General features: G+C 30.6%; 46 protein-coding genes (1 of these 46 running past the window's edge). 30 read left to right on the top strand and 16 right to left on the bottom strand.

The annotated features are described in order from the left end of the window. From EC396_RS07795 to EC396_RS07775, 5 genes are all read left to right on the top strand, one after another. Positions 1-640, top strand: partial view of a hypothetical protein gene (locus EC396_RS07795; RefSeq protein WP_129366146.1) — the end only. The gene continues 845 nt to the left of window position 1, outside the view; 640 of the gene's 1,485 nt are visible here — the last part of the coding sequence; the start codon falls outside the window, past its left edge; its stop codon occupies positions 638-640. A 193-nt stretch (positions 641-833) separates the two neighbouring features. Beyond that, positions 834-1,439, top strand: a complete 606-nt coding sequence (gene udk, locus EC396_RS07790; RefSeq protein WP_129366145.1) for a uridine kinase — start codon at positions 834-836, stop codon at positions 1,437-1,439. A 4-nt stretch (positions 1,440-1,443) separates the two neighbouring features. Beyond that, positions 1,444-1,770, top strand: a complete 327-nt coding sequence (locus EC396_RS07785; RefSeq protein WP_129366144.1) for a septum formation initiator family protein — start codon at positions 1,444-1,446, stop codon at positions 1,768-1,770. A 42-nt stretch (positions 1,771-1,812) separates the two neighbouring features. Next, complete coding sequence (locus EC396_RS07780) at positions 1,813-3,105, top strand: methylmalonyl-CoA mutase family protein (RefSeq protein WP_129366143.1); 1,293 nt, start codon at positions 1,813-1,815, stop codon at positions 3,103-3,105. Beyond that, complete coding sequence (locus EC396_RS07775) at positions 3,095-3,721, top strand: methylmalonyl-CoA mutase family protein (protein WP_129366142.1); 627 nt, start codon at positions 3,095-3,097, stop codon at positions 3,719-3,721. The genes EC396_RS07780 and EC396_RS07775 overlap by 11 nt, the downstream gene beginning before the upstream one ends. A gap of 74 nt (positions 3,722-3,795) precedes the next feature. Here the strand turns inward: EC396_RS07775 and recQ are convergent, their stop codons facing one another. Beyond that, positions 3,796-5,910 (bottom strand): DNA helicase RecQ, encoded by a 2,115-nt coding sequence (recQ, locus tag EC396_RS07770; protein ID WP_129366141.1) that lies wholly within the window; start codon positions 5,908-5,910, stop codon positions 3,796-3,798. A gap of 311 nt (positions 5,911-6,221) precedes the next feature. Here recQ and EC396_RS07765 point away from each other — a divergent pair, with 311 nt between their 5' ends. From EC396_RS07765 to gatB/aspS, 3 genes are all read left to right on the top strand, one after another. Then, positions 6,222-6,491, top strand: a complete 270-nt coding sequence (locus tag EC396_RS07765; RefSeq protein ID WP_205757929.1) for a hypothetical protein — start codon at positions 6,222-6,224, stop codon at positions 6,489-6,491. A 67-nt stretch (positions 6,492-6,558) separates the two neighbouring features. Then, positions 6,559-7,956, top strand: coding sequence for an amidase family protein (locus EC396_RS07760; RefSeq protein ID WP_129366140.1), 1,398 nt, complete (start codon positions 6,559-6,561; stop codon positions 7,954-7,956). Further along, positions 7,956-11,294, top strand: a complete 3,339-nt coding sequence (gene gatB/aspS, locus EC396_RS07755) for a bifunctional amidotransferase subunit GatB/aspartate--tRNA ligase AspS (RefSeq protein ID WP_129366139.1) — start codon at positions 7,956-7,958, stop codon at positions 11,292-11,294. Before EC396_RS07760 ends, gatB/aspS begins: the two co-directional genes overlap by 1 nt. Before the next feature lie 91 nt (positions 11,295-11,385). On the opposite strand, the gene EC396_RS07750 is transcribed toward gatB/aspS, so the two are convergent. The 3 genes from EC396_RS07750 to EC396_RS07740 form a co-directional block, all read right to left on the bottom strand. Then, positions 11,386-14,043 (bottom strand): carboxypeptidase-like regulatory domain-containing protein, encoded by a 2,658-nt coding sequence (locus EC396_RS07750; RefSeq protein ID WP_240665658.1) that lies wholly within the window; start codon positions 14,041-14,043, stop codon positions 11,386-11,388. Positions 14,044-14,046: 3 nt separating this feature from the next. Continuing rightward, a complete protein-coding gene (locus EC396_RS07745) occupies positions 14,047-14,802 on the bottom strand; it encodes a GLPGLI family protein (protein WP_129366138.1) in 756 nt (251 codons plus the stop codon). Between the two features lie 104 nt (positions 14,803-14,906). Continuing rightward, on the bottom strand, positions 14,907-15,113 hold the full coding sequence (locus tag EC396_RS07740; RefSeq protein WP_129366137.1) for a hypothetical protein: 207 nt from the start codon (positions 15,111-15,113) through the stop codon (positions 14,907-14,909). 440 nt (positions 15,114-15,553) lie between these two features. On the opposite strand from EC396_RS07740, the gene EC396_RS07735 reads away from it, so the two are divergent. The 4 genes from EC396_RS07735 to EC396_RS07720 all read left to right on the top strand — a co-directional run bounded on the left by EC396_RS07735 (position 15,554) and on the right by EC396_RS07720 (position 20,584). Then, positions 15,554-15,937 carry a DUF423 domain-containing protein gene (locus EC396_RS07735; protein ID WP_129366136.1) on the top strand — a complete coding sequence of 128 codons (384 nt, stop codon included), beginning with the start codon at positions 15,554-15,556 and terminating at the stop codon, positions 15,935-15,937. Positions 15,938-16,298: 361 nt separating this feature from the next. Beyond that, the gene (gene lysS, locus EC396_RS07730) at positions 16,299-17,999 is read left to right on the top strand and encodes a lysine--tRNA ligase (protein WP_129366135.1); all 1,701 of its coding nucleotides are present in this window, start codon (positions 16,299-16,301) and stop codon (positions 17,997-17,999) included. A 515-nt stretch (positions 18,000-18,514) separates the two neighbouring features. Beyond that, the gene (locus EC396_RS07725; protein ID WP_129366134.1) at positions 18,515-19,183 is read left to right on the top strand and encodes a DUF4377 domain-containing protein; all 669 of its coding nucleotides are present in this window, start codon (positions 18,515-18,517) and stop codon (positions 19,181-19,183) included. A 105-nt stretch (positions 19,184-19,288) separates the two neighbouring features. Beyond that, the gene (locus tag EC396_RS07720) at positions 19,289-20,584 is read left to right on the top strand and encodes a carboxypeptidase-like regulatory domain-containing protein (RefSeq protein WP_129366133.1); all 1,296 of its coding nucleotides are present in this window, start codon (positions 19,289-19,291) and stop codon (positions 20,582-20,584) included. A gap of 186 nt (positions 20,585-20,770) precedes the next feature. Here the strand turns inward: EC396_RS07720 and EC396_RS07715 are convergent, their stop codons facing one another. After that, positions 20,771-21,286, bottom strand: a complete 516-nt coding sequence (locus tag EC396_RS07715; protein WP_129366132.1) for a DUF2892 domain-containing protein — start codon at positions 21,284-21,286, stop codon at positions 20,771-20,773. Between the two features lie 50 nt (positions 21,287-21,336). Further along, the gene (ccsA, locus tag EC396_RS07710; RefSeq protein ID WP_129366131.1) at positions 21,337-24,456 is read right to left on the bottom strand and encodes a cytochrome c biogenesis protein; all 3,120 of its coding nucleotides are present in this window, start codon (positions 24,454-24,456) and stop codon (positions 21,337-21,339) included. A 260-nt stretch (positions 24,457-24,716) separates the two neighbouring features. Between ccsA and EC396_RS07705 the strand changes: the two genes are divergently transcribed. The 7 genes from EC396_RS07705 to EC396_RS07675 all read left to right on the top strand — a co-directional run bounded on the left by EC396_RS07705 (position 24,717) and on the right by EC396_RS07675 (position 30,686). Next, a complete protein-coding gene (locus tag EC396_RS07705; protein ID WP_240665657.1) occupies positions 24,717-25,184 on the top strand; it encodes an Rrf2 family transcriptional regulator in 468 nt (155 codons plus the stop codon). A 118-nt stretch (positions 25,185-25,302) separates the two neighbouring features. Then, positions 25,303-25,764: a cytochrome c gene (locus EC396_RS07700; RefSeq protein WP_129366130.1), complete on the top strand. Its 462-nt coding sequence runs from the start codon at positions 25,303-25,305 to the stop codon at positions 25,762-25,764. Positions 25,765-25,775: 11 nt separating this feature from the next. Next, entirely contained in the window at positions 25,776-27,113 is a 1,338-nt protein-coding gene (locus tag EC396_RS07695; protein ID WP_129366129.1) for a cbb3-type cytochrome c oxidase subunit I, read from the top strand. A gap of 121 nt (positions 27,114-27,234) precedes the next feature. After that, positions 27,235-28,014, top strand: a complete 780-nt coding sequence (locus tag EC396_RS07690) for a CbbQ/NirQ/NorQ/GpvN family protein (RefSeq protein WP_129366128.1) — start codon at positions 27,235-27,237, stop codon at positions 28,012-28,014. Between the two features lie 71 nt (positions 28,015-28,085). Continuing rightward, positions 28,086-29,855, top strand: coding sequence for a nitric oxide reductase activation protein NorD (locus EC396_RS07685; RefSeq protein WP_129366127.1), 1,770 nt, complete (start codon positions 28,086-28,088; stop codon positions 29,853-29,855). Continuing rightward, entirely contained in the window at positions 29,855-30,439 is a 585-nt protein-coding gene (locus tag EC396_RS07680; protein WP_129366126.1) for a cytochrome c oxidase subunit 3, read from the top strand. The genes EC396_RS07685 and EC396_RS07680 overlap by 1 nt, the downstream gene beginning before the upstream one ends. Position 30,440: 1 nt before the next feature. Further along, positions 30,441-30,686, top strand: coding sequence for a cytochrome C oxidase subunit IV family protein (locus EC396_RS07675; protein WP_129366125.1), 246 nt, complete (start codon positions 30,441-30,443; stop codon positions 30,684-30,686). A 243-nt stretch (positions 30,687-30,929) separates the two neighbouring features. On the opposite strand, the gene EC396_RS07670 is transcribed toward EC396_RS07675, so the two are convergent. Continuing rightward, complete coding sequence (locus tag EC396_RS07670) at positions 30,930-31,439, bottom strand: DUF456 domain-containing protein (protein ID WP_129366124.1); 510 nt, start codon at positions 31,437-31,439, stop codon at positions 30,930-30,932. A 311-nt stretch (positions 31,440-31,750) separates the two neighbouring features. On the opposite strand from EC396_RS07670, the gene EC396_RS18240 reads away from it, so the two are divergent. Next, entirely contained in the window at positions 31,751-33,499 is a 1,749-nt protein-coding gene (locus EC396_RS18240) for a polysaccharide lyase family 7 protein (protein WP_129366123.1), read from the top strand. A 25-nt stretch (positions 33,500-33,524) separates the two neighbouring features. Continuing rightward, complete coding sequence (locus EC396_RS18275) at positions 33,525-33,644, top strand: IS3 family transposase (RefSeq protein ID WP_164975226.1); 120 nt, start codon at positions 33,525-33,527, stop codon at positions 33,642-33,644. Between the two features lie 69 nt (positions 33,645-33,713). Here the strand turns inward: EC396_RS18275 and EC396_RS07655 are convergent, their stop codons facing one another. After that, positions 33,714-35,459, bottom strand: a complete 1,746-nt coding sequence (locus EC396_RS07655) for a LysM peptidoglycan-binding domain-containing protein (RefSeq protein ID WP_129366122.1) — start codon at positions 35,457-35,459, stop codon at positions 33,714-33,716. A gap of 25 nt (positions 35,460-35,484) precedes the next feature. After that, positions 35,485-37,017 carry a glutamine-hydrolyzing GMP synthase gene (guaA, locus tag EC396_RS07650; RefSeq protein ID WP_129366121.1) on the bottom strand — a complete coding sequence of 511 codons (1,533 nt, stop codon included), beginning with the start codon at positions 37,015-37,017 and terminating at the stop codon, positions 35,485-35,487. Positions 37,018-37,423: 406 nt separating this feature from the next. Between guaA and gyrB the strand changes: the two genes are divergently transcribed. After that, a complete protein-coding gene (gyrB, locus tag EC396_RS07645) occupies positions 37,424-39,364 on the top strand; it encodes a DNA topoisomerase (ATP-hydrolyzing) subunit B (RefSeq protein ID WP_129366120.1) in 1,941 nt (646 codons plus the stop codon). Positions 39,365-39,548: 184 nt separating this feature from the next. Beyond that, positions 39,549-40,469 carry a malate dehydrogenase gene (gene mdh, locus EC396_RS07640; protein ID WP_129366119.1) on the top strand — a complete coding sequence of 307 codons (921 nt, stop codon included), beginning with the start codon at positions 39,549-39,551 and terminating at the stop codon, positions 40,467-40,469. Positions 40,470-40,756: 287 nt separating this feature from the next. On the opposite strand, the gene EC396_RS07635 is transcribed toward mdh, so the two are convergent. Both EC396_RS07635 and EC396_RS07630 read right to left on the bottom strand, forming a co-directional pair. Next, the gene (locus tag EC396_RS07635) at positions 40,757-41,164 is read right to left on the bottom strand and encodes a GNAT family N-acetyltransferase (protein WP_129366118.1); all 408 of its coding nucleotides are present in this window, start codon (positions 41,162-41,164) and stop codon (positions 40,757-40,759) included. Positions 41,165-41,200: 36 nt separating this feature from the next. Next, a complete protein-coding gene (locus EC396_RS07630) occupies positions 41,201-42,877 on the bottom strand; it encodes a formate--tetrahydrofolate ligase (RefSeq protein WP_129366117.1) in 1,677 nt (558 codons plus the stop codon). A 170-nt stretch (positions 42,878-43,047) separates the two neighbouring features. Here EC396_RS07630 and secDF point away from each other — a divergent pair, with 170 nt between their 5' ends. The 3 genes from secDF (at position 43,048) to obgE (ending at position 48,379) form a co-directional block, all read left to right on the top strand. Beyond that, positions 43,048-46,050 (top strand): protein translocase subunit SecDF, encoded by a 3,003-nt coding sequence (gene secDF, locus EC396_RS07625; protein WP_129366116.1) that lies wholly within the window; start codon positions 43,048-43,050, stop codon positions 46,048-46,050. A gap of 130 nt (positions 46,051-46,180) precedes the next feature. Then, positions 46,181-47,299, top strand: a complete 1,119-nt coding sequence (locus tag EC396_RS07620; RefSeq protein WP_129366115.1) for an adenylate kinase — start codon at positions 46,181-46,183, stop codon at positions 47,297-47,299. A gap of 81 nt (positions 47,300-47,380) precedes the next feature. Continuing rightward, positions 47,381-48,379 carry a GTPase ObgE gene (gene obgE / locus EC396_RS07615; RefSeq protein ID WP_129366114.1) on the top strand — a complete coding sequence of 333 codons (999 nt, stop codon included), beginning with the start codon at positions 47,381-47,383 and terminating at the stop codon, positions 48,377-48,379. Here obgE and EC396_RS07610 read toward each other — a convergent pair. The 4 genes from EC396_RS07610 to EC396_RS07595 all read right to left on the bottom strand — a co-directional run bounded on the left by EC396_RS07610 (position 48,376) and on the right by EC396_RS07595 (position 54,304). Continuing rightward, positions 48,376-48,843: a hypothetical protein gene (locus tag EC396_RS07610; protein ID WP_129366113.1), complete on the bottom strand. Its 468-nt coding sequence runs from the start codon at positions 48,841-48,843 to the stop codon at positions 48,376-48,378. The two genes, obgE and EC396_RS07610, sit on opposite strands and share 4 nt — an antisense overlap. Before the next feature lie 190 nt (positions 48,844-49,033). Further along, complete coding sequence (locus tag EC396_RS07605; protein ID WP_129366112.1) at positions 49,034-50,689, bottom strand: Zn-dependent hydrolase; 1,656 nt, start codon at positions 50,687-50,689, stop codon at positions 49,034-49,036. A gap of 2 nt (positions 50,690-50,691) precedes the next feature. Continuing rightward, positions 50,692-52,293: a mechanosensitive ion channel family protein gene (locus tag EC396_RS07600; protein WP_129366111.1), complete on the bottom strand. Its 1,602-nt coding sequence runs from the start codon at positions 52,291-52,293 to the stop codon at positions 50,692-50,694. A 73-nt stretch (positions 52,294-52,366) separates the two neighbouring features. Further along, positions 52,367-54,304 (bottom strand): YgiQ family radical SAM protein, encoded by a 1,938-nt coding sequence (locus EC396_RS07595; protein ID WP_370276440.1) that lies wholly within the window; start codon positions 54,302-54,304, stop codon positions 52,367-52,369. A gap of 151 nt (positions 54,305-54,455) precedes the next feature. On the opposite strand from EC396_RS07595, the gene EC396_RS07590 reads away from it, so the two are divergent. The 4 genes from EC396_RS07590 (at position 54,456) to EC396_RS07575 (ending at position 57,088) form a co-directional block, all read left to right on the top strand. Then, positions 54,456-54,926: a hypothetical protein gene (locus EC396_RS07590; protein WP_129366110.1), complete on the top strand. Its 471-nt coding sequence runs from the start codon at positions 54,456-54,458 to the stop codon at positions 54,924-54,926. 111 nt (positions 54,927-55,037) lie between these two features. Further along, a complete protein-coding gene (locus EC396_RS07585) occupies positions 55,038-55,886 on the top strand; it encodes a helix-turn-helix domain-containing protein (protein ID WP_129366109.1) in 849 nt (282 codons plus the stop codon). A 112-nt stretch (positions 55,887-55,998) separates the two neighbouring features. Further along, the gene (gene trxA, locus EC396_RS07580; protein WP_129366108.1) at positions 55,999-56,328 is read left to right on the top strand and encodes a thioredoxin; all 330 of its coding nucleotides are present in this window, start codon (positions 55,999-56,001) and stop codon (positions 56,326-56,328) included. A gap of 199 nt (positions 56,329-56,527) precedes the next feature. Next, complete coding sequence (locus EC396_RS07575) at positions 56,528-57,088, top strand: carboxymuconolactone decarboxylase family protein (RefSeq protein WP_129366107.1); 561 nt, start codon at positions 56,528-56,530, stop codon at positions 57,086-57,088. Positions 57,089-57,204: 116 nt separating this feature from the next. On the opposite strand, the gene EC396_RS07570 is transcribed toward EC396_RS07575, so the two are convergent. Further along, on the bottom strand, positions 57,205-57,671 hold a 467-nt coding region (locus tag EC396_RS07570), incomplete at its 5' end, for a transposase (RefSeq protein ID WP_205757928.1).

The raw sequence follows: 57,671 nt of genomic DNA, 5'->3' as shown, positions 1-57,671 counted from the left end.
CAAAGCTATGCAAACTAATATGCTTTTGGAAAAGAAAAAGTACTATACAATGTTCCACCCACAATATGCGTTGTTAGAAAATTTATTATTAATTTACACCGGAGACAATAAAGCTGCAATTAAAAATTTACAAACATTTAATTTTGAAAAGCATAAAAACACACTTGAATATTCACTTAATTTAAAACTAACATTGGTAGTTTCATTATTTTTAAATGAAAACTACAAAGAAGCTTTTAATATTTACAAAGGCTTTTACCATAGCGACCAATGGTATATCTCAAAAGTGGGATATGTTTGGGTAATTCAAAAAAACTTGATTGAAATTTTACTACTTATAGAGTTAGATTATATAGACCTTGCAACATCTAGATTGAATAGTTTTAGAAAAAAACACAGAACACATCTAATAAATCACAAAGAATCAATAGTTTTAAATTTTATCAAACTAATTTCAATTTTCTTTTACAAAACTGAAGATGTCTATGCTGATAAGTTCAAGGATAAAGTTGATGCTTTGTTAAAAATTAAAACAATAGAAGAAGATATTTTTACCATTAGCTTTTATGCTTGGATAAAAGCTAAAATAAATAAAACAGCAGTTTATAAAACAAGCTTAGCATATATTAATAATTTGTAAAATACCACATTAATCCAGTTTAAGAGGTTACTAAATTAAAAAAGCTTAAAAAAATGGACTCGGAAAATACTTCATAAAGAAATTTTATAAACCGCTACAGATAAGAATATTTAAAAAAAATCTAAATTTCACCACAATAATCTTTAACCTATTATATTTGATTAAATTTGCAGCAAATTAAACAAGAAATTACATGCTTATAATAGGAATAGCAGGCGGAACAGGAAGTGGAAAAACTACTGTAGTAAATCAAATTTTAAATGAGTTACCGCTAGATGAAGTTTGTGTATTGTCACAAGACTCTTATTACAATGAAACCAAAAACTTAAGCTACGAAGAGCGTACAAAAATTAATTTCGACCATCCTAAGGCCATCGATTTTAACTTATTGGTTTCTCATTTAATGGATTTAAAAAAGGGAAAAACCATCAACCAGCCAGTATATTCATTTGTTACACACAATCGCACAGTTGATACTTTAATTACACATCCAAGAAAAGTTGTAATTGTTGAAGGAATTCTTATTTTTAACAATCCAGAATTGCGCGATTTATTTGATATTAAAATATTTGTACACGCTGATACAGATGAGCGATTGATTAGACGATTAAAACGCGATGTTGAAGAGCGTGGCCGTGATGTAAATGAAGTAATTACACGTTATCAAAATACATTAAAACCTATGCATCAACAATTTATTGAGCCAACCAAAAATTATGCAGATATTATAATTCCAAACGACAGACACAATACCGTTGCTATAGATATTGTAAGAACTGTTATTAGTCAGAAATTATAAATTTATGAACCTAAAACAATTAAAAAATAAGCCATTTGTAAAAATTATCACCAATAAATACGTGATTATTATCGCTGTTTTTATTGTTTGGATGGTATTTTTTGATGAAAACTCTTTGATCAATCATTTAGAATTCGACAAAGAAATCAATAAATTAGAAAGTGAAAAAGAATATTATAAATCTGAAATCTATAAAGATAGTTTGTTAATACAACAACTTCAAAACAAAAAGGAATTAGAGAAATTTGCACGAGAAGAATATCATATGAAAAAAGAAAATGAAGAAATTTACTTGATTGAATATGATACGCTCCAAAAAAACAAAGATTAACGCATATCCTAAAAATCTTCGACATTTCAACACAAAATACTTATGAGTAATTTAATTTTCAGCAATTTTGAACCAAGCTCATCAGCAGCTTGGAAACAAAAAATTCAGTTTGAACTGAATGGCGCTGATTTTAACGAAACATTACTCACAAAAACCAATGAAGGTATTACTATAAAACCGTTTTATCATTCAGATACTTTTGAAAAAGTAAACGTACCTATTTCAAAAAATAAGTTTTGTATTTGCAGTACAATTGCAATTACTAATGAAGAATACGCAAACTTTAAAGCAGTAAATGCAATTAAAAAAGGCTTTACCTCATTAAAATTTGAAGTGTCAAAACCTTTTAATTTTGAAAACCTTTTTCGCAATTTATTAAACAACGAAATTGAATTTCAATTTCAACTGCGTTTTTTATCTGAAGAATTCACCAATAAACTAATCGCATTTCTTAAAAACGAAACGGTTTATATAAATATTGATATTGTTGGTAATCTTGCAAAAACTGGCAATTGGTACACATCGCTCAATGCCGATTTTAAAAGTATTGAAAACCTGATTGAACAAAATGCTACAACAAAAATTTTAAGTGTAAATGCAGCATTGTATCAAAATGCAGGTGCAAATACAGTTCAACAAATAGCATACGCTTTGGCACATGCCAATGAATATTTTAACAAATTTGGCGGCAAAATAGTTAAAAACATGCAATTTAATTTTGCAATTGGTAGCAACTACTTTTTTGAAATTGCAAAAATAAGAGCATTTAGATATTTGTTAAATTTAATTTTAAAGGAATACAATACAGAATTTGACATTCAGATTTTTGCTGAACAAAGTCTTCGTAACAAAACAGCAAATCACAACATTAATAATTTACGAAGCATTAACGAAAGTTTGAGCGCAATTTATAGCGGTGCTAACACGGTAACAGCAAATAAATTTGACAAAGAATTGTTTTCTGAAACCAATATCAATGATCTTAAAATCGCTGCAACAGATTGTTATTATATTGAATCTATTACCAAACAAATTGCTGAAAAAGCTTTAAATATTTTCAAAGAAATTGAAAAAGGTGGCGGCTTTTTAAATCAGTTAAAAGAAGGCACCATTCAACGAAAAATTGTTGAAAACGCAAAAAAAGAACAAACGCAATTTAACAATGGCGAATTAATTTTAGTGGGAGCCAATAAATATAAAAACACGCTTGAAACTGTAAAATTAGACACCTTTCCAATTATTGAAAGAAAAAACCATAAAACGTTGATCATTCCTATAATTCCAAAAAGATTGGCAGAAAAATTGGAACAAAAAAAATCAAGAAATGATGCGTAAAGATTTTTCAAAACTACATATTGAAGTTCTAAAAGAAAAAGAATCTTACTTTAACCACGAAGATTTTATTGCTGGTGTTGCACCAAATTTAAGAGGAATTCATACAACCATGTATTTTCAAAATCCATTAAAAACAACTGTTTTAAATGAAGGTTCAACTACTTCAAACACTCTTCCTGCAATTGAATTGTCCAATTTTTTAACAACATCATTTCATTCAATTCAAAAAAGCATCAAAAATAATATTAGAATCGACAATGCTGTTTCGCAATTATCTTTTAAAACTACACTTTGTAAAAATCATTTAAATGAAATTGCAAAATTAAGAGCAGCAAGAATGTTGTGGGCAAAACTAATACAATCATTTACGCCGCAAAAACAAGACTCTTTAGCTTTAAATATTGAGGTCACAATTAACAATCCACTAAATGCATCTGCTGCAATTTTAGGCGGCTGCCAAAGTTTAACTTCAACAGAAAGTCATTTATTTTTTGAAGAAGAAACTGATATTTTAAAAACAATTGATCCTTGGGCAGGTTCAGCAATTATTGAAAAAAAGACACAAGAAATTGCCAATGAAGCTTGGCTATTATTCCTAAAAGAAACAAATTTTTAGATATTATTCGCAATGTAAGTATGTAAACTTATTTTTAAACTTCATAACTTTCATATTCAGTTTTACAAGTTCCACTAACCTTCTTTTTCAATCATTGCAAGTGCCAATCTAATTTTAAAATATTCAATTTGCCCTTCAAAAAGATCAAAATAAGGCTTTAAAGCAGGTGGATTTTCTAATTCTTCTTGCGCTTTTCGTATCTTTTCAACTTCTTCATTACTTACAAAACTATGAATATCAACATTCTTTCCATCGGTATATAATTTTGCCAAATGAGAAAAAATGGTCGTAGATTTTAAATTTCTTTTTTTAGCAATTTCATCTATAGACAAGCCTTCTTTGTACAATTCATAAGTTACCAAATTGGTATCATTTTTTCTTTCTTTCTTCACCTTACTACCTACAAACGAAACTATTTCAGCAATAAAATCATCTCCATAAACTTCTAATTTACGCTGCCCTACTCCACTTATCTCCAATAAATCTGCTTCACACATAGGGCGAGCTCTTTCCATTTCTTTTAAAGTAGCGTCACTAAAAACCAAATACGCAGGAATATTTTCATCTAAAGCAATTTGATGACGCAATTTACGTAAACGCTCAAATAAAGTATCTTTTTTAACTTTAGGTTCTTTAATTGCTTTTTCAACAACCTCTTTTTCTTTTACTTCAACAGGTTTTGTTAAATACACAATCTCATTTTCAAACAACACTTTTTTCGAAAAATTAGTCAAACGCAGCGCATTGTTTTTATGAAAAGCAATTTCACAAAAACCCTGATTGATTAACTGAATAATATATTGCTGCCAATCTCTCCAAGAAATTTCTTTTCCAACACCGTGAGACTTCAATTTATCGTAACCTTTGTCTAAAATAGTTGCATTGTGCGCGCCTCTTAACACATCAATAACGGTTCCTGTAGCTTCTTCTTCTTTTAAACGCGCAATTACCGAAAGTGCTTTTTGCGCAATCACCGTTCCGTTAAAAAATTGTGGTGGATTTTTACACACATCACAATTTCCACAATTTTTAGCCATTAATTCTCCAAAATAACTCAACAAAATTTTTCTTCGACAAGTAGTAGCTTCAGAAAATTGTTTCATTCGTTCCAATTTCGCAGCCTGAACTTCTTCATTAGCAGCACCACTCATAAATTTACGAAGCTGAATTACATCAGAATAACTGTGAAACAAAATCGCAGTTGCTTTCATTCCATCTCGACCAGAACGTCCTATTTCCTGATAATAGCCTTCAATATTTTTAGGCATATTGTAATGTATTACCCAACGCACATTGGACTTGTCTATGCCCATACCAAAAGCAATGGTTGCGCAAACAACTTGGGTTTTGTCGTAAATAAAATCTTCTTGTGTTTTTGTACGTTCCAAAAAATTTAACCCAGCGTGGTAAGCAGTTGCGTTGATGCCATTTTGTTTTAATTTTGAAGCCAAATCTTCAGTAGATTTTCTACTCAAACAATAAATAATACCAGCTTCATTGGGCTTTTTTCGCACAAATTTTAAAATTTGCAACACCCTATCATTTGCAGGTCTAACTTCCAATTCAATATTTTTTCTATCAAAAGAAGCTAAAAATCGTTTTGCATTTGGAATATTTAATTGATCTAAAATATCTCTGCGAGTTGCCTTATCTGCCGTTGCAGTTAAAGCTATAATTGGTGTATTTGGCAATGTTTTTTTTAAAAATCCCAATTGCTGATACGACGGACGAAAATCGTGACCCCAAGACGAAATACAATGCGCCTCGTCAATGGCAATGCAACTCACATGCTCTTCGGTTAAAATATTTTGTAACAATTGCAAACTTTCAGGCGCAACATACAACAACTTAATTTCTTTGTTTACAACCTTATCAAAGATACTGTTTTGCTCGTGCGTTTCCTGACTACTATTGTAAAAATCTGCAGCAATACCATTGGCATTTAAACCATCAACCTGATCTTTCATTAAAGCAATTAATGGCGAAATAACCAAAGTTAAACCATCAAACAACAGGGCTGGCAATTGAAAACAAATAGATTTTCCGCCACCAGTTGGCATAATTACCAAATTGTCGTTTTTCAACAAAACCGATTCAATAATTTCTTGTTGTTGAGTTCTAAATTGGTCGTAACCAAAATATTTTTTTAAAGTAGGAAGTAATTTTTCTTGATTTTCTGTTGAAAGCATTGCAACTATTTTGTGCAAAAATACATTTAATTCACAAAAGAGATCACCTTTCTGTGGTCAAAGAAAAAGCTAGATCTATTTCAATTAACAAATTAACGATAATTGATAATCTATAGTTAAATTTTATTCAAAATTCAATTCAACACTACCATAATCAACTATTTTTAACATATTGTTAATTAATACTGTTTATTTAGCAGATATACGCATAAACCCTAGGAAATGATTAAAAAAAACGTGCATTCCACGTAAAACTTTTGTAATTTCGCCTGCTTAAAAGTTTGATTTCTAAACTAAATAATTATAAAAAGATGAGTAAAATAATGACAGTCGACATATTGTCGAGTATTAAAGGAGCACAGCCCTCAGAAACTGTGAATAAATTATTTGATGTGATTAAAAATGCACCATTAACAAATAATAACTCTTTAAATAATGTCAATTATAATTGCTTGTCTATAAATGATTTAAGAGATGATATTGTTATTGAAAGCTCTGATTTGGAAAAACAAATTATTATTGAAAACTTTCCAAAACAGAAAAAAGGTTATTTAGTAGTTTCACAAGTTATAGAAGACTAAATGAATTTTGAATTACGAATATGTAATTGCTAAAATTCAACTAATTAACAATTCAACTAAAAATTAAATGGAATCTCAAATAAAACACATACACCAGCAATTGGTGACTAAACAAATAACTTGTACAGCACTTGTGCAAGAAAAATTAGCTTTATTAAAAGAAAACACACACCACAGCGTAAATTCATTGTTAGATGAAATGGCATTGACTTTGGCAAAAAAAGTAGATGCAAAAATTGCAAATGGTGAAGAAATAGGCTTATTAGAAGGTATTCCTTTCGGAATTAAAGATGTATATATGGTTCAAGGAACGTATACAACTGCCAGTTCTAATATTTTAAAAAATTACAAATCTGCTTACACGGCTACTGCCATTCAAAAATTATTAGATGCAGGTGCAATTCCGTTGGTTAAAGAAAATTGTGACAGTTTTGGTCACGGTTCTTCAAGTGAAAATACCATTTTTGGCGCAGTAAAAAATGCCATTGACACCAATTTAGTTGCAGGTGGTTCAAGTGGTGGATCTGCTGTGAATGTTGCCAAAGATTACACCGTTTTTTCAATTGGTGGAGATACCGGAGGTTCTATTCGTCAGCCAGCAGGTTACAACAATATTTATGGTTTAAAACCAACTTACGGACGCATTTCTCGTTTTGGCTTGATGGCTTATGCATCTTCAACAGACTGTGTTGGTCCGTTGGCAAAATCTATTGAAGACATTAGGATTGTGCTGAACGTAATGAGTGGTAAAGATACAAAAGACCAAACTACCATTGCTTCAACAGAAATTGACGAAGAAGCAATTTCAAATAACACCGTAAAAACAGTTGGTTATTTTAAAAACTTTATCGACAATAAAGCAATTGACCCAAAAATTAAAGCTGATTTTTTAGCAACTATTGAAAAAATTAAAGCAAAAGGCATTGCAATAAAAGCGTTGGATTTCTTTGATTCTGAAACGTTGGTTTCTACTTATTATACCTTGGCAATGGCTGAAACTGCCTCTAACCTATCGCGCTTAGATGGTACCAATTACGGAAGTAGAATTGAAGGCGAAAATTTAAAAGACACCTATTCTATTACACGCTCTGAAAATTTTTCAGAAGAATCTAAACGAAGAATTGTTGGTGGAAACCAAGTTTTATCACAAGGTTTTTCTGATGAAATTTATTTAAAAGGCTTGAATTTGAGAGATCAGATTTCAGCAAATTTTGAAAAAGATTTTGAAGAAGTTGATATCATACTTTCACCAGTAACGCCTAATACTCCTCCAAAAATTGGAGACAGTTTAAAAGATCCTTTAGCAATGTATTTATCTGATGCTTACACCGTTGGTTTTAGCCTTGGACAATTACCAACACTAACTGTACCTCAAGGAACAGCTACTGGGCTTCAAATTACAGCAGCAAAAAACAACGAACAAACCATATTGCAATTTGCAAACTTTTTAAAAGACACGATATAATGGAACTGGAGCAATTAATGAGCGCAATAAAAGCGCACGATTTAGAATTGGTAATTGGACTTGAAACACACGTTCGATTAAATACCAAAACCAAGTTGTTTTGTTCTTGTCCAAATCAAGAAATAGAAACACCAAACCACAATATTTGTTCGGTTTGTACAGGACAAATGGGAATTTTACCTGCCATTAATAAAGAAGCTATTACAAAAGCTATTTATTTTGGAAAAGCGGTAGAATCAACGTTTTCTAATGAAGTAATATCTTGGGATAGAAAACATTACGAATACCCAGACAACCCTAAAAATATTCAAATAACACAATTTCACAATCCTATAATTCCAGACGGACAAGTATCGTGTTATAGAAATGATGGTTCGCAATTTACAGTGAATTTAACACAGGTTCATATTGAAGAAGATGCCGCAAAATTAATGCACGAAAAAAAGATTTCGTTGGTTGATTTTAACAAAGCAGGTGTGCCTTTGATTGAAATTGTAACAGAACCTTGTATTCGTCATATTGAAGATGCTTCAATTTACGCACAATACATTCAACGTATTGTTCAGAATTTAGGAATTTCAGAAGCAAACCTTGAAAAAGGAGAATTTAAATCAGACGTTTCGGTTTCACTTCGCAAAAAAAGAAGTTACGATTTAAATCCACGTACCGAAATTAAAAACTTAAACTCGTTTAAGTTTATGGTTGATGCTTTAAAAGAAGAAGTTGAAAAACAATTTAACTACTACACTGAACATAAAGAATTTAGACCAGACCAAACCACTGTTTTATGGGATGCCGATTTGAAGCAAACCAAAACAATGCGTAAAAAAGAATTTGAAGCCGATTATCGCTTTATTTCTGAACCTGATTTGCCTTTTGTAAATATCAAAGAAGCTATTGAAAGCATAACCGTTGACACCAGTGTGTTACCTTATGCGGTTGAGTCTATTTTGATTAAAGGTGGTGTGTTGCCTCAAGATGCTAAATTTTTTACAGCAGACGCCAAGCGTTCAGAAACATTTGTCGCCATAAATAATGTAATTAAAGACCCTTCATTTGTTGCTAAAACACTGACAAACAATTTAAAAGCTGAAGAATACGCGAATATTAAAAATATCAATCATTTAATTGAAATTTTTAGTCTTTTTAAATCTGAAAAAATCACAGCGGTTTTGGTGCAAAATGCCATTACAGCTTATTTAAAAGATCGCACTTTTGATTACAATAAATACTTTGAAGAAAATACCATTTCTGAAGATCAAATAAAAGCAGCTATTGACAAAGTAATTTCTGAAAATGAAGCAATTGCAAACGACATTAAAGCTGGAAATCAAGGAAAAGCAGGTATTTTAGTAGGAAAAATAATTGCAATTATTGGTAAAGGCGCTTCAGGAAAAGTAATTAGAGAAGGTATTTTTGAAGCTTTATTGGGCACTGAAGTTGACAATAAAAATCTAGAAGTAAAAGCTCAGACTACCACTTCAAAAATTGAAAAAACAACTTCAAAAGAAACAGAAGAAGTTTACGCTGAAATTCCTTTAATTATAAAAGAAGAATACAGGACACATTTGGTTAAAGATTTAACTGAAAAATCTATTTCAGAAACAGTTACTTTAGCAGGTTGGATATCAAGTGTTCGTGACCACGGTGAATTGATTTTTATCGATTTACGCGACGCGAGTACCGAGGTTTTACAAGTTTGTTTACGACGAGAAACTTTCCCTAATTTAGATGAATTGGTAAGGTTAAAACCCGAATCTGTAATTACAGTAACTGGTGTTATTGTTCAACGTAATGAAGACGATTACAACCCTGCAATTAAAACAGGTAAAATTGAACTTGAAACTTCGGTATTGGAAGTTTTAAACTTATCAAGAACATTGCCTTTTGAAATAAAAAGAGCTACAAAATCTAATGAAAATGTGCGTTTTCAGTACAAATTCTTAGACCATAGAAATGATGATGTTAGAAAAACAATTGTAAACCGTCACCGTGTTATAAAATTAATGCGTGATGTTTTAGATGAAGAAGGATTTTTAGAAATAGAAACTCCTATTTTAACTGCAGGAACAGATGAAGGTGCAAGAGAATTTATTGTACCATCTCGAAAACAATCTGGTTCATTTTACACATTACCACAAGCACCTCAACAGTTTAAACAAATGTTAATGGTAGGTGGTTTTGACAAATATTTTCAATTAGCACGTTGTTTTAGAGACGAAGATTCTCGTGGTGATCGCCAGCCTGAATTTACACAGTTAGATATGGAAATGGCCTATTTAAGTATGCAACAAATTATAGATTTAAACACAAAGTTGTTTAATGAAATTGTTGAAAAAATATATGGCAAAAAATGGATTTTACATCCGTTTCAAGTAATTACTTACAAAGAAGCTATGGATAAATACGGTTGCGACAGACCAGATTTACGCTATGGTTTAGAAATGCAAGATATTACCAATATTGTAAAAGACACCACTTTCCAAGTATTTAGCAAACCTATTGAAGATGGCGGTATTGTAAAATGTATCAAAGTTTCGGCTAAAGAGCAAGGCAACAAACGTATGTCTAAAGGTCAAATTGAAAACCTAACTGCAAAAGCACAAGAACACGGCTTGGGTGGTTTGGCTTATATTATTGTAAATGAAAACGATTTGCAATCGCCTATTATCAAGTTTTTAGGCGAAGATATTGCAGCCCGAATTATTGAAGCTACCAATGCACAAATTGGTGATATTGTATTTTTCTCTGCTGCAGATTATGCAACTGCCAACAAAGCTTTAGATGCTGTTCGCCAAGAAATGGGTAGAATTTTTCATTTAATCAATCCAAAAGAATTACGCCCAGCTTGGGTAGTAGATTTCCCTATGTTTGAAAAAACAGACGAAGGTCGTTGGACATTTACACACAACCCATTTTCTATGCCAGCAATTTATGACATTGAAAAACATATGAATGGCAAAGAAGAAGAAATTGGAAGTATTATTGCACAACAATACGATTTAATTTTAAACGGTTACGAAATTGGTGGTGGATCAGTTCGTGCACATAAATCTGAAATCTTAGAAGCGACTTATAAAAATATGGGGTACAACAAAGAAGAAATGATAAAAAGTGTAGGAACTATGTACAAAGCATTTCAATACGGCGCACCTCCACATGGTGGTATTGCCTGGGGTGTTGACCGTTTGATGATGATTTTAGAGAAAAAAGCTTCTATTCGTGAAGTAATGGCATTTCCAAAAACAGGATCTAGTGAAGATTTATTGTTTGGCTGCCCTTCTCAATTATCAGATAAAAAAGTAGAAGAAATGAATGTACAAGTTATTAAAAAATAATTCAATTTGAATTACATAAAAAGAGGTTATTGGAATATTAGTTTTCAGTAACCTTTTTTTGTGCCTTTTATAATAAGTTCACAAGTAACTTTTACAAATTATAGCCAATAGTAAACAGTAAAATTCTTGGTAAAATATACGTTTTCGAATCAGAAATTATATATGTTGAGAAACTATTAAATTGTTTAAAATTGGCATTAAATAAATTTTTAGCTTCGAATTTAAAACTCCAAACGCTATTTTCATTTCTGTATGAAAGCGTCGAATTCAAAATTTGATACTTATTTTTTTGATTAAGCATGGTATTTTCATATCTATAATTTTCGAATTCAAATGAAAAAATAAATCCTTCTAAAAAATCATAATCAATATTTAGATATGGCCTATTTGTAACAAATCTTGAGTTTAAATCACTTGAAATATAACTCCCAAAATTTTGCTCAAAACCAAATTCAACCGTTGGAAATTTATCAAATAATGTTTTTGCCAAAACTTTATAACCTATACTATTACTTTGATTTGTAACCGTTACAGTATTTATATTTTGAAGGAATTTTGAAGTCGCGGCATTGGTACTAATACCATACTTTATATCTTTAATTTTTTTTGTTACATTTAAATTAAAACTATAACGCTCCTCAGGATTATTAATAATTATTGGAGTTATAAATTGATTGACACCTTCAAACTGAACTGTATTTTGTATTCCTTTTACTTTTTTTGTGTAATTCAAAATACTAAAAAGCATCAAACCCTTATACAGGCTAAATCGACTGTAGTACAATCTGGCTGAATGCATTAATTCATTTTCTAAATGCTCATTCCCTTTAAAAACAGTATTGTATGAACTTAAATAATAGCGATTTGCAAATTTTGAAGCATCAGAAAAAAAACTTTTTAATTGATAGTTAAATTGTAATTTATTAGAATTACTGAATTCTATTTTACTAAAAAACTCAGGCAGCACAATTAATTTATGCTTACTTACTACAGGTAATTGAACTAAATTCCAATTATAATTATGTAAAAACAGCCCTGGTTTAATTTCAAAAATACCAAGTTTTCGCTTGTATTGTATTCCCAAATACAAATCATTTAATTGATAATTTAAATTATTTCCAAAACCTGCTTCCGAAAAATCAACAGTTGTGCCGTCATCCAAAACTTGATTTTCTTCAGTTTTGTATATTACTTTGTTAAATTTATTTCCAACCGTTGTATAAATATGATTGGTATTATTGATTACCCAATAATGTTTAAAAACAGTTGAAAAATTTGCATTTGTAATTTCATTAAACTGATTAAACAAATAATTAGCTGTTTCAGTAAAAGGAATTAGCCCTTTTAATAATTGTTTATTTGTTTCCCAGATAAACGTTGGTTTTTTATTATTAAATTCTGTTGATAAGGCAAGTGAAAAGGAATGCTGCCTTGATAGTTTTTTATGTAATTCAAACGTCTGATTTACAAAAAAAAACGGATTTTTAAAATTCGTTTCTATTGACAAATCATTATCAACGATAAATGATTTAAATATTTCATTGTAAAAATTGTCCCCCCTTTTTACAGAAGTTTTAAAATACCATTGTTCATGGGTAGATGGCGCATACTCAACCCTAAAATTACCAAGAGCAATTTGGTTTCTATTATTCCTAATGTTTTCAGTAGCTTCTGTAAAAGTTGGATATTGGTTTAATGATTCTTCTATCGATTTGTTTTTTACATGAGAAAATATTCCAAAACCGCTAATGGTTAATTTATTATTTATGGTTCTATAAATATTTAATGCGCCAAATTTATTGCTACTTTCTACTACATCCTGTGTCTCTAAAAACTGAGATAATTCAATATCCGATTCATTATAAATTGAACCATTATCATTTAAAATAGCGCTTACGCCCCCTTTAAAATTCATATAATCTTTAACCGAAAATGTTTTTTCTCCAGTATTATTCAAATTCCCTATAAAATTGGCCGTTGTTTTAGGACTGTAATAGAACAAATTACTATGCATTCTATAAAAATCGTTTGCCCCTTTCCCAACTTCTACATCACCAAAAACAAATTCTTTTTTGTCTTTTTTCAGCATAATATTCATAGCCATTTCGTTTGAGGAAGATACATTTTTTAAAAAGGCTATTTCACTATAATTATCAATTACTTGAACTTTATCTATAGCATCCGCAGGAATATTATCAACTGCCATTTTTGTTCCACCATCAAAAAAAGTTCTTCCCTCAACCAAAAGTTTTGTGATTTTTTTTCCTTGAACGGTAACATCTCCATTTTTTTGAACCTCAACACCTGGTAATTTGTTCAATACATTTTTTAGTTTTCGTTCGTCTCCAGTTATAAAGTGATCTGTATTAAAAGTTATTGTATCTTCCTTATAAATTACGGGAAGCTCTATTACTACTTCTTGCAATTGATTTGGCGCAACGCTTAAAACAATATTTTTTTGTGAATTTTCATGAGCCACAAACTGAAAACTTTCTGTTTTAAATCCTAAATAACTAACAGAAATAGTGTATAAATTATTTTTCAACAACTCTAATTTGTAATAGCCAATATCATCTGTTATAGAAAATTTTAATGCTTTTGATGAATCTTTAGGCTTTGCTATCACATTTGCATAAGCTAAATAATTTTGTAAACTATCTTTAACAACTCCTTTTAAGTTAACAGTTTGTGCTTTTAAACAAATACTCAAAAAACAAATAAACAGAAAATAAAGATGCTTTTTTATCATTTTTTAATTAAAACTCTTTTTAAAATTATCCATTGCCTTTACTCCAATTTCTTCAAACTCTTCTTTTGAAAGCACTTTCCCTTGAGTAGGTTTTTTAATGTTAATTTCTACTTTTGAATTTAAATCTATTTTACTAACATAATATTTATAATTGAGCATTGACAATTCAACAATTAACCCAGGTAATCCATTATAACCCAACGGACCAAGTGGAATATTTATATCAGGTGTATACCAAACTTCAACAGGTGTATCAATAATACCTTTTCTGCCTTTGGTTTTTTTAATTGTAGTTGCTTTATAACACGTATATTCTCCTATTTTTTTTGTTTCATTATAAAGCACCCATTCATTTTGTGGGTAACTTATCAAAAACAATTCACCATAAGCGTCAATTTGTTCTATGTTTTGCTCGCTTATTTGATTTGTATAATAAATTTTACTCCCTTCAGGACCAAGTGCTACTTTATAAAATCTATTTGTTTCTAATTCCAAAAAAACATCTGCTCTAAAAATACTTTCAACATTATTAAATTTCAATGAAAATTCAATATCCTTTATTGTCCTTTTTGTATTTTGATCAATAAATAAAACTGTTTTATAATACTTAGGACGTTTTTCTTTATTGATTTCAAAACCTTCTTTTTCAGAAAGAAATTCTATAATTTCTTTTTTATATATTATTGTTCCTCTTTTATTTTGGGCAAAACAAAAATTAATTGTAACTATTAATAATAAAACTATTTGCTTTTTTTTCATTTTAGTTGAATTAAAGATTAAAAATGCCTTATTTCAAATTTTAATTATTTTCTAATAATTCAAAATAATGAAAAAGGCATTCTATCAGATTACTTGATTTTTATTTAACAAAAAAGGTCGTAATAAACCGATGTCCAAAAATATTCATCACCTCCAGAACCCATTTCATCTCCATATCTAAATGCATCAGCCATACAATCTGCAGGCGCATATTGTGTATTCGTAAGTTTATTATTTATTATTTCACTTTTTGCATTAGTAAAACTAACAGTCCCTAAAACAAATACTATTCCTAAAATTACTTTTTTCATTTTATTAAATTTTAATTAGTAAATCGCGCTACCCAGCGCATAAATATTTTGTAAATCCTGTGAGGAGTATTAACTTTGCAACACTTTCCTCTGTTTATGCATTGTTTATTACATAGGCAATAGTTTTAAGTTGAACATTTTATTAGCGTATTGTGTTTTTTAAAATTTTATAAACGGAGGAATTTTTCACATAACAATTCTATAAAGAAATTAAAACTTACACAGTTTTATTCCCCTTACAAATTAATTTGGCACAAAAAATTGAAGTGAATTCAATAGCAATTCATTATAATCATAGCAATATTTTTATATTTTTAAAACCTCTTTCAAGGTAAAATTAAAAAAAAAAAAAAATAGCCAACCAAAAATTAATAGTAAGTTTGGGTAATTTATATTTAGTATAAATAAACATAACTGTTCTAACTATTATTTAATAATTTATGACTCAATTCACATTACTTTTCGCCAGTTTACTGGGCGGTTTGGCTATAGTATTTGGTGCTTTTGGCGCTCACGCTTTAAAAAAAATACTTACTGAAGAACAATTAAAAAGTTTTGAAACCGGCGTTAAATACCAAATGTACCATGCTTTGGTTTTATTACTTATCGGATTTCATTTTAAATTAGAAACCATTTCAGAAAAGTATATGGCTATTAGCTTTGTAGTTGGGGTTGTACTTTTTTCATTCAGTATTTACGGTTTGGTAATTTCTTCAGCAAAAAACAAAAAATTACGTTTTTTAGGTCCAATTACACCACTTGGAGGCTTGTTATTGGTGTGTGGATGGTGTTTGCTATTTTACAACATTTTAATTACTTCATAATCGTTGAAGGGCAAATTGTTGAAGGGTTTAAAGTTGGTTTAGGCTAAGTTCAATCATCAATTAAAATAAGGGAAAACTGTCAATTTCTGAACCAAAAGTCCTCTTTGGAAGGATTTATAGGGATTCCTTAAAACAAAAAAAGCGTCCCGTAATTCGGGAAGCTTTCCATTGGTTTAAAAAACCGTGACGTCTTTTACAACGTCAACAACACAACTAAATCGCTTTCGTAGCGATAAGCAAATATATAAATTTTTATTCAATATCAAATTCTAAACACTTTTTATCTCTAAATTATTTAGTTTTCTGAATTGATTGTATCTTTGCAAATTGTAAATTAAAAAGAACTAATAAAAAACGCATCATGCAATTATCACCACTTGAAATAATTAGAAGAGAATCGCTTCAAAAACTTCGTGAATTAGGCATCAATCCTTATCCTGCAGAAGAGTTTAAAACAACTGCACATATTAATGATATTTTATCAAATTTTGATAAGTACGAAGGTAAAGAAGTTGTATTGGCTGGTAGAATGATGAGCAGAAGAATTATGGGTAAAGCCTCTTTTGCTGAATTGAAAGATGCCAGTGGAAGAATGCAAATTTACATTAGCAGAGATGAAATTTCATCAGAAGAAGACCCAACTATGTACAATACGGTATTCAAAAAATTATTGGATATGGGTGACATCATTGGAATTAGAGGTGATGTTTTTAGAACTAAAGTTGGTGAAGTTTCTGTAAATGTTAAGGAATTGACCGTACTTTCTAAAAGTTTACGTCCGTTACCTGTTGTAAAAACAGATGCTGATGGAAAAATACACGATGCTTTTGCAGATGCCGAACAAAGATACCGCAGACGTTATGTAGATTTAATTGTAAACGATCACGTAAAAGAGACGTTTATTAAGCGTACAAAAATTACCAACGCAATGCGTAACTTTTTTAACGAACGTGGTTACTTAGAGGTTGAAACTCCAATTTTACAACCAATTCCGGGTGGTGCTGCGGCTAGACCTTTTATGACGCATCACAATGCCTTAGATATGCCTTTGTATTTAAGAATTGCAAATGAGTTGTATTTAAAACGATTGATTGTTGGTGGTTTTGATGCTGTTTATGAGTTTGCAAAAGACTTTAGAAATGAAGGAATGGACAGAACTCACAATCCAGAATTTACGGTAATGGAATTGTACGTTGCATACAAAGATTACAACTGGATGATGAATATGACTGAAGAGTTATTGGAAAAAGTTTGTACGGAAACCAATGGTACAACAGAAGTTTTAATTGGAGAAAACAAAGTTAGTTTTAAAGCACCTTATGCAAGAGTACCTATTTTAGAAGCCATTAAAATTCACACAGGTTTTGACGTTGCCGGAATGAAAGAAGATGCTTTGAGAGATGTTTGTAAAAAGGTTGGTATTGAAGTTGATGAAACCATGGGTATAGGAAAAATGATTGATGAATTGTTTGGTGAAAAATGTGAACACCACTACATTCAACCAACATTTATTACAGATTATCCAAAAGAAATGAGTCCGCTTACAAAAGAACACCGTACAAATCCAGATTTAACTGAGCGTTTTGAGTTGATGGTAAACGGAAAAGAATTGGCCAATGCTTACTCTGAGTTAAATGATCCAATAGACCAACGCGAACGCTTTGAAGACCAACTTAAATTATCTGAGAAAGGAGACGATGAAGCCATGTTTATTGATCAAGATTTTATTCGTGCTTTAGAATACGGAATGCCTCCAACATCAGGTATTGGTATTGGAATTGACCGTTTGGTAATGTTTATGACCAACAATGCTTCTATACAAGAAGTATTGTTTTTCCCTCAAATGAAACCAGAGAAAAAAGCACCTTCGGTTGAGTTAAACGATGATGAAAAAGCATTGTTAAAATTAATTGAAACTAAATCTCCTATTGCTTTAAATGACTTAAAAACTGAAAGTGGTTTGAGCAATAAAAAATGGGACAAATGCTTAAAACATTTAACAAAAAACAACCTTGCAAAAGTTAACAATACTGATGATGGTTTGTTTGTTGAAAAAGTTTAAGCCTACTTCATAAAAATATTTTAAAAGGAATTACTTAAATGTAGTTCCTTTTTTTGTTTGCTTCTATTTTCAATAAAATTTATAAAACCTTCATTTTAAAACTTCAAATTAAAGATTAGTTACACTTTTAATAGATGACAAAAAATATTTTAATATAACTGCTATTGGATTAGGACTGACATTAGCCAAATTAGCCATTAACAATGGTAAAATTTAACTTAATATTACCCATTTAACTACAGGTTATAAAGCATTAAAGAAAGAAAAAATAGTTAAAATACCAAGATTTACAAGTCGGTTTTTAGCCATTTTACTTCGTATTTCACTTCAAAATTTATCGACTTCAATGGTATATAAAATTCAAAAGTTAAATAGAAATTGATAAAAAATTGACTATTTTATTTTAAAAAGAAAGTAAATTTTAAACTAATCTCAAAATTTTAGCTTTTTCAAAATAAAAAATAGTACAAAACAATATTATATTTAATATTTTTATAAAAAATAAAAACACACATATGAAAACAATTTTTAAAGCAATTATAATCATTGCAGCATTGGTTTTACAATCGTGCAGTACAAATAAAGTTTTATGGGTAAACAGTTATAAAAGTTTTTGTACAGCTGGTGTAGGTGATATGCAATGTTTGTTGGTTAATTACAATGACAATCTTGAAAGTCCTAAATGGGAAAATTTTTATTCAAACATTGAAGGTTTTAACTTTAACCCTGGGTATTTTCAAAAAATAAAAGTAAAAACAACCAAGTTAAAAGAAAAAGATGTACCTGCAGATGCCTCATCAATTAAATATAAATTAATAGAAGTGATTGAACAAGTTGAAGACAGTAGGTTTAAATTAAATGATATTTGGGTGGTAACAAGTATCAACGGAAAAACATTGGATAAAAGCAGTAATTTACCACAAGTTGAAATCAATATTTCTAAAATGAAGATTTTAGGAAATGATGGTTGTAATAATTTTACTGGCGGAATAAAACAATTAACTTCAAATGAAATTTTAATAGAAAACATAGCTGCTACCCGAAAAATGTGTCCTGATATGACCATTACAAATTTGTTTAATGCAGGACTTCAAAATACATCAAATTACAACTTAAAAGAGTTGAATCTATTTTTTTACGATAAAGAAGGTAACGAAACTCTTGTGTTAAAAAAAATTGATTAAATAAATAAAAATCATCTTATAAACCATAGCAACAATAGTTTGCTATGGTTTTTCTATTTAGTTAAAAATTAGTAACTTGTATACTCATATCAAACCATATGAGTCATGAAAAAACAAGCCGTATTATTTTTAAAAACACCATTGGCAATTCCTATTTTTTTCTTGCTATTAATTGGATTTCAACAAAATACTTATTCATCAAACAGTATCGTTAACGATTCTATTGGTTACAATAGTTATAGAGGAATTGTGATAGATGGCAAAACAAAAGAGCCATTGGTTTTTGCTACTATAACAGTAAACGAAACCAATATTAGCACAGTAACAAATACAAAAGGTGCTTTTTTATTAAAAGTTCCAAAAAGAAATAAAAGTAAAAGCATTACCATTTCTTTTTTAGGATATACCAGTAAAGTTGTAAATCTTTCAGATTTTAATAAAGATGAAACCACAATTACTTTAGAAACCTATATTGAAGAACTTTCAGAAATTAAAATTACTACAAAAGATGCGCCTAGTTTGGTTAAAGAAGTTTTTAAACGAAAGGCTCAGAATTATCTTGCTGTAAATACTGAAATGACAGGTTTTTACCGAGAAACCATCAAAAAAAGAAACACTTATGTGTCACTTGCAGAAGCCATTTTAATAATTAACAAACCTTCTTATACTACTGAAAGAAATGATATTTTACAACTTCATAAATCGCGTAAAAACACCAATTATGAAAAATTAGATACCATAACTTTAAAACATAGCGGAGGCCCTTACGACATGATTCGTTTAGATATTATTAAGAATCCTGAATTGCTTCTTACAGACGAAATGTTTAAAAATTATGATTTCACATTTGACACTTCAACAAAAATTGACAATAGGGTTATATACGTTGTAAATTTTAAGCAAAAACCAGCATCACAAGATGCCCTGTTTTTTGGTAAATTATTTATTGATGCTAATTCACTGGCATTAACAGCTGTACAATTTCAAGTAGATTTATCGGATATCAACAAAGCATCTGACTTTTTTATAGTGAGAAAACCACAAAGAGCAAAAGTAAAACCTATACAAGCCAACTATTTTACAAAATATGCTGAAAAAAATGGCAAATGGTTTCATAGTTATAGCAGAATTGAACTTGGATTTAAAATTGATTGGCACAAAAAAATATTCAACTCTATCTTTTACTCTACTATGGAATTGGCAATTACAGACTGGAAACCTGATACTTCAGCAGCTTCTATTAGAAATAGAGATCGCTTAAGACAATCTGTTATTATGGCTGATGAAGCTTCCGGATTTAACGACCCCGAGTTTTGGGGAGAATTTAATGTAATTGAGCCCGAAAAACCAATTGAAAATGCCATTAAAAAAATTCAAAAACAGTTAGAAAAAATGGAATAGATATCAATTATCAATTATCAATTATCAATTATCAATTATCAATTATCAATTATCAATTATCAATTATCAATTATCAATTATCAATTATCAATTATCAATTTGTTTTTCAACAACACTTTGTGTTGTTGAAAAACAAAAGCCGCTAAATTAAAATTCAGCGGCTTTTGTTTTAGAATTGTTTTCTAATTATATTTTCTTCAATTGCTCTTTTAGCATTTTAACCTGATCTGTTAAAACACCTTGAGTATCTAATTTTTTAGCTTCGTTTAACAACTGTGTTGCTTCACGCTTACGTCTTTTAGACATTGCAATACCTGCCAATTGCAATTTTGCCATAGCAACATCATGGCTCATACTTAAACCTAAACTCAATGCTTTTTTAAATAACTTTTCTGCCTGAGTTAAATTGGTTTGAGAAATCATAATTCCTTGTAAAAAATTATAATATCCTTCTTGTTTTTGAACCAATGCCGTACTTGGGTTTTTAATGTAAGCCAACCATTTGCTTGCTCCAGCAAAATTTTGTTTTCTTAATTGCCAAAAGGCCAATAAAATAAATTCGTTTTTAAAATAAAACAACACAAAAATACCAGCCAATAAAATCAATGAAATTCCATTCATTATATTTCCATCAATAAATTGAAAAATTGACCAAACTAAAATACCAGCAGCTATTACTAACTTTATATATTTATTATACATTTTTACTTTTTTTAAGAGTTTGCAAAGTTACATTTTTGCAACTGTTTTCCTTATTTTTTATAATGTTTTTTAAATTGAATGTATGCACCTATAGAAATTACTGCTACAATTGCTATTGAATAATACACAAATGTTGGCGTAATTACCTTATCTCCGCTTGCATACGAGTGTAAACCAGACAAATAGAAGTTAACACCAAAGTAAGTCATTAAAATTGAAGCAAAAGCAGCTACAGAAAACACATTGAATGTAAATCTACTTCTTAAGCCTGGAACTAAGCGTAAGTGTAAAACAAAAGCATAAATCATAATACTAATTAACGCCCAAGTTTCTTTTGGGTCCCATCCCCAATAACGTCCCCAACTTTCATTAGCCCATTGACCGCCTAAAAAGTTTCCTATAGTTAACATTACCAAACCAACAGTTAAAGCCATTTCATTAATAATGGTAATTTCTTTAATCATTTCGCCAACTTTATCTTTGTTTTTTGAAGTGGTTAAAACCATTAAAATAAGCGCAATTAAACCTAAAATCATACCCAAAGCAAATGGTCCGTAACTTGCTACAATAATTGCAACGTGAATCATTAACCAATACGAATTTAAAACAGGTTGTAAGTTTGCAATTTCAGGATCCATCCAGTTCCAATGCGCAACCATTAAAATAAATGCTGTTAAAAATGCCGTTGCAGCAATGGTCATAGATGATTTTCGTCCAAAAATCAATCCAAACAACATTGTTGCCCAACCAACATAAATCATAGATTCGTAAGCATTACTCCAAGGTGCGTGCCCACTAACTATCCAACGTGCAATTAAACCGCCTGTATGCATTAAAAACAATACAATAATAATGGCAATACAACCTTTAATTAAATAGCTTAAAACCTTGCTGTTGTTAAAAATTTGAAATATTACCAATAAAAACATTAAAGTTCCAATGTACATATAGTAACTAAACAGTTTTTTAAAAACATCGTATTTATTGTAAGCTATTTCTAGGTCAATTTTCTTTTCTGAAGGATAAACTGCACTTCCATATTTTTTTTGAAAAGTAATAATCCCTCCTAAAATATCATCAGAATCCAAATAATTGTTTGAAATTTTTGCTTCAGACAAAGTTTGAATGTAAATTGGTAAAATTTGACGAACAAAAATAGAATCCTGTCCTTTAAAATTAGCCTGATTCAATTCGTTATGAGATACCCATTTATGGTTTGGATCATTAGGTATTGGGAAAATCTTTAATACATCTCCAGTAATTGCCGAGTACAATAAATTAACCCTTCTATCTACATTTATAACGTCTTTTTCATATTTACTTTTAATATTTTGTTTTTGAGCTTCAGCTTGAATTTCACCTAATTTGTAATTTCCTCTTTCATCAAAACAAGAAGATAACGACGCATATTTATCTTCGTGAGCAACTCCTAAAACATCTCTTAATTTTGTATTTCCAGGTTCAATATAAATAACAGGAACTTGAAACCAAAGTCGTGGATTTTGTTGGATAGATAAAAATACCTGAGTAGCATTCATACCTTCGTAAGTATCGTGCTTGCTTACTTTTCTCAACAATTCTGAAGCATAAGTATCAACTGGTTTCATTCTTCCACCGGCATCTTGAATAACCACTTTGCTAAACTTATCTGCATGTGCCTTACTAATAACATTTGCGATTAAAGCCGAATCAATTTGTTGAGTTGTAACTGCGTGATTGTGTTGTTGAGAAAACGCAATACTAGAAATTAATAACAAGGCCAACGTAGTAAGCGTTGCTTTTTTATTTCTCATTTTTTGTAGACTTTTTCTTAAAAAATCAAAACGTGTTTTTGGTAAAAATAAAATTAAAATCAACCCTGCATACAATGAAAAATAACCAACATAGGTAATGGTTGAACCCCAAAAATCATGGTTTACAGATAAATGAGTTTCTTCATATTCATCGGTTATATTATAACTCGACTGAAAAAATTTATAACCTTTATAGTTTAAAATATTATTCATAAAAATCCTAAAATCAAAAGTTTCACTTGGATCAATTACAGTCACTTCACTGGCAAAAGACATTGGACTGTTAGAACCAGGATATTTGTCTAACTGAAAATCGTTTAATTTTATACTAAATGGCAACTGCCTTTGCAAAGCACCATAGTTCATTCTAAAATTTAAATTACCAACAGTAAATTGCGTTGGTGGTTGAATTGCAAATTGCCCACCACTAACTTGAATTTGTTTGGTTTCGCCTGCAACGGTAACATCAAATTCTAACAAAGCCAAAGAGTTTTGGTCTTTATTACCTTGAACTGTTTTATATGCTCCTTTTAACGAACCTTGCGGAACAACAAAAGTTAACCCAGCAATATTGTGAACCGCTAAAAGTGAAAAATCTTGTAATGAATCTTTTGCAATAACACCCTCAAATTGGTCTGCCATTCTAAAGAAATTACCTTCAACAACCGATTTAATTTTAAAACCACCATCAACAGAAATAATATCAATGGTATTTTGATTAGGAGCATCAAAACCAACAAGTACGCCGTGAACAACCTCTGAAGATCCTTTTTTAATGTAATGGTCGTGTCTTCCGCCACCACCCGATTCAACAAATTTTAAATATTCCGTACCATTTTCGTCTTCAACAAAACTTGTAGTTGCATTTGGAATATAGTTGGTTAGTTTAACTTCAAAATCTACTCCTCTAAAATCGCTTTTATAACTAAAGTTATTTTTGCTTATTGATGATAATAAAATAGGAAAATTCTCTGGAGTTTTCTCTTCATTACCATTATTAACAGCAATACTGATATAGTTTTTTTCTGATAAAAATTTATTGGAAACAGCTCCTTCTTTTATAGGCATAATACCTTCAAAACTAACATAACGCGTTATACCTGCACCAATTATGATAAATAAAAACGCCAAATGAAAAATTAAAACAACCCATTTTTCTTTTTTATACAATCTGTATTTAAAAATATTTCCGAAAAAATTTAGCACAAAAAACAACATAATACCCTCAAACCACCAAGCGCTATAAACCAATGCTTTTGCAGTTTCTGTACCATGATCGTTTTCTATAAATGTTGCAACCCCCATAGAAAGCGCAAAAACTAAAAACAAAACAGCTGTAATTCGGGTTGAATAAATAAGAGAGAGTAATTTGTTCATTATATATATTTTATCTTTAAAAATAAATGAATTGCAAAAATAATGATATTTGTCATACTAGGCTAAATTACGACCTAACTTTAACAATATATATTTAATACAATTTTAGCCGATAAAGATACATTTAACTTTTATGAATCCTGATGATTATTGTCATTTAAAAAGACATAAACAAAACTGTTTTTACATTAAATCAAAAAATACAATACACTTTTATCTTTTTTACTTAATTTTGCACAAAGAATTTAATTTAAATTAAAATGATGTTATCACGCGCCAGCAAATATGCTATCTTATCTACACTCTATTTAGCAGAACATTCTAGTGAAGAACGTAAAATAAGTGTTAAAGAAATTGCTGAAAAAATTGACGTTCCGCATCCTTTTTTAGCAAAATTATTTCAGCAGTTAGTACGTGGCAAAATAATTTCTTCAACCAAAGGACCTAATGGCGGTTTTTATTTAAACAAAAAAAACAGCAATAAAAATGTTTGTGATATTATTGAAAACATTGACGGCCTAAACAGATTAAATGATTGCTTTTTAGGCTTACACGAATGCGATGGTGCTAACCCGTGCCCTGTTCACTTTATAGTTGAACCTTTTAAAAACAACATCTTAGGTAAATTTAGAGACAAAACTATTGTTGAATTTGCTAAAGAAATATCTGATTCTGGAAGAATCTTAACTTTAAAAGACATCAGCCCTAAAATCACAAAAAAACCTTAAAAAAAAATGTTTTTTTTCTCTTCTAGATGAAAAATAAAATTTACTTTTGTTTTATAAAAGATTTAAAGGTCTTTTTATATTTTAAATAGAAATAATTAACCAATTAAACTCGTAAATCATGTTATCTAAAAAACAAGCAAGGGCTTTCTTTCTTGGAGGAACACTGGTAACTTTCCTTATTTTTATAGGATTAACCGTGTATTCCTTATCATCAAGTACAGACCAAACTAACCATGAGAATCTAACAGATTCAGTTGTTAGAGGTAAAGAAATTTGGGAATCTAATAACTGTATGGGCTGCCATACTATTTTAGGTGAAGGCGCTTATTATGCTCCAGAATTGACAAAAGTTGTTGATCGATTAAATATCAAATATGGCGGTAATGGCGAAGAAGTTATCAAAAGTATATTAATGTCTAAAACACCTTGGCAGCCTAATGGCAGAAAAATGGTCGCTTACGGAATGACCGAACAGGAAGCTACTGATGTTGTTGCCTTTTTTAATTGGATTGGTGAAATAGACTTAAACGGATTTGACAGAATTGTTTCTCCATTAGCAAAAGACAAAATTAACAAGTAAAAAAAGACATTATGAAATATAAATCACAAAAAGTAGCATATTGGTTTTTTGCCCTTTCAATGCTATTGCTAGTACTACAAATTGTTTATGGATTTGTAATGGGTTTTGCCCGAATTGGATTTGACAATTTACACAACTTTATTCCTTTTAATACTGCTAGAGCAGTTCACACCAACTTATTGGTAGTTTGGCTATTATCTGGTTTTATGGGAGCCGCTTACTATATTATTCCTGAAGAAGCTCAAAAAGAATTGGTCAGCGTTAAATTGGCTTATGTACAATTAATAAGTTTAGCACTTGTAGGTGTTACTGCTATTGTTGGATATCATTTTAACTATTGGGAAGGACGTAAATTTTTAGAAATTCCTCGTCCGTTAGATTATTTAGTAGTGGTAAACGTGTTGTTATTTTTAGGCCTAATATTAACAACCTTATTTACAGGAAAAAGAAGAACAACCACAGCATTGGTATTGTCTATGGGTTTGCTTTTTGCTGCCTTGCTCTACTTACCTGGAATGTTGCCATTTGACAGCCAAGTAACGGATTCTTTTTTCCGTTGGTGGGTAGTGCATTTATGGGTTGAAGGTGTTTGGGAATTAATTATGGGTGGTATTTTATCATTCTTATTAATCAAATTAACTGGAGTTGACAGAGAAGTTATTGAAAAATGGCTGTATGTAATTGTAGGTTTAACCTTCTTATCGGGAGTTTTAGGTACCGGTCACCATTACTACTACATTGGAGTAAATAAAATTTGGTTGGTTGTTGGTGGTATATTTTCAGCTTTAGAACCTTTGGCGTTCTTAGCAATGGCATTATTCGCCGTAAATATGTACAGAAAAGGTGAGAAAAAACACCCAAATAAATTGGCTTTGTACTGGACATTAGGTTCTGCAATTGTATCATTTGTTGGTGCTGGTTTATTAGGTTTTGCACATACTTTACCACAAACAAACTTATACACGCACGGTACTTTAGTTACAGCAATGCACGGTCATTTGGCTTTTTGGGGAGCTTATGCTATGATAGTTTTAGCCATTATTAGTTATGCTTTACCAAATATGACAGGCCGAAAATTATACGAAAGTTCAAGAGGTAGAGCTGCATTTTGGTTATCAAATATAGGTATGCTTGGTATGACAGTTGCTTTTGGTGTTGCCGGAGTTGCTCAGGTATATTTAGAACGTAAGTTTGGAATGGAGTTTATGCTTGTTCAAAAAGAAATAAGTATTCACTTTGTAGTTTTAATACTTTGTGCAACTATGTTCACAACAGGTATTGTACTTTATATAGTTGATTTTTACAAACACGGATTACCAACTGACGAAGCACTAGAGATACAAGAATAAATAAAAAATTGTACCATCATTTTTCAAATTAATTTCCAGAGTTAAAGCTATTGTTATTTTAAAATAGATAACAAAAATAACATTAACTCTGGTTTTTTATAAAAAACTTAAAACTGTTTAAATGAAAAACCAAATTCCATATTATCAGCAAATAGGAAAAGAAGTCGAAGTTTTTGAACACGCTTATAAAAACAAAATTCCTTTTTTATTAAAAGGACCAACCGGAACTGGTAAATCAAGGTTTATTGAGTTTATGGCACATCAATTAGCTAAAAAATTAATCACTATTAGTTGTCATGAAGAAACCTCTTCAACAGATTTAATAGGAAGATATATTATAAAAGGAGCCGAAACCATTTGGATGGATGGTCCATTAACCATTGCCATAAAAAATGGTTCTATTATTTATTTAGATGAAATTGCTGAAGCCAGACCCGATGTTATTGTTGCCATTCACTCTTTAACCGATCACAGACGCGAGTTGTTCATCGACAAACTGGGTGAAACCGTAAAAGCACACCAAGATTTTATGCTGGTGGCATCTTTCAATCCTGGCTATCAAAAAGGATTTAAAGAGCTAAAACCTTCAACCCGACAACGTTTTATAGCCACTTCTTTTGCTTATCCAAATGAAAAAATTGAAGCTGAAATATTGGTAAATGAAACTGGTATTGAAGCAAGTATTGCTAAAAAGCTTGTCAACATTGCCACAAAAATTAGAAACTTAACCGAACTTGGTTTGGCTGAAACTGTTTCAACAAGATTGTTGGTAGATGCTGCAAAATTAATTCATAGCGGTTTACCAAAACGTTTGGCTGTTGAAGTTGCCATTGTAGAACCACTTACAGACGATTTAGATGTTATCGAAGCCTTGAAAGATTTATGTAATTTGATGATATAATTAGTAAACAGTAACAGTTCGCAGGCAATTATGCTTTGAAAACTGAAAACTGTAACTGAAAACTGAAATACATGTTCGAACCAGATGAATATCTTTTTACCAAACTTGCCTATTACTTCAAAAGAAGAAGTAAAAGAAAGCAAGAGGATATTGCACATGCAGTATATTTAAATGATATAAAACCCCGATTAACAATTCTATCAAGAGCAATTACAGGACAAACTATTGAAATATATGAGGCTGAAAGAGAAGGTGGCTATAAAAACAATAACTTTTTTTTACCTTCAACATTTTCAGATTTCCCTTCAACAGATGAAAATATTGCTTTTTATTTGTTCCGAATTTTATATTTATCCGTTCAAAAGAATTTAAATTTAAATTGGAATGACAATATTGAACACGATTTAATTGAATCTCAACAAAAAGCTTCAGAAACCTCCACATTGGTTTTACAATCTTTGTTTGAGCAGTTTCCAATTACAGAAAAATACCACGAAAATTTCAAGAAATATTATTCAGCAAAATCAACAACTAAAACACCTGCAGATTATACTTTTATCTATGGAAAATGGATGCGTAACAATCCTGAAGATTATTTAGATAAAAAACTAAATAACTTTACCGATAAAGTTAAAAATGCAGATGAAGAAAAGCCAAAAACCATTTTAAAATCAAATGCTGTTGAAGAAATTATTTCGGTTCAGGTTGATGTAAAACAACAGGAAGATGCTGTGTTGCAACATCAATTTGAAAAAGTAGAAACTGCTGAAGAATTTGGTGGAAATTTTAAAGATTTTGATGGCGATGATGAGTTAGAAGACCACTCAAACGCCTTGGAAGATTTAAACATGAAATACACAGTACGTGTAGATGACACCGCACACGCTGTTTACCAAGCCGATTTTATTGAAAATACAACAGTTTCTGAAAGTGCAGAAAATGACAGTACTGGCTATCATATTTTATATGATGAATGGGATTTTTCTAAACGTACTTATAAAAGCAATTTTTGTAAAGTATATCCAAAAACATTACAAAAAACAGCCATCCCCTATTACAAAAAAACATTGAGTGACTACCGGTCAACTTTGGTTGGTTTACGTAAAATGTTGACCAACGTTAATAACAAATACCAGCAACAACGCCGCCAAACACAAGGTGATGAGTTTGATATTGATGCCATAACCGATTTATTTGTTGATGTACATTCTGGACACACTCCTTCAGAAAAAATATACCTTTCAAAACGAAAAAAAGAAAAAGATTTATCCATTCTATTGTTACTAGACGTCAGTTTGTCAAGTGATGGTTATGCCGCTGGAAATCGCGTAATTGATGTTGAAAAACAAGTTTCTATTTTATTTGGCGAAATTTTAAGCGAATTTAATATTGATTTTTCTATCGATTGTTTTTATTCAAAAACCAGAAATCATTCTTCATATATCACCATCAAAGATTTTGATGAAGATTGGAACAAAGCCAAATTTAAAATAGGTGCTATTGAGCCAAGTGGCTACACTCGTATTGGCGCGGCTTTACGACATTCAGGCGCTATGTTAGACAAGCGAGACACCAAAAATAAATGGGTAATTTTAATATCAGACGGCAAACCTAATGACTATGATAAATACGAAGGAAAATATGGTGTAAATGATGTAAAACAAGCGCTGCGCGAATTAAATGAACGCAACATTAATTCTTATGCATTGGCTATTGAAGCACAGGCAAAATATTATTTACCCCAAATGTTTGGGCAAAACCATTATCAAATTTTAACCACACCCGTCGAATTATTAAAGTCGATGGTACTGTTGTACGAAAAAATAAAACATCAAAGTTAATGGAAAACACAAATATCAATCACAAAAACATTTTCTACCCTCCTGGTGGAATTTTAATGTGGATTGTCATTTTTTTAGAATTGTTTACTTTTGGTGCAGCTTTAATAGCCATGGTTATTTATAGCAAAGAAGAGCCAATTGTTTTTCACAATTCCAGATTGTTATTAAACACTACATATGGCGTAATAAACACACTTATACTATTAACAAGTGGTTTATTTATGGCTTTAAGTGTGCTGTGGTTTAAAAAAAATAATTTAAAATTAGCAAAGTGGTTTTTACTTTTAACAATGCTTGGAGGCTGCTTTTTTTTAGGACTAAAATCTATTGAATACCACTCTAAAATAGAGGCTGGTTTAACAATTGGCTACAATACTTTTTTTACTTTTTATTGGATGCTTACCTTATTTCATGTAATTCACGTAATTGTTGGACTTGTAATATTACTATTTATTTACACAGGCTTACTTAACACCATAAAATTAAAAACAACGTTAGAAGATTTTGAATCAAGCGCTGCTTTTTGGCATATGTGCGATTTAATATGGCTGCTACTTTTTCCTATAATTTATTTGATATTTTAAAATGAAAACAAAAGGTTTTATTGCTATTTGGGTTGTTTTGATAATAATAACGCTATTAGCTGCATTTACTGCACAAACGTTAGTGCATTCTAATTTCATAATTCATGTCATCTTAACATTTTCTGCAATTAAATTTTTATTGGTTTCATTTTACTTTATGGAAATAAAAAAAGCACATGCATTTTGGAAAGCTTCACTAATAATATTTGTACTAATATTTTTAACAACTACACTTTTTGTTATTTAAAAAATTATTTAAAAAAACTGTAAACATTGATAAATGTCAGTATTTAGATACAATTTACCCCGTACATTCGTAATGTTTTAAATAAATATTTTGTTAAAAATATAAATATCTGATTTACAGATTGTAATTTCAGAAAAGCAGATATTAGTTAGTAGTTTTAGTTTAGAACCAGCAACAAAGATTCTCAATTCAAAGTTGCTGGTTCTTATTTTTTATACTATTTCTGCCAAAGATTTATTATCCCTATTGATTGAAAGTGAAAAATGCACTTTTATATTCCCAAAATTTAGCGATAAACAAACCCGCAAATACCAAAGACATTATAAATTTTAACAAAGTTGACGTTAAAAATCCGATAAAAGAACCAAATGCAGCTTTTAATGCTTTTTGTCCATTTCTACTATCATTTAATATTTCACCAATAAACGCGCCTAAAAATGGACCAAAAATAATACCCAAAGGACCAAAAAACATTCCAATAATTAATCCGACCATACTACCTCTAACTCCAAACTTAGTACCACCAAATTTTTTTGTTCCTATAGCAGGAATAAAATTATCTATAACGGTAATAATTAAAGCAATTGCAAAAGTTACCCCAATAAAAGTCCAATCATTAGGTATTACATTTGTTAAATACAGCAATAATAGACCAACCCAACTTGCTAAAGGCCCTGGTAAAACAGGCAATAACGAACCTGCCAAACCAATTATAATTAATAAAAAGCCAAGTATCAATAGAAAAATATCCATTTCATTTAATTTTTTGTACTTCAAAAATAACATAAAAATATTTTATCAATTGATAAATTTATAATTATTAAAAATTCAATAATTTAAATAGTATCAATTAAATATCAAAGGTACTATCTAAAGAAACATCTAATTTCACAGTCACACATTTAATACAAAAGACCCACTTATTATAAATATTTGGCTGAATTCAAAAGGGCTAAATTTTCAATCGTATATTGATTTATTTTATTACTTTTAGCAATTACAAATTGGTTTACCAATCTGGATATCCAATTAATCAAACTAAACAACCCTAAACCAAATTAAAAATGAAAATTTATTTACAAAAACGCTTGTGCCTTTTTGCGTTATGCATGATAGGAACATATTTCACAATTCCTGTAATAGCACAAGTACCATCAGATCTTATTGAAAACTGTAAACAATGGAAAATTACTTATCCCACTGGAGCTGAAGATAAGACTTTATGTGGAGAACCTAATAACGAGTTCTTTTATGTAAATGGTACTAGAGATGCAATTGTTTTTCGTGCTCCAATAAGAAGTAATAATGGCACTACTCCCAACTCAAGTAATATTCGTTCTGAACTTAGAGAAAGATTAGCGGATGGTAGTGCGGATATTTATTGGACTACTACTGGCACACACATGGTTTATGTTAAACAGGCAATTACCCATTTACCAATTAACAAACCTCACTTAGTAGCAACTCAAATACACGGAAATAAAGATGACGGTATTGATGATTCCATGGTTATGAGATTAGAAAATTCACATCTGTTCTTAACTTTTAATGGAGGTAAGTTAAGAAGTGATATTACTATTAAAACAAACTATACTTTAGGAACTATCCATGAAGTTATTTTTCGGGTAGTTGATGGCAAGCACTATTGCTATTATTCTGAAGATGGAAATCTATTAAGCGCATATAATAGTGGTAATGCATCTTCATATTTGGTAAAAGATGGCGGTAATGATTATGTAATGGATTTAAATTATGATCAATCTTATTTTAAGGTAGGAAACTATACCCAAAGCAATGCAGATGAAGAAGGAAGTGATACAGATAACCCTAATAATTATGGAGAAGTTTTGGTATATGATTTTTCTGTTAACCATGGAGTACAAAAAGTTACTGGAGTAACATTATTACCAAGTACCGTAGACCTTATTATAGGGAGCACAAAACAATTATCATCATCAATAAGTCCATCAAATGCTTCAAATTTAGCTATAAGTTATAGTAGTAACAATCCGTTAGTTGCCAAAGTTAATCCAACAAGTGGACTTGTTACTGCTGAATCTGAAGGTAGTGCTACAATTACAGTAATAACAGATGACGGAGGATTTACAGATACAAGTTTAATTACAGTTGTAACACCTTCTATAGGAGATAACTTAGCGTTGAATAAACCAATCACTGGTTCTGGTATCCATGATGCAGATTATATAGTTGAAAATTTAGTGGATGGATTGACTTCAACAAAATGGTCAGTTTCTGGATTTCCGCAAACAGCAATTATAGATTTAGGAGCAGTTTATACATTGGGAAGAACTGAAATGGTATGTCATTCTGATAGAGATTATCAGTTTACAGTATCGGTATCAAGTACAGTAAACGGTACTTATACCCAAATTGTTGATAGATCTGCTAATACTACACAAGGTACCTTAACACATCCTATTATTGATACTTTCTCTGGTATTGACGGGCGTTTTGTTAAGGTAACCATTTCTGGCGCTGCAACATATACAGGTACATGGATGAGTTTAACTGAGTTCAGAGTGTTTGCAGGTGAAACTTTATCTATAGGAGATGATATTTCCTCATCAGAAAAAGCCGTATTGCTTTGGCCAAACCCGGCTACAAATACTGTTAACATTAGCGGAAATTATAACTTTGATACACTTACTGTATATAATCAATTGGGTAAATTGGTTATGAATCAAGCTATCCAAAGTAAATCTGTTGAAATCTCTCATTTAATTCCTGGTTTGTATATATTTAAACTTACAGGATACAATAAAACAGTAAATCAACGTATTTTAAAACAATAATTGTTTATTAAATATAATAAGGCAGGTGAAGATTACTTTACCTGCTTTTTTTATATCATCAAATTATTACAATAATGACAGAATCAAGTCAAATTTAAACAAAATGAGCCCGATACAATATCGAGCTCATTATTATCAAAATTAATTATAAATTTGTCCAAACATTTGGGTTCAGTCTACATTTTCGTTTTTTATATTATAATTTTGTTAGGCATTAAGGCATAATAATAGGCACTAAATTTTCTGTATATCTAATAATATACAATCCGTTATTGTCAAAACTTCCAAAATCATTTTTTGAATACTGAAAAATTCCAGAAACTCTAGTAGACCAACCAGCATTTAAACCTTTATCTAAATTACCATTATTACTTGCGTAACGCACTAACATATCATAAGTTACATCAAAACCACGCAAGGCATATTTTGATGGATATGCTTTGTTTTTAACATAAAATGCATTGTAAAAGTAATTGATTTCTTCATTTTCAGTATCAATAAACTCTGAAGTTGGGTAAGTGAAATTCAATTTTCCTAAAAATACATTTTCAATATTATCAAAATTTTTCCCTTTATTTAAAGCATACAAATCTATCTCAACGTCTTCAGAAAAACCTTTTAAACCATTAATTGTAGCTGATGTTGTAACATTATCATCGCTTACAATAATAACCCAGTTTTTATTTGTTTTACTTATTTTTAAACTGAATACAGAACGATTGATATAACCATTTTGAGGTTTAATTACCGAAACATTGTGGACATTTTTAAACCCGTTTATTTTATTTACAATTTGCCAAAGTTGCGATTGTGTTTCAGCTTTACCATCATTAACAACAACCACATTTTCACCAGCGTAATTTTCTTCTAAATAGGCCAATAATTTTTGTTGATTTAGGTCAGATTTAGGAGCTGTTTTTATTAAATTTTGCTGATTTACATCGTCTTGTTTTTTAGAATAAAGAGGTGCTATAACAGGTTGTTTAATATGTTTAGAAATCCAATGTGCATTGTCAAAAAATAGTGGACCAATTACAAAATCAACATTGCTAAAATTTTGATTTTTAGCCAATAGTGATTGCAATTTTTGATCAGAATTCTCAGAATCAAAATAAGTAACTTTTACATTTAAACCTTTTGATTTTAAAGAGTCTATTGCCAATTGCGCACCCATATGAAAATCAGTCGCAATTTTTAATAAATTATTTTTTGCAAAATTTTGATCTAATATTGAATCATTTAATTTATTTAATTGATAAGGTAAAATAATTGCAACGTTAATCTCTTTATTTAAATTGATATTTTCTTCAAAAGAAGCTTTATTAACGTGACTACTTACAGCTTTAAAATGTTCAACTATTGGCTCATTTGAAGTTTCTTTGACAGCTGTTGGTTTCATTTTTAAAACCATACCTAATTTTAAACCTTCTTTCAATTTAGGATTTAAAGCATATAAATCAGCTTCAGAAACACCAAATCTTTTGGTTAAATTATAAACTGTATCATCTTTCACAACGGTATGAGTCACATAATTTTGAGCAACTTCTTCTACAGAAGCTTTAACAACAGGTATCACTAGCTCCATCCCAATTTTTAGTCCATTAACTAATGTTGGATTGGCATTTTGCAATTGATCTATTGAAACTCCAAACTTTTTAGAAATTCCGTACAAAGTTTCTTTAGGCTGAACAATATACTTTTTAGGCTCATTTACAACCGTTGTACTTATTACTTTTCCAAAGTTTTTGTTTGGTACAATTATAATGGTTCCCAATACAGGTTTTCGACTAACACCCGGATTTAATTTAGATAAATCTTTGGTAGACATATTATAATCGCTGGCAATACTTTTTAGTGTTTCATTTTTCTTTACTTCATAAGAAATATATTTTTTATCCTGCGCATAAACAATGGCAGTTATCAAAAACAAAAATGTGATTAAAAGCTGTATTTTTCTCATTATAATTTAACTTTAAAAAAGTGGTTTATTCCCACTCAATAGTTGCTGGTGGTTTAGAACTAATATCGTACACTACTCTATTAACTCCTTTTACACCATTTATAATTTTGTTCGATGTTTTTTGCAAAAACTCGTAAGGCAAATTCACCCAATCTGCCGTCATTCCGTCAGTAGATTCAACTGCACGTAACACAACCGCTTTTTCATAAGTTCTTTCATCACCCATAACTCCTACCGAGTTAACTGGTAACAACATAGCACCTGCCTGCCAAACACCATCATACAATCCGTCTTCTTTTAAACCTTGAATAAAAATATGGTCAACTTCTTGTAACATTCTTACTTTTTCAGCAGTGATATCTCCTAAAATACGAATTCCCAATCCTGGTCCTGGAAACGGATGACGACCTAATAATTCTTCATCAATACCCATAGAACGACCAACTCTTCTTACTTCATCTTTAAATAAAGTATTTAATGGCTCTACTATTTTTAACTTCATAAAATCTGGCAATCCACCTACATTATGATGTGATTTTATTGTTGCTGAAGGACCTCCAGTTGCTGAAACAGATTCTATAACATCTGGATAAATAGTACCTTGAGCTAACCAAGAAACATCTTGAATTTCGTGCGCTTCATCATCAAAAACTTCAATAAACACACGACCAATAATTTTACGTTTTCCTTCAGGATCAGATTCTCCTGCCAATTCTTTCAAAAAACGTGCCGAAGCATCAACACCTTTTACGTTTAAGCCCATGTGTTTGTATTGATCTAACACATTTTCAAACTCATTTTTACGTAACAAACCATTGTTTACAAAAATACAATATAGGTTTTTACCAATTGCTTTGCTAATTAAAGTAGCTGCTACTGTAGAATCTACACCACCAGATAAACCAAGAACAACTTTATCGTCTCCTAATTTTTCTTTTAGCTCGGCTACTGTAGTTTCAACAAATGAATCTGGAGTCCAAGTCTGAGCTACACCTGCTATGTTAACTAAAAAATTCTTTAAAATAGTTAAACCATCTTTTGAGTGGTAAACCTCTGGGTGAAATTGAATTCCGTAAGTACTTTCATCTTTAATTTTAAAAGCTGCATTTTTAACATCGTGCGTGCTTCCTATCAATTCAAAAGATTCTGGCAAATCCATAATGGTATCACTATGACTCATCCAAACTTGGCTACCTTCAGAAACACCTTCAAAAAACAATTCGTTTTCTTTAATAAATGAAAGATTTGCTCTTCCGTATTCACGTGTATTTGAAGCACCCACTTCACCTCCAAAATTATGAGCCATATATTGCGCTCCATAACAAACACCTAACAGAGGTAATTTGCCTTTTATTTGAGATAAATCGGGATGTGGCGCATCTTCAGCTCTCACTGAAAACGGACTTCCTGATAGGATGACGGCTTTGTAGTCTTCAACCTTAAAATTTTTACTATTGTATGGGAAAATTTCACAAAAAATGTTCAATTCTCTAACTCTTCGAGCAATCAACTGCGTGTATTGCGAACCGAAATCTAATATAAGTACCTGATGTTGCATCCGCAAAAATAATATTATTATAAATAGTACAAATACTTTATTACATTTTTTCTCAACAAATAATATTTAATAATTTTAAATAGCATCCTTTTTGATTATTTTGCTTAAAAAATATGACGATTTAAGCATAAAAAAGCCTTGAAAACAAACATCAAACCTATTTTACTCCCTCAAAATAAAAGCTATAAAACAACTTTGATACAAATACATTTTTTAAAATATAAAATCAGAACAGAAATACCTTTTTAACGCATTTTAAGCACTTTTAAGCGACTTTTACATAATTTACATTTTGTTAATAACTTAAACCAAACACTTTTAAAAAGCAATTTTTAAACTTAAATGAATGATTATATTTGTATGTTACTGAAATTAAAAACTAAAACACCTATTTAATATTTTAAATATGAGCGAAGAAATAAATAAAAATAATTACTCAGCCGATAGTATTCAGGCTTTAGAAGGAATGGAGCATGTACGTATGCGTCCATCAATGTATATTGGAGATGTTGGTATTAGAGGTTTACACCATTTGGTTTATGAAGTTGTTGACAACTCTATTGATGAGGCTATGGCTGGTCATTGTGACACCATCAACGTTATTATAAACAAAGACAATTCAGTTTCTGTAAAAGACAATGGTCGTGGTATTCCTGTAGGGATGCACAAAAAAGAAGGCGTTTCAGCATTGGAGGTTGTAATGACTAAAATTGGTGCTGGTGGTAAATTTGACAAAGACTCATACAAAGTTTCAGGTGGTTTACACGGGGTTGGTGTATCATGTGTTAATGCTTTATCTGTACATTTAAAAGCAACTGTTTTTACAGGTACTCAAATTTGGGAACAAGAATACGAGCGTGGAAAACCTATGTATCCTGCAAAACCAATTGGAGAAACTACTGACAAAGGTACCTTAGTTACTTTTACACCTGATGATACCATATTTACACAAACTGTAGAGTACAATTACGAAACCCTTGCCACAAGAATGCGTGAGTTGTCATTTTTGAACAAAGGACTAACTATTACCTTACAAGACAAGCGTGTTACAGATGAAGAAGGAAATAATCCTACTGAAACTTTTTATAGTGATGAAGGCTTACCTGAGTTTGTAAAATATTTAGATGCAACCCGCGAACCTTTAATTGCAAATGTAATTTCTATTGAAGGTGAAAAAAATGGGGTTCCTGTTGAAGTAGCTATGGTTTACAACACTTCGTATAATGAAAACTTACATTCTTATGTAAACAACATTAATACACACGAAGGTGGAACCCACTTAGCTGGTTTTAGACGTGGATTAACAGCAACACTTAAAAAGTACGCTGATGATTCTGGAATGTTAAAAAACCTAAAATTTGAAATTGCTGGAGATGATTTCCGTGAAGGATTGACAGCTATTATTTCGGTAAAAGTTGCAGAACCTCAATTTGAAGGGCAAACAAAAACAAAATTAGGTAACAGAGATGTTACTGCAGCTGTAAGTCAAGCCGTATCTGAAATGTTACAAGATTATTTGGAAGAAAATCCAAATGATGCCAGAGCTATTGTTCAAAAAGTAATTTTAGCAGCAACTGCACGTCACGCTGCACGTAAAGCACGTGAAATGGTGCAACGCAAAACAGTGATGAGCATTGGTGGTTTACCTGGTAAATTAAGCGACTGTTCTGAAACAGACCCAGAAAAATGTGAAATTTTCTTAGTTGAGGGAGATTCGGCAGGTGGAACAGCAAAACAAGGAAGAGACAGAGCTTTTCAGGCTATTTTACCTTTAAGAGGTAAAATTTTAAATGTTGAAAAAGCAATGCAACACAAAGTTTTTGAAAATGAAGAGATTAAAAATATGTACACCGCTTTAGGTGTTTCTATAGGTACAGAAGAAGACCCAAGAGCTTTAAATTTAGCAAAATTACGTTACAGTAAAATTGTAATTATGTGTGATGCCGATGTTGATGGTAGCCACATTGCTACTTTAATTTTAACATTCTTCTTTAGATATATGAAAGAATTGATTGAAAATGGAAACATTTTTATCGCCACACCTCCTTTATATTTAGTTAAAAAAGGTCAGAAAAAAGAATATGCTTGGAATGATGATCAACGCGATTTAATTGCCTTAAATATGGGTGGTGGTGTAACTATACAACGTTACAAAGGTCTTGGAGAGATGAACGCAGTTCAACTTTGGGACACTACAATGAATCCAGAATTTAGAACTTTGCGTCAGGTTACTATTGATAATTTAACTGAAGCAGACAGGGTGTTTTCTATGCTAATGGGAGACGAAGTTCCGCCGAGGAGAGCTTTTATTGAAAAGAATGCTAAATATGCAAAAATTGACGCATAAGCCATTTTTTATACAAATATTTAAAAAGTCATCTGAAAAGATGGCTTTTTTTATGATTTTAACAAAACAGAACAATAAATATTACTAATAACGATTTCGTAAATTACCAAGAAGGTTCACATTCATTAATTAAAAAAATTAGTACCTTTAGAGCTTAAAATTTAAATATAAAATTCATAAAAATATGAAAGTAACAGTAGTAGGTGCTGGTGCTGTAGGTGCAAGTTGCGCTGAGTACATAGCAATTAAAAACTTCGCTTCAGAAGTAACATTGATAGACATAAAAGAAGGTTTTGCTGAAGGAAAAGCAATGGATCTAATGCAAACAGCATCATTAAATGGATTTGACACTCAAATTACTGGTGTAACAAATGATTATTCAAAAACTGCAGGTAGTGATGTTGCAGTAATTACAAGTGGTATTCCAAGAAAACCAGGAATGACTCGTGAAGAATTGATTGGAATTAACGCAGGTATAGTAAAATCAGTTGTTGCTAGTTTAGTTGAACATTCGCCAAATGTAATTGTAATTGTAGTAAGTAACCCAATGGATACCATGGCTTATTTAGCTCATAAATCATCTGGATTGCCAAAAAATAGAATTATAGGAATGGGTGGAGCTTTAGATAGCGCACGTTTTAAATTCCGTTTAGCTGAAGCTTTAGGTTGCCCACAATCTGATGTTGACGGAATGGTTATAGCTGCACACAGTGACACTGGTATGATTCCATTAACTCGTTTGGCAACAAGAAACAGCGTTCCTGTTTCTGAATTTTTATCGGAAGAAAAATTAGCAGAAGTTGCTGAAGCTACTAAAGTTGGTGGTGCTACTTTAACTAAATTATTAGGAACTAGTGCTTGGTATGCACCTGGAGCTGCAGTATCTGCAATGGTACAAGCAATTGCTTGTGATACTAAAAAAATGTTCCCTTGTTCAGTTTTATTAGAAGGTGAATATGGTTTATCCGATATTTCTTTTGGTGTTCCTTGTATTATTGGAAAAAATGGTATTGAAAAAATTGTTGAAATTGAATTAACCGCTGCTGAAAAAGAGCAATTCAATGCAAATGCAGAAGCTGTTAAAGCTGTAAACAATTTATTGTAATAAGTACAATTTATTATATTAAAAAGCTCCTCAAAATTATTTTGAGGAGCTTTTTTTGTAGCTGTTTTTTTGTTGTTGCCCCTAAAACCTGATACTTATACTTAATACTTGATTCAACTATATTTAATTAATTTAAGGCTTCAACACCATATCTTTTTAGCACTAAAAATGCGTTAGGGATTGCAGCGGCATCCTTTTTTACAATGCAACGTAGTGGAATTGTAAAAAAGATATAGCGAAAAGCCCGACCGACAGGGAACGCCCAAAATATGAACGTTGGTATACATTTATTTTAAATGGTTTTTGTCTTTTAGCAAAAAACAAGCATTGTGATTTTTCATACCAATGTGCGGATAATAATCTACAGCTTTTGGAGCCGCCAACAATATAAGCGTTGCATTTGGAGTTTGATTTTTTGTAAATCTGATTAACTCTTTTCCAATACCTTGCTTTTGATATTGATTATCTACAGCCAAATCAGAAAGGTAGGTACAATAAACAAAATCTGTAATTGACCTTGCTATACCAACCAATTTAATGCCATCTCTAGCTGTAATAATGAGATTGGCATTTTTAACCATTTCTTTAATTCTTTCAAAATCATCAATTGGTCTTCTTTCTCCAAGAGTAGATTTTACAAGTAATTGTTTAAACTCACTTGCTGAAATATTATTTTCGACTTGATATGCAATCATTTTTTTATAAATTGAAGGTAAACTTAAAATAAATACTTAAGACAAACCTGCAACAACACCATTTTCATCGATAGTCATTCCTTCAGAAGCTGGATTGTTTGGCAAACCAGGCATACGCATCATTTGCCCTAAAATAGGGATAATAAATCGTGCTCCTGCAGCAATTTCAATTTCTCTAACAGTAACCACAAAACCTTCAGGTCTACCTCTTAAATATTCGTTATCTGAAAAAGATTTTTGCGTTTTAGCCATACAAATTGCAAAATCGTTAAAGCCCAAACTTTCTATACGCTTTAAATTTAATTTTGCTTTTTTATCGAAATCTACACTGTCTGCTCCATAAATTTCTTTTGCAATAATTTCAATTTTTTGTTTAACAGGCATATTCCAATCGTACAAAGGTTTAAAAGTAGATTGATTAGACTCTACAATATTAACCACTGCATTTGCCAATGCTATGGTGCCTTCACCACCTTTTGCCCAATTTTCGGACACAACTGCTTTTACGCCAATTGATTTACACTTATTTATAATAAAATTAGTTTCCTCTATAGTATCACTATCAAACGTATTTATAGCAACAACAGGCTCTATATTAAATTTTCTAATATTTTCAATATGTTTTTCTAAATTGCTAAAACCAATTGCAACATTGGCAACATTAGGAATGTTTATTTCTTCGTTATTAGCACCTCCATGATGACGTAAAGCCCTAATTGTAGCAACCAAAACAACACATTTTGGATTTAAACCAGCAGCAACACATTTGATATTTAAAAATTTCTCGGCACCCAAATCTGCACCAAAACCAGCTTCAGTAACCACATAATTAGAAAGTGACAAGCCCATTTTAGTTGCAATTATGGTATTGGTACCTTGCGCTATATTTGCAAATGGACCACCATGTATAATTGCTGGATTTTCTTCTAAGGTTTGTACCAAGTTAGGTTGAATAGCATGTTTTAATAAAATAGCCATGGCATTTTCAGCCTTTAAATCTCTTGCAAAAACAGGTTTTTTATCAAATGTAAAACCCACTAAAATATCGCCTAATCTACTTTTTAAATCTTCAAAATCTGTTGCCATACACAAAATAGCCATAACCTCAGATGCAGGTGTAATATTAAAACCATCTTCACGCGGTATTCCGTTTGATGTACCTCCTAAACCAATGGTGATTTTTCTAAGAGATCTATCATTCATATCAATTACACGTTTCCAAAGAATGGTTCTTGGGTCTAACCCAATATTACAACACTGACTTTGTAAATTATTATCTATTAAAGCAGCCAATAAATTATTTGCTTTTTCAACAGCATTAAAATCACCTGTAAAATGAAGATTGATATCTTCCATAGGAACTACTTGAGAGTAACCACCACCTGCAGCACCACCTTTAATACCAAATACAGGACCTAAAGACGGTTCTCTTAAAACAACCGTAGCTTGTTTACCTATTTTATTTAATCCTTCTGTTAAGCCAATAGAAACAGTGGTTTTACCTTCTCCTGCAGGAGTTGGTGTTATTGCAGTAACCAAAATAAGGTTGTTTTTTTTTATTTTTTCCTCGTCAATTAAATCAAGTGGTAGCTTGGCTTTGTACTTACCAAACATTTCCAAATCATCCTCATCAATACCTAATTTTTCAGCAATATGCTTTATATGTACCAATTTTTTATGTTGAGCAATTTCTATGTCCGATAAATAATTCATTCTTGATAAAATTTAGGGGCTAAATATACAAAATTCAAAATATGGAACCCCCTAATTTTAGATAACCACATATAAAAAATAAATAAAGAAAAAAAGAATTGTCAGTTCCTATTTGAAATTATATATTTGCACGTTTATTACAAAAGAATTTTATATTAAAATAATTTAACATGCAGAATAAAGGATTAATAAAATTATTCGCTATTTTATTTGGATTAGTAAGTGTCTATCAATTATCATTCACCTTTTTTACAAAAAATGTAGAAAATAAAGCAAATGAATATGCTATAGCTAGAGCTGAAGAAAGTAAAGAAATAGCAAATTTAGAAAGAGTTTATTTAGACTCTGTTGCAAACAAACCTGTTATTGATTTAGGATTTGCACAATTTAGTTACAGTGATATTAAAGACAAAGAGTTAAATTTAGGATTAGACCTTAAAGGAGGTATCAATGCTATTTTACAAGTATCTGTAAAAGATATCTTAGTTGGTTTATCAAACGACTCTAAAAATCCTATATTTAATGAAGCATTGGCAAAAGCTAGTGAGGCTCAAAAAAATAGTGATAAAAACTTTTTAGACTTGTTTTTTAACGAATTTAAAAAGTTAAGTAACGGTACTGTAAAATTAAGTGATCCTAGTATTTTTGGAAACAAATCTTTAAGAGAAAAGATTAATTTTAAACTTTCTGATGAAGAAGTTAAACCAATTATTGAAGAAGAAATTTCAGGATCTATTAACACTGCTTTTGAAGTATTACGTAGTCGTATCGATAAATTTGGTGTAACACAACCAAACATTCAACGTATTGGAAACTCTGGTCGTATTTTAATTGAATTACCAGGTGCTAAAGATATTGACCGTGTTAAAAACTTATTGCAAAGTACTGCAGAATTACAATTTTGGGAAGTTTATTCAAACCAAGAAACTGCAACTTTCTTTTATCAGGCAAATGGTGTTGTAGAAAATATATTAGCATTAGAAAACAATGCTTCTGAAACTGATTCAACAGCTGTAAAAGATGAATTAAACGATTTGTTAGGTGAAGTATCTGATTCTTTAGCAGTAAAACAAACCAATAATTTATTTACTGTTTTATCTCCAAGTATTCCTCAAGATCAAAACCAAATTTCATCAGTTGTTGCAACTGCAAAAGTTTCAGATACAGCTAAAGTTAATAAATATTTAGCTTTAAAAGAAGTTAGAGCATTGCTTTCATCTGAAATGAAATACACTAAATTTTTATGGGATGCAAAGCCATTTACTGCAAAATTAACTGCTACTAATGAAGATACTCAATTAGTTCAATTATATGCTATAAAATCTAATAGAGAAGATGTAGCACCTATTGAAGGTGATGTAATTGATGATGCAAGTCAAGAATACGGACAAACAGGAAAACCTGAAGTTAGTATGACTATGAATGCTACAGGTTCTAAACAATGGGGTAAAATGACCACTGAAAATGTTGGTAAATTTGTAGCTGTTGTTTTAGATGATTATGTTTATACTGCACCTTCTGTTAACACTGCAATTACAACTGGTAGAACTTCAATTTCTGGTGGAAGTATGACTGTTGTTGAAGCTCAAGATATAGCAAACGTTTTAAAAGCTGGTAAATTACCTGCTGCTGCACATATTATTCAGTCTGAAGTTGTTGGACCATCATTAGGTCAACAAGCTATTGATAGCAGTATGTACTCGTTTGTCTTGGCATTGTTAATTGTATTTATTTGGATGATTTTTTACTATGGAAAAGCAGGTGTTATGGCCGATATTGCTTTACTAGTAAACTTATTATTTATTTTCGGAATTTTAACCGCATTTGGGGCTGTACTTACACTTCCTGGTATTGCAGGTATTATCCTTACAATAGGTATGGCGGTTGATGCCAACGTAATTATTTACGAAAGAATTAAAGAAGAACTAAATAATGGTAAAGGATTAAAAGCAGCTATTGAATATGGATTTAGTTACGACGGTGCATTTTCTGCTATTTTAGATGCCAACGTTACTTCATTATTAACAGGTGTTATTTTATATGTATTTGGAACAGGACCTGTAAAAGGATTTGCTTATACATTTATTGTAGGTATTATTACTTCTTTATTCACAGCTATTTTTATCACTCGTTTATTGGTTGATGCTTATGCTGCTAAAGGAAAAAAATTCACTTTCAATACAGATATTACAAAAAATTGGTTTACAAAAATCAATGTCGATTTCTTGAAATTTAGAAAAATCGCTTATGTAATTTCTGCAACATTTATCACAATTTCTATTGTTTCATTATTTACAAACGGATTAAATTACGGTGTTGATTTTGTTGGAGGTAGATCTTATGTTGTTAAGTTTGATCAAACAATGAAAGCGACAGATGTTGCTGCTGAATTGAAAAATGTTTTTGGAGACGCTCCTGAAGTAAAAACTTATGGTGAAGCTAGTCAGTTAAAAATAACGACTAAATACAAAATTGAAGAAGAAGGAAATCATATTGATGATGAAGTTCAAGAATTACTTTATAACGGATTGAAACAATACAACCCTTCAACTTTAACATTTGAAGAATTTAAACCTGGTTACGATGGTGCTAAAACTGTTGGTATCATGCAATCTATTAAAGTTGAACCAACCATTGCTGATGATATTAAATCTGCAGCAGGATGGGCAATTTTAGGATCGTTAATTGTAATTTTCTTATATATCTTATTACGATTCAGAAAATGGCAATACAGTTTAGGTGCTATTGTTGCATTATTCCATGATGTATTAATTGTATTTGGTGTATTCTCATTGTTCTATAAAATTTTACCTTTTGATATGGAAATCGGACAATCATTTATTGCCGCCATATTAACAGTACTTGGATATTCTATAAACGATACGGTAATTGTATTTGATAGAATCCGTGAATTTTCAAAAACACATAGTTCTTGGCCATTTGCAAAAGTGATCAATACTGGTTTAAATAGTACAATGGGTAGAACTATTAACACATCACTTACTACATTATTGGTGTTAATTGCAATTTTCTTATTTGGAGGTGATTCAATTAAAGGATTTATGTTTGCATTAATTGTAGGTATTGGTGTTGGAACTTACTCATCTTGGTTTATTGCTTCTCCTGTTCTTTTTGATACAGTTAAAGAAAAATCCGATAAAAAGAAAAAATAACTATTTTTAAAAGTTATATTACAAAACCGTTTTGAGTTTCAAAACGGTTTTTGTATTTCAAATTAAGAAATAAATTAAAAATTAAATCAATTTTAGTTATTGATTAGTAAATTTGCAACAAAATAACAGTATGAGTATTATTAAATTACACGACAAATATTTCAAATCATATATTTCGGCACAAAAAATTGACGAAACCATAAAAAATTTGGTAAATCAAATTTCAGAAGATTTAAAAGACGAAGATACACCGCTATTTATAGGTATATTAAATGGATCTTTTATGTTTGTAGCCGATTTTGTAAAAAAATACCACGCAAATTGTGAAGTTTCATTTGTTAAATTAGCATCTTATGAAGGTACAAACTCAACAGGAGCAATTAAACAACTTGTAGGTATTAATGAAAATCTTGAAGGACGAACTGTTGTAATTTTAGAAGATATTATTGATACTGGTAATACACTTCAAGAAATTTATAAAATTTTTGAAAACAAAAACCTAAAGCAACTTAAAATTGCAACCTTATTTTTTAAACCCGATGTATTTAAAAAAGAACTTCCTATAGATTATATAGGACTTTCTATTCCAGATAAATTTATTGTCGGATACGGCTTGGATTACGATGGAATAGGAAGAAATTTAGAAAGCATTTATCAACTTACAAAAGAACAAAATATGAAAAACATTGTATTGTTTGGCCCTCCAGGTGCTGGAAAAGGAACACAAGCAGATGTATTAAAAGAAAAGTACAACTTAAAACACATCTCTACAGGTGATGTTTTTAGATACAACATTAAAAATGAAACTGAACTAGGTTTATTAGCAAAATCGTACATGGATAATGGCGATTTAGTACCTGATGAAGTGACTATTGATATGTTAAAAGCTGAAGTTGAAAAAAATCCTGATGCTAAAGGATTTATTTTTGACGGTTTTCCTAGAACAGAATCTCAAGCAAAAGCTTTGGATGCCTTTTTAGAAGAAAAAGGTGAAGGTATAAATGGTATGGTTGCTTTAGAAGTTCCTGAAGATTTATTGGTTGAACGTTTATTAGGTCGTGGAAAAGTGAGCGGACGTGCTGATGACCAAGACGAAAGTAAAATACGTAATCGTTTTAATGAATACAATACTAAAACTGCTATTTTAAAAGATTATTACCAAGCTCAAAACAAATATTTTGCTGTAAATGGGGTTGGATCAATTTCAGAAATTACTGAAAATCTTTGTCAGGTATTTGACAAACTTTAATAGTTTCTAAATTTTTAAAGAGCTAAGTCTCTATTATAATTATATTACATGATTTGTGCTTAACACGAATTAAAAACTAAAATGACTGAAGGAAATTTTGTAGACTATGTAAAGATTTACGCAAACTCTGGTAAAGGAGGACGTGGATCTATGCATTTACATCGTGAAAAATACATTGATAAAGGTGGTCCAGATGGTGGTGATGGAGGACGTGGAGGTCACGTTATTGTTCGCGGAAATAAAAATATGTGGACATTGTATCCTTTGAAATTTAAAAAGCATTTTAGAGCCGAACATGGTGGTGATGGTAGTAAACAACGCAGTACCGGTAAGGATGGTGAAGATGTTTATATTGATGTGCCTTTAGGGACTATTATTAGAGACGGTGAAACCCAAGAAATTCTTTTTGAAATTACTACTGAAAACACTGAACAAATTTTGTTAGAAGGTGGTATGGGTGGTCGTGGAAACTGGCATTTTAAAACATCTACAAACCAAACACCTAGATATGCACAACCTGGTGTTGATGCACAAGATGGGTGGTTTCAATTAGAGTTAAAAGTACTGGCCGATGTAGGTTTGGTTGGATTTCCAAATGCAGGTAAATCAACCTTACTTTCGGTATTAACTTCAGCAAAACCAAAAATTGCCGATTATGCTTTTACAACTTTAAAACCAAATTTAGGTATTGTAGAATATCGTGATTATCAAACTTTTGTAATTGCTGATATTCCTGGAATTATTGAAGGTGCTGCTGAAGGTAAAGGTTTAGGACATCGTTTTTTAAGACATATCGAAAGAAATTCTACCTTATTGTTTTTAATCCCGGCGGATTCTGAAGACATTAAAAATGAATACAATATTTTATTAAATGAATTAAAACTTCACAATCCTGAATTGTTGGATAAAAATAGGTTATTAGCCATTTCAAAATCTGATATGTTAGATGATGAATTAAAAGCTGAAATTAAAAAAGAGCTTCCAAATGGTATAGAAACTACTTTTATATCATCAGTAGCAAACCAAGGTCTTACAGAATTGAAAGACATGCTTTGGAAAATGTTAAATCAGGATGCTTAATTTATTAAAATAATTGGTAAAGTAAACTCTGTTGCAACCGGCATATTTCGTTTAATTGCCGGTTGTAATTTGGGTAAATTTTGCAAACTTACCTTTAAAATACTATCAAACTCTGGCAATAACTGTTTTGTTTTTTGAGATATCTCAATTGCAGATAAGCTAGTTTTGCCTTGTGCGTCCACAATTAATTTTACAAATACGGTATCATTTACAACTTCTGTTGCGTTTAAAGAATATTCCTTTAATGATGCGTAAATATGTTGTACCATCTCAATTTGAAAACAATTTTGCTGTTTTTCACGAGAAGGAAATTCATCACAATTTGGGAACAACGGAAAAGCATCTATCGAATTAAAATCAACGATAGTGTCTACTTGTTGCACTTGCTTGGTTCTATCTTCTAAAAATGAGCAAGACAAGATTATTTGTGAACAAATAAAAAGAATGAAAAATTGTTTAATCATATTTATTTTCAATAAGTTAAAAATACAATAAAATGTGTTATCCAACAATTTCATTAATAATAATCTTATTTAATTTGTTAAATCAATTTCTCTATTAACTTTTAATTACAAATATTGCTAAAATATTGTAATTATAAAGATCCTAAACAACGTTTTACCGTCAATTAGGATCTTTGTTTATTTTTGTATATTAAAGTCCTAAAACACCAATTCCTTGTTCAAAAATAACATCAACAGGAATATTGGCTTTGCTTAGTTTATCTAAATCTGCTTGTAAATTGGTAGTAATAACACCCTTTTCTTCCACCAACTTTGCAACACCATTATAATCTCCATTACCTTGTAGTGTTAAAATTATATTTGAAAGATCTTTCATAGCGCTTTCCATTTTGTCGTAATTTACTTTATAAGTACCATCATCATTTTTAGTAAAAGCACCTTTTTCTTTAAAGAAATTAAAACGAATCATATTTGCTTTTCCGTGAGCACTTGATGCACCAAAACGAACCGAACGAAAAATACCCGCCATAAAAGTGGTCATATAATCGCGCATATCGCCATCAATTTCTCCTTTTTTATGCAACTGTTGTACCATATACAATCCTAAAATATCAGCTTTACCTTCTTCCAAAGCAGATGCCAATTCTTTTAACGAGTTTCTTACTGTTCCATTATTGTTAATGGTATTTTTTATACCCAATCCGTGAGCAACTTCGTGAAACATTGTATTGGCAAAAAAAGCATCAAATTTTACAAACTTTCGTTGCGTACTATCAATTAAAATATCAGAAATTGGCAACATTATTTTATCGAATTTTGCTTTCATTGCATTTTTTAACTGTAACCTTCTAGTTCCTTTTTGCAACTGAACTTCTTCATCATTTGGTAAATTAATAGCAATTGTTTTACTTCCTGCGTTACAATCACCCGCATAGTAAACTACATCGTATGCATTTAAATCAGAATCCGTTCCCGGAACTTCTGTTTTGTAAGCTGCGTCTACAGGCAATCCTTCTTGTAATTCAGGTAAAAAACTGGCAAAATGGGCTAATTTCTGACTCCAAACTTGGTCTTTAATTAAAACATAAGCTTCGTGTGAAGCTTTGTTACCATACAATTGATCTTCGTAAGTTTCTATAGGACCAATAACAATATCCAACGTATTGGTTTTCATATCCATCCAGGCAAAATCACTGGCTTGGTATTGATCGTTTAAAAAGGCTGCAGCTCTCAATTGCAGGTAATTTTTTAAACCTTCATCTTCAGCTAAATTTGCAGCTTCAAGCAGTAAATTTGAAACTTGTTTAACTTGTTTTGAAAACTGAACGTGATAAGGAATTGTTTTTAAACTTCCATCGTCATTTCTTCTTATAAATGTATACAAACTAGCTTTTTCTGAGCTTTCAAAACCCTCAAACTCATCTTTAGTAATATTAGAAGGGTAATAATTTGCACCTTTTGGCTTATCTCCTATTCCTTCAACAAAAGGCGTATTGTTGTTTAATCTGTCCCAAGGACCATAATTTATTTCAACAAATTGCTTGGTTTCCTCATCAGAAATTTTTGCCATTAATTCTTCTTTATTGCCATAAGCTTCATACCAAAACAATTCATTCATTTTGTTAGCAGCTTCAATTAAAATTGGCAACATCTTTTTTTCATTTTCTGATAAAACATTAACAACTGCTGTTAATTTAAATGTAACGTATTTATTGAGATTTTTTTTCATATCATTTTGACTTTCAACACTCGATTCTTGTTTAATAGGTTTTCGGGCTTCATTGTTACGTTCTTTACAAGAAATTAAGACCGTTAAAAACAATGAAACTAGTATTGCGTTTTTCATGATTAACTTGGTTTATTTATATCGTCAATTATTTGTTTTATTCTTTTATCATCTACATTGTATTGCACCGCTGCATTTTTCTTTTCAGGAAATTGTTCAATCATAACCGTTGTTGAAGGGAATGCAAATTCAACACCCATAACAGCTGCTAATTTTAAAATAGCCATATGTAATTTATGTTTTGAAGCTTGCTCAGTATTCCAATCTAAATTATGAAAATACACATTTAATAAAATTAATAAAGAAGAATCTCCAAATCCAATAAACTCAACATTAAAAGCATCGTCTCTTGTACCAGGATCTAATTCTATTACTTTACGTACACCAACTACAAAAGCCTCAATTAAATCGGGTGGCGTATCGTAACGTATGCCTAAATTTGTTGTATAACGTCTGTAAGCTCTTAAACCTTTATTATTTACCACCATTTCAGCCAAAGCGCTGTTTGGAATTTGAAAAATTGAAGTATCAGCTGCTCTTACTCTTGTTGAACGAAATCCAACTTTTTCGACAGTTCCCATAACAGTACCTGCTTCAATCCAATCTCCAATATGAAAAGGTTTATCTAAAAAAATCATTACGGTTCCTATCAAGTTTTTAACCGTGTCTTGTGATGCCAAAGCAACAGCCAAACCTCCAATAGAAGCCCCCGCAACAACAGTTACAGGATCTACGCCTAAAATAGTTAACAGTTTTAAAAACCCAATAAACACAACCAAACCTGATAAAAAATTATTTAAAACAGGAATTAATTGATCGTCTAATTTACTTTCGGTAGATTCAGCATAAATTGAATAAATATTCATCACAACTTTTACCAATTTTAGGAAAACGTAAATCCAAAAAACGGTTTGCATAATGTTGATTGCTAAAAACAAAATATTGTTTACATCTAAAGGTAAAAACAACGATGGAAGTACAACTTTAACAAATCCCATTAATATTAAAAACACAACAGGTCTTGCCAATTTTTTTAAGGCAATATTTAAAAGATCGTTTTTATAATGTACAATCCAATATTGAACTTTACGCAATAAAAAGTAAACCAGCCTTTGCAATACATAAAATAACAAAGCACAACAAATAAGCAACAATGCAAATCCTAAGTACTTCCAAATTTCAATATTAAAAACAGATTTATGACCAACATCAGGAATCATTTGCAATAATTTTTCTGTATACCACGGAAAAACGTCTGCCCAAATTTCATTTATTTGATTGGTTGTTTCAGGTGAAAAGTACCAATTACTTCCTATTTTTTCAACATAAATAGTTGGCAATTGTAAAGGAAATAATACAAATCTATGTTTATCTAAAATTCTTGTTGAATCTGTATAAACTGAATCTGCAGGAATTTTATTAAAATCAATTTTCAACCCTTTACCTTCAAAAATTTGCTTTAATTTTAAGGCAATTTCAACGGCTTCTTCCCCCTCGTAACCATAAATTGTAGCAGCTGCTTTTGTTGGTTCATAAGAATCTTGCTGTAAAAAATACCAATGTGTTAAAACAGTTGAATTTGGGTTGTTTAAATTTACCTTAATTTTATCTTGTGCATTTAAAGATGCTGTAAATAAGATAAAAAATAGAATTAATTTCTTCATTTTTTATTTTGGAATTTTGAAATATCAAATTTAAGATTTTAATTTTTCACCATAAATAATAGGGCGTAAATTATTATCTTTTTTTCTTGTTGTTGAATTTTTTCTTTTTTCTTGAAGAAAATGTAACAGTTTCGTCAAACGTATCTTTAGGTTTTTCTCCTTTGTTTTTACGCCACGAATTATTTGTTGGAAGCAGTTTTTGAAGCAAGTCACTTCTACCAACATTGGTTAAAGTATTTTTAATCCACTGTTGATTTTCTTTCTTGTACCAAAAGAAAAAACGATGCTGATCATCTTTTTCCTTTTTAGTTTTTGGCGTTCTGGTAGGTTTTAAAGTATACGGATGGTAACCACTATAATAAATTACCGTAGCAACTGTCATTGGTGTTGGTGTAAAACCTTGTACCTGCTCTAACTGAAAGCCCATATCTTTGGTTTCGGCTGCTAAATTGGCCATATCTTCAACTTCACAAGCTGGGTGATTTGAAATAAAATACGGAATTAATTGAAGATTTAATTTTTTACGATTGTTTATTTTATCAAAACGTTCTTTAAACTGGTGAAAATATTTAAAAGAAGGTTTACGCATTAACTTCAAAACATTGTCTGAAGTATGCTCTGGTGCTACTTTTAAACGACCTGACACATGATTGGTCATTACTTCTTCAGTATAAGCGTCCAATTCTTTTGGATCGGCTTTTACATTAAATTCTGGCACCAACATATCATGGCGAATACCACTTCCAATAAACGATTTTTTTATTTTAGGATGCCTATCAACAGCTTTATAAAGCTCTGTTAATGGTTTGTGTGAAGTGTCTAAATTATGGCAAATAACTGGAGAAATACACGAAGGCGACACACATCTGTCACATATTTCCTGTACTTTACCTTTCATTTTGTACATATTTGCCGATGGTCCTCCAATATCAGATAAGTAACCTTTAAAATCTTCCATATTTGCCACCTTATCTACTTCTTTTAAAATAGATTCTTGACTACGACTGGCTATAAATTTACCTTGATGTGCTGAAATGGTACAAAAACTACAACCGCCAAAACAACCTCGGTGAATGTTTATAGAAAATTTAATCATTTCAAACGCAGGAATTGGTCCTCGCTTGTTATATTTTGGATGTGGTAAACGTGTAAAAGGCAAATCAAAAGAGGCGTCAATCTCAGCTTCTGTCATTGTTTCATAAGGCGGATTAATAACCAAAGTGGTATCTCCTACATCTTGTAAAATACGATCTGCAAACAATTTATTTGACTCTTGTTCAATTACTTTGAAGTTAGATGCAAATAATTTTTTATCTTTTAAACAAACCTCATGCGAATTGATAACAACATCTTTCCAATTTTTATTTTTCGGAATTTCAGTACCTTTTTTCAATAAAAAACCTGTTTGTTTTACAGTGGTTAAACTTGAAAATGGCACCCCTTTTTGTAATAAACTTACAATTTCTCTTAAGGGTTGCTCTCCCATTCCATAAACCAATAAATCGGCTTTAGCATCTTTTAAAATGGTTGGTTTTAAAGTATCACTCCAATAATCATAATGTGTAACCCTTCTTAATGAAGCTTCAATTCCACCTATTAAAACAGGAACATCTGGAAATTTTTCTTTTAAAATATTGGTATAAACCGTTGTTGCATAATCTGGTCTAAAACCCTTATCACCATTTGGTGTATATGCATCAGTATCTCTTTTTCTTTTACTGGCAGTATAATTACTTACCATTGGATCCATACAACCACCTGTAACTGCAAAAAACATTTTTGGAGTTCCAAGTTTTGTAAAATCCTGTAAATTATCGTTCACACTTGGCTGAGGCACAATAGCGACTCTTAAACCGTAACTTTCTAAAATACGTCCAACCACAGCATGTCCAAAAGCTGGATGGTCTACATAGGCATCTCCGCTAAAAAGAATTACATCTAATTCTTCCCAACCTCTAAGCTTTACCTCTTTATTTGTAGTAGGTAACCAATCTGAAAGTTTATGCATCATAATTGTGCAAAAATACACTATTTATAACAATTCTATATAATTTATAAAAAACTTCACTTTGTTAATGAATGTTAACGTGTGTTAACGCTTTAAACCTTTGTAAAACCTGATAGTCAAAGAGGTATAATATAAATTTTTAAATACACACATTATGAAAAAAATAATTGGAATTTTTGTAATCGCATTACTTACATCAATAGCTGTTAATGCACAACAAGGTCAAGGAAAAGGTCAAAAAGGAATGAATCTTACTCCTGAACAAAAAGCGACTTTAAAAGCAAAGCAAATGACTTTAGCATTGGATTTAAATACAAAACAGCAAACCGAAGTTTACAATTTAATGAAAAATAGCGCTACTGAACAACAAAGTGTAATGGCTTCTATGAAGCAAAAAAGACAAGATGGTGTTACCATTTCTGACGATGAAAAATATGAAATGCAAAAACAACGTTTAGACAAAAAAATTGAACATAAAACAGCAATGAAAAATATATTGACAAAAGATCAATATGAAAAATGGGAAAAAATGATGCAACATCAAAGAAAGTCTGGTAAAAAAAATATGGCTAAAAATAACCAAAAGGGTGTAAAAGGTGGCAAACAAAAAAACAACAAAGTATAAATTAGTTTTAGTTAGTTTAATTTAAGTTTGAAAAGAACCCTGCAAATGCAGGGTTCTTTTTTTTGTAATACTTCTAATATTTTTCGACTAAAAATAAAAATTTTATACAAAATGGCAATTCAAAATACTTCAACATACTCATTTAAAAACATTTTTTCACTTAACAAAATTTCATTTGAAAATGCTTGCGTTGTAAATAAAAACGAGCAAGTAGATAACTATAGTATTTTTTGGATTAAGGAAGGTAAAGGAAATTATAATATTGATTTTAAAAGTTATTCATTTGATGGAAGTGTTTTATTTTTTCTTTCGCCTGGGCAGCTATTTTCTGTTGATTCAGAAAAAATAAAAGAAGCATATAAGCTTACTTTTAAAAGAGATTTTTATTGCATTGAAACGCACGATAAAGAAATTGCTTGTAACGGTGTATTATTTAACAATATATATGAAACTCCTTTTGTTAAAACTTCCAAATCAGACGAACAAAAGTTAGAATTTATTTTAACGAGTTTAATTGAAGAGTTTAACAATAAAGATACTGCACAATATGATATGCTTCAAGCGTATTTAAAACAATTCATCATACATTCAGTAAGAATAAAAAAAGAGATTGAACCAATTAAAGATGATATTGAATCTGCCCTATTTAAAGATTTTAGCCTTTTGGTAGCGCAAAATTTCAGAAAACTACATTCCGTAACCGATTATGCGAATAGATTAGGATTGTCTCCTAAATCTTTAGCTAAACATTTTCAAAAAATTAATGCCGAAAAACCAAGTGATTTTATAAAAAACAGAATTATTCTTGATGCTAAACGTCAATTAATTTACACTAATGAATCTGTAAAACAAATTGCTTTTAATTTAGGTTTTGAGGACCCGGCATATTTTAGTCGGTTTTTTACAAAAGCGGTTAAAAAATCACCACTACAATTTAAGGCTGACCATATTAATAGCTAATTAAGCTAAAAAAACTTCCTAAAAAACAAAAGTCCAACTAGTAAGAACTTTTGTCCATTTCTTAGCCTTTATATCTATCGCATATTTGTAATGAATTTAAAAACAAATAATTATGGATATTCAAATAAATCAAAATCAATACAAAAAAGTAATAACAGATAACAAATTAGTATTACTAGATTTTTACGCAGATTGGTGTGGACCGTGTAAAACCTTGAGTCCAACAATTCAGAAATTAGCTGAAGAATATGCTGATAAAGTAGCTATAAAAAAAGTAAATATAGATAACAATAAGGATTTGGCTGCTGCTTTTCAAGTTAGAAGTATTCCAACGCTTATTTACATTTCAGAAGGTAAAACTGTAGGAAGATCAACAGGAGCTGCTCCTGAAAATGAGTTAAAAAATCAATTAAATAAATTAATTGAATCTTCAAAAAACTAATTATCAAACTATAAGGAACTTTTGTCTATGTATTGACATTGCTAACAATCGCAACTTTGTAGTGTAATTTAAAATTAAAAAAACGTGAAAACAAATCAAAAAACAAATTGTCCAAATTGCTGGGGTTTTCAAGAATATGAAGAAAACCAACAAATAAACATAACCGAAAATAAACAATAACATTTAAAAACAAAAAGATATGAGTACTAGAATTGAAACATTAAATCCTGAAACAACAACAGGCGAATCAAAAGAATTATTTAACGGAGTTCAAAAAAAATTAGGTTTTATTCCTAATTTAATAAAAGTGTTTGGAAACTCACCCGCTACTTTAAAATCGTACCTACAGTTAGGCGAATTAACTGCTAGCGGAAACTTTAGCAATAAGTTTAGAGAGCAACTTGCACTTGCGATAGCAGAAGAAAATAATTGTAATTATTGCTTATCGGCACATACTACAATTGGAAAAATGAATGGTTTAAGTGATGAGCAAACAGAACAAAGCCGACAAGGAATAGCTACTGATGTAAAAATTGAAGTTGGATTAAAACTTGCGCAATCTATCACAAAAAATCGAGGAAAAATAACTTCTGAAGAAATTGAAGCAGCTAAATTAGCGGGGTATACTGATGAAGATATTCTTGAAATAGTATTAAATGTGGTATCAAATACATTAACAAATTATGTAAACCATATTGCAGAAACTGAAATTGATTTTCCTAAAGTTGAAGCAGGAAAATTTACAGTATTAACCCAATAAAAAAGCTGATTTTTAAAAGAAGCCGTCTCAAAATTAAATTGGGGCGGTTTTTTTTATTTTTAATTTCTACCGATAATTTTAGGAGGTTTTAATTTTTGGCAAGAAGTTGCCATTTATTAGGCACATTTCTTTCTTATATTATGCGCTAATGCGTGTAATCCGAACTCTAACTCAGCTTTTTCTATTCCTTTATGGGTAAATCGTTTAAAATTTCGATTGGATTTTATGTGTGCAAAAACAGGTTCTACATCAGCGGTACGCTGTTTGCGTTTTATTTCACCTATTTCGCTAAGCAAATTCCTTCTTGCTTTTTCCTTGTATGCCTCTAGTTTGTGATTCCGCTCTACAATTCTATTTCCTTTTGCCTTAAAACAAGCGCCTCGCAATTGACAAACTTGACAGTTTTGTGCGCTATATATACTAGTAGTTTGTGCATAACCTGATTTGGTCTTTCTCTTTCGCTCACCTATTTTTTTCATAGTTTGACCCATTGGACAGATATAGTGGTCTTGCTCTTGGTTGTAATATAGTTTATCTCTGTTGAAGTCCTCGTTTTTCTTTTTTCGCTTTGACTTTAAAATAC

The sequence above is a fragment of the Lutibacter sp. HS1-25 genome, assembly GCF_004121075.1.
In the GTDB taxonomy this organism is placed as follows: domain Bacteria; phylum Bacteroidota; class Bacteroidia; order Flavobacteriales; family Flavobacteriaceae; genus Lutibacter.
Note: the sequence above shows the minus strand (reverse complement) of the source record. Positions and strands in the feature narration are given on the sequence as shown.

What these genes read in the sequence shown, in the direction of transcription:
- udk (WP_129366145.1), top strand. Translation starts at nt 834, where the DNA reads ATGCTTATAATAGGAATAGCAGGCGGAACAGGAAGTGGAAAAACTACT.
- EC396_RS07785 (WP_129366144.1), top strand. Translation starts at nt 1,444, where the DNA reads ATGAACCTAAAACAATTAAAAAATAAGCCATTTGTAAAAATTATCACC.
- EC396_RS07780 (WP_129366143.1), top strand. Translation starts at nt 1,813, where the DNA reads ATGAGTAATTTAATTTTCAGCAATTTTGAACCAAGCTCATCAGCAGCT.
- EC396_RS07775 (WP_129366142.1), top strand. Translation starts at nt 3,095, where the DNA reads ATGATGCGTAAAGATTTTTCAAAACTACATATTGAAGTTCTAAAAGAA.
- recQ (WP_129366141.1), bottom strand. Translation starts at nt 5,910, where the DNA reads ATGCTTTCAACAGAAAATCAAGAAAAATTACTTCCTACTTTAAAAAAA.
- EC396_RS07765 (WP_205757929.1), top strand. Translation starts at nt 6,222, where the DNA reads ATGAGTAAAATAATGACAGTCGACATATTGTCGAGTATTAAAGGAGCA.
- EC396_RS07760 (WP_129366140.1), top strand. Translation starts at nt 6,559, where the DNA reads ATGGAATCTCAAATAAAACACATACACCAGCAATTGGTGACTAAACAA.
- gatB/aspS (WP_129366139.1), top strand. Translation starts at nt 7,956, where the DNA reads ATGGAACTGGAGCAATTAATGAGCGCAATAAAAGCGCACGATTTAGAA.
- EC396_RS07750 (WP_240665658.1), bottom strand. Translation starts at nt 14,043, where the DNA reads ATGATAAAAAAGCATCTTTATTTTCTGTTTATTTGTTTTTTGAGTATT.
- EC396_RS07745 (WP_129366138.1), bottom strand. Translation starts at nt 14,802, where the DNA reads ATGAAAAAAAAGCAAATAGTTTTATTATTAATAGTTACAATTAATTTT.
- EC396_RS07740 (WP_129366137.1), bottom strand. Translation starts at nt 15,113, where the DNA reads ATGAAAAAAGTAATTTTAGGAATAGTATTTGTTTTAGGGACTGTTAGT.
- EC396_RS07735 (WP_129366136.1), top strand. Translation starts at nt 15,554, where the DNA reads ATGACTCAATTCACATTACTTTTCGCCAGTTTACTGGGCGGTTTGGCT.
- lysS (WP_129366135.1), top strand. Translation starts at nt 16,299, where the DNA reads ATGCAATTATCACCACTTGAAATAATTAGAAGAGAATCGCTTCAAAAA.
- EC396_RS07725 (WP_129366134.1), top strand. Translation starts at nt 18,515, where the DNA reads ATGAAAACAATTTTTAAAGCAATTATAATCATTGCAGCATTGGTTTTA.
- EC396_RS07720 (WP_129366133.1), top strand. Translation starts at nt 19,289, where the DNA reads ATGAAAAAACAAGCCGTATTATTTTTAAAAACACCATTGGCAATTCCT.
- EC396_RS07715 (WP_129366132.1), bottom strand. Translation starts at nt 21,286, where the DNA reads ATGTATAATAAATATATAAAGTTAGTAATAGCTGCTGGTATTTTAGTT.
- ccsA (WP_129366131.1), bottom strand. Translation starts at nt 24,456, where the DNA reads ATGAACAAATTACTCTCTCTTATTTATTCAACCCGAATTACAGCTGTT.
- EC396_RS07705 (WP_240665657.1), top strand. Translation starts at nt 24,717, where the DNA reads ATGATGTTATCACGCGCCAGCAAATATGCTATCTTATCTACACTCTAT.
- EC396_RS07700 (WP_129366130.1), top strand. Translation starts at nt 25,303, where the DNA reads ATGTTATCTAAAAAACAAGCAAGGGCTTTCTTTCTTGGAGGAACACTG.
- EC396_RS07695 (WP_129366129.1), top strand. Translation starts at nt 25,776, where the DNA reads ATGAAATATAAATCACAAAAAGTAGCATATTGGTTTTTTGCCCTTTCA.
- EC396_RS07690 (WP_129366128.1), top strand. Translation starts at nt 27,235, where the DNA reads ATGAAAAACCAAATTCCATATTATCAGCAAATAGGAAAAGAAGTCGAA.
- EC396_RS07685 (WP_129366127.1), top strand. Translation starts at nt 28,086, where the DNA reads ATGTTCGAACCAGATGAATATCTTTTTACCAAACTTGCCTATTACTTC.
- EC396_RS07680 (WP_129366126.1), top strand. Translation starts at nt 29,855, where the DNA reads ATGGAAAACACAAATATCAATCACAAAAACATTTTCTACCCTCCTGGT.
- EC396_RS07675 (WP_129366125.1), top strand. Translation starts at nt 30,441, where the DNA reads ATGAAAACAAAAGGTTTTATTGCTATTTGGGTTGTTTTGATAATAATA.
- EC396_RS07670 (WP_129366124.1), bottom strand. Translation starts at nt 31,439, where the DNA reads ATGGATATTTTTCTATTGATACTTGGCTTTTTATTAATTATAATTGGT.
- EC396_RS18240 (WP_129366123.1), top strand. Translation starts at nt 31,751, where the DNA reads ATGAAAATTTATTTACAAAAACGCTTGTGCCTTTTTGCGTTATGCATG.
- EC396_RS07655 (WP_129366122.1), bottom strand. Translation starts at nt 35,459, where the DNA reads ATGAGAAAAATACAGCTTTTAATCACATTTTTGTTTTTGATAACTGCC.
- guaA (WP_129366121.1), bottom strand. Translation starts at nt 37,017, where the DNA reads ATGCAACATCAGGTACTTATATTAGATTTCGGTTCGCAATACACGCAG.
- gyrB (WP_129366120.1), top strand. Translation starts at nt 37,424, where the DNA reads ATGAGCGAAGAAATAAATAAAAATAATTACTCAGCCGATAGTATTCAG.
- mdh (WP_129366119.1), top strand. Translation starts at nt 39,549, where the DNA reads ATGAAAGTAACAGTAGTAGGTGCTGGTGCTGTAGGTGCAAGTTGCGCT.
- EC396_RS07635 (WP_129366118.1), bottom strand. Translation starts at nt 41,164, where the DNA reads ATGATTGCATATCAAGTCGAAAATAATATTTCAGCAAGTGAGTTTAAA.
- EC396_RS07630 (WP_129366117.1), bottom strand. Translation starts at nt 42,877, where the DNA reads ATGAATTATTTATCGGACATAGAAATTGCTCAACATAAAAAATTGGTA.
- secDF (WP_129366116.1), top strand. Translation starts at nt 43,048, where the DNA reads ATGCAGAATAAAGGATTAATAAAATTATTCGCTATTTTATTTGGATTA.
- EC396_RS07620 (WP_129366115.1), top strand. Translation starts at nt 46,181, where the DNA reads ATGAGTATTATTAAATTACACGACAAATATTTCAAATCATATATTTCG.
- obgE (WP_129366114.1), top strand. Translation starts at nt 47,381, where the DNA reads ATGACTGAAGGAAATTTTGTAGACTATGTAAAGATTTACGCAAACTCT.
- EC396_RS07610 (WP_129366113.1), bottom strand. Translation starts at nt 48,843, where the DNA reads ATGATTAAACAATTTTTCATTCTTTTTATTTGTTCACAAATAATCTTG.
- EC396_RS07605 (WP_129366112.1), bottom strand. Translation starts at nt 50,689, where the DNA reads ATGAAAAACGCAATACTAGTTTCATTGTTTTTAACGGTCTTAATTTCT.
- EC396_RS07600 (WP_129366111.1), bottom strand. Translation starts at nt 52,293, where the DNA reads ATGAAGAAATTAATTCTATTTTTTATCTTATTTACAGCATCTTTAAAT.
- EC396_RS07595 (WP_370276440.1), bottom strand. Translation starts at nt 54,304, where the DNA reads ATGATGCATAAACTTTCAGATTGGTTACCTACTACAAATAAAGAGGTA.
- EC396_RS07590 (WP_129366110.1), top strand. Translation starts at nt 54,456, where the DNA reads ATGAAAAAAATAATTGGAATTTTTGTAATCGCATTACTTACATCAATA.
- EC396_RS07585 (WP_129366109.1), top strand. Translation starts at nt 55,038, where the DNA reads ATGGCAATTCAAAATACTTCAACATACTCATTTAAAAACATTTTTTCA.
- trxA (WP_129366108.1), top strand. Translation starts at nt 55,999, where the DNA reads ATGGATATTCAAATAAATCAAAATCAATACAAAAAAGTAATAACAGAT.
- EC396_RS07575 (WP_129366107.1), top strand. Translation starts at nt 56,528, where the DNA reads ATGAGTACTAGAATTGAAACATTAAATCCTGAAACAACAACAGGCGAA.